This window comes from Methylobacterium sp. 275MFSha3.1 (assembly GCF_900108435.1).
Taxonomy (GTDB): domain Bacteria; phylum Pseudomonadota; class Alphaproteobacteria; order Rhizobiales; family Beijerinckiaceae; genus Methylobacterium.
Genome location: NZ_FNWP01000003.1, coordinates 390,914 through 445,503, shown reverse-complemented (window position 1 = coordinate 445,503; position 54,590 = coordinate 390,914). Strand labels below are relative to the sequence as shown.

At 71.0% G+C, this 54,590-nt stretch carries 55 protein-coding genes and 1 tRNA gene (2 of these 56 running past the window's edge); 27 read left to right on the top strand and 29 right to left on the bottom strand.

All coding sequences use genetic code 11. The features are described 5' to 3' along the window. Positions 1–267: part of an MCP four helix bundle domain-containing protein coding region (locus BLW78_RS05040; protein ID WP_091677187.1), annotated on the bottom strand (this coding region is incomplete at its 3' end). The annotated region extends 927 nt beyond the left edge of the window; the window shows 267 of its 1,194 annotated nt. 478 nt (positions 268–745) lie between these two features. Between BLW78_RS05040 and upp the strand changes: the two genes are divergently transcribed. Next, a complete protein-coding gene (gene upp / locus BLW78_RS05035; protein WP_020096508.1) occupies positions 746–1,381 on the top strand; it encodes a uracil phosphoribosyltransferase in 636 nt (211 codons plus the stop codon). A 9-nt stretch (positions 1,382–1,390) separates the two neighbouring features. Here upp and BLW78_RS05030 read toward each other — a convergent pair whose 3' ends face one another. The 4 genes from BLW78_RS05030 to kaiC are packed head-to-tail and all read right to left on the bottom strand — an operon-like array spanning position 1,391 to position 5,485. Continuing rightward, a complete protein-coding gene (locus BLW78_RS05030; RefSeq protein ID WP_091677184.1) occupies positions 1,391–3,145 on the bottom strand; it encodes an ATP-binding protein in 1,755 nt (584 codons plus the stop codon). Next, positions 3,145–3,417, bottom strand: a complete 273-nt coding sequence (locus BLW78_RS05025) for a circadian clock KaiB family protein (RefSeq protein ID WP_020096506.1) — start codon at positions 3,415–3,417, stop codon at positions 3,145–3,147. The genes BLW78_RS05030 and BLW78_RS05025 overlap by 1 nt, the downstream gene beginning before the upstream one ends. Positions 3,418–3,458: 41 nt before the next feature. Then, positions 3,459–3,800: a circadian clock KaiB family protein gene (locus BLW78_RS05020; RefSeq protein WP_091677182.1), complete on the bottom strand. Its 342-nt coding sequence runs from the start codon at positions 3,798–3,800 to the stop codon at positions 3,459–3,461. Then, positions 3,797–5,485, bottom strand: a complete 1,689-nt coding sequence (gene kaiC, locus BLW78_RS05015; protein ID WP_170855086.1) for a circadian clock protein KaiC — start codon at positions 5,483–5,485, stop codon at positions 3,797–3,799. The genes BLW78_RS05020 and kaiC overlap by 4 nt, the downstream gene beginning before the upstream one ends. Positions 5,486–5,732: 247 nt before the next feature. Here kaiC and BLW78_RS05010 point away from each other — a divergent pair, with 247 nt between their 5' ends. The 4 genes from BLW78_RS05010 to BLW78_RS04995 all read left to right on the top strand — a co-directional run bounded on the left by BLW78_RS05010 (position 5,733) and on the right by BLW78_RS04995 (position 9,271). Beyond that, positions 5,733–6,359: a DUF938 domain-containing protein gene (locus BLW78_RS05010; protein ID WP_091677176.1), complete on the top strand. Its 627-nt coding sequence runs from the start codon at positions 5,733–5,735 to the stop codon at positions 6,357–6,359. Between the two features lie 119 nt (positions 6,360–6,478). Then, positions 6,479–7,720, top strand: a complete 1,242-nt coding sequence (locus BLW78_RS05005) for an ABC transporter substrate-binding protein (RefSeq protein ID WP_091677173.1) — start codon at positions 6,479–6,481, stop codon at positions 7,718–7,720. A gap of 121 nt (positions 7,721–7,841) precedes the next feature. Beyond that, positions 7,842–8,855, top strand: coding sequence for an NAD(P)H-quinone oxidoreductase (locus tag BLW78_RS05000; RefSeq protein ID WP_091677170.1), 1,014 nt, complete (start codon positions 7,842–7,844; stop codon positions 8,853–8,855). A 113-nt stretch (positions 8,856–8,968) separates the two neighbouring features. Next, positions 8,969–9,271 (top strand): flagellar basal body-associated FliL family protein, encoded by a 303-nt coding sequence (locus BLW78_RS04995; protein WP_020091847.1) that lies wholly within the window; start codon positions 8,969–8,971, stop codon positions 9,269–9,271. A 45-nt stretch (positions 9,272–9,316) separates the two neighbouring features. On the opposite strand, the gene BLW78_RS04990 is transcribed toward BLW78_RS04995, so the two are convergent. The 10 genes from BLW78_RS04990 to BLW78_RS04945 form a co-directional block, all read right to left on the bottom strand. Next, positions 9,317–10,198, bottom strand: a complete 882-nt coding sequence (locus BLW78_RS04990; protein WP_026604743.1) for a 3-hydroxybutyryl-CoA dehydrogenase — start codon at positions 10,196–10,198, stop codon at positions 9,317–9,319. 183 nt (positions 10,199–10,381) lie between these two features. Continuing rightward, positions 10,382–11,335 (bottom strand): electron transfer flavoprotein subunit alpha/FixB family protein, encoded by a 954-nt coding sequence (locus BLW78_RS04985; RefSeq protein WP_091677168.1) that lies wholly within the window; start codon positions 11,333–11,335, stop codon positions 10,382–10,384. A gap of 66 nt (positions 11,336–11,401) precedes the next feature. Next, a complete protein-coding gene (locus tag BLW78_RS04980; RefSeq protein WP_056528346.1) occupies positions 11,402–12,151 on the bottom strand; it encodes an electron transfer flavoprotein subunit beta/FixA family protein in 750 nt (249 codons plus the stop codon). Between the two features lie 167 nt (positions 12,152–12,318). Continuing rightward, complete coding sequence (locus tag BLW78_RS04975; protein ID WP_056528350.1) at positions 12,319–12,891, bottom strand: cob(I)yrinic acid a,c-diamide adenosyltransferase; 573 nt, start codon at positions 12,889–12,891, stop codon at positions 12,319–12,321. A 13-nt stretch (positions 12,892–12,904) separates the two neighbouring features. After that, positions 12,905–13,534: an acyloxyacyl hydrolase gene (locus tag BLW78_RS04970; RefSeq protein ID WP_056528353.1), complete on the bottom strand. Its 630-nt coding sequence runs from the start codon at positions 13,532–13,534 to the stop codon at positions 12,905–12,907. Between the two features lie 138 nt (positions 13,535–13,672). Further along, a complete protein-coding gene (locus BLW78_RS04965; RefSeq protein WP_020091853.1) occupies positions 13,673–13,858 on the bottom strand; it encodes a twin transmembrane helix small protein in 186 nt (61 codons plus the stop codon). Positions 13,859–13,925: 67 nt separating this feature from the next. Further along, the gene (locus BLW78_RS04960) at positions 13,926–16,574 is read right to left on the bottom strand and encodes a TIGR02302 family protein (protein ID WP_244526771.1); all 2,649 of its coding nucleotides are present in this window, start codon (positions 16,572–16,574) and stop codon (positions 13,926–13,928) included. Between the two features lie 137 nt (positions 16,575–16,711). Beyond that, positions 16,712–17,920: a polyhydroxyalkanoate depolymerase gene (gene phaZ / locus BLW78_RS04955; RefSeq protein WP_091677165.1), complete on the bottom strand. Its 1,209-nt coding sequence runs from the start codon at positions 17,918–17,920 to the stop codon at positions 16,712–16,714. A gap of 235 nt (positions 17,921–18,155) precedes the next feature. Further along, on the bottom strand, positions 18,156–18,401 hold the full coding sequence (locus BLW78_RS04950; protein WP_020091856.1) for a hypothetical protein: 246 nt from the start codon (positions 18,399–18,401) through the stop codon (positions 18,156–18,158). 170 nt (positions 18,402–18,571) lie between these two features. After that, positions 18,572–18,781 carry a hypothetical protein gene (locus tag BLW78_RS04945; protein WP_091677162.1) on the bottom strand — a complete coding sequence of 70 codons (210 nt, stop codon included), beginning with the start codon at positions 18,779–18,781 and terminating at the stop codon, positions 18,572–18,574. 379 nt (positions 18,782–19,160) lie between these two features. Between BLW78_RS04945 and BLW78_RS04940 the strand changes: the two genes are divergently transcribed. The 3 genes from BLW78_RS04940 (at position 19,161) to BLW78_RS04930 (ending at position 20,175) form a co-directional block, all read left to right on the top strand. After that, positions 19,161–19,814 carry a Maf-like protein gene (locus BLW78_RS04940; RefSeq protein WP_091677159.1) on the top strand — a complete coding sequence of 218 codons (654 nt, stop codon included), beginning with the start codon at positions 19,161–19,163 and terminating at the stop codon, positions 19,812–19,814. Further along, positions 19,811–19,996 (top strand): DNA gyrase inhibitor YacG, encoded by a 186-nt coding sequence (yacG, locus tag BLW78_RS04935; protein ID WP_020091859.1) that lies wholly within the window; start codon positions 19,811–19,813, stop codon positions 19,994–19,996. Before BLW78_RS04940 ends, yacG begins: the two co-directional genes overlap by 4 nt. Positions 19,997–20,099: 103 nt before the next feature. After that, positions 20,100–20,175: transfer RNA gene (locus BLW78_RS04930), tRNA-Phe, on the top strand. A 104-nt stretch (positions 20,176–20,279) separates the two neighbouring features. Here the strand turns inward: BLW78_RS04930 and BLW78_RS04925 are convergent. After that, positions 20,280–21,032 (bottom strand): Crp/Fnr family transcriptional regulator, encoded by a 753-nt coding sequence (locus BLW78_RS04925; RefSeq protein ID WP_091677156.1) that lies wholly within the window; start codon positions 21,030–21,032, stop codon positions 20,280–20,282. 212 nt (positions 21,033–21,244) lie between these two features. Here BLW78_RS04925 and BLW78_RS04920 point away from each other — a divergent pair, with 212 nt between their 5' ends. Further along, entirely contained in the window at positions 21,245–22,222 is a 978-nt protein-coding gene (locus tag BLW78_RS04920) for a phosphoribosylaminoimidazolesuccinocarboxamide synthase (RefSeq protein WP_091677153.1), read from the top strand. Between the two features lie 54 nt (positions 22,223–22,276). On the opposite strand, the gene BLW78_RS04915 is transcribed toward BLW78_RS04920, so the two are convergent. From BLW78_RS04915 to BLW78_RS04905, 3 genes are all read right to left on the bottom strand, one after another. Continuing rightward, positions 22,277–22,558 carry a DUF2312 domain-containing protein gene (locus tag BLW78_RS04915; RefSeq protein WP_020091862.1) on the bottom strand — a complete coding sequence of 94 codons (282 nt, stop codon included), beginning with the start codon at positions 22,556–22,558 and terminating at the stop codon, positions 22,277–22,279. Between the two features lie 54 nt (positions 22,559–22,612). Beyond that, entirely contained in the window at positions 22,613–23,818 is a 1,206-nt protein-coding gene (locus BLW78_RS04910) for an alpha/beta hydrolase (RefSeq protein WP_020091863.1), read from the bottom strand. A gap of 82 nt (positions 23,819–23,900) precedes the next feature. Continuing rightward, positions 23,901–25,265 carry an MFS family transporter gene (locus BLW78_RS04905; RefSeq protein ID WP_091677151.1) on the bottom strand — a complete coding sequence of 455 codons (1,365 nt, stop codon included), beginning with the start codon at positions 25,263–25,265 and terminating at the stop codon, positions 23,901–23,903. A gap of 239 nt (positions 25,266–25,504) precedes the next feature. Between BLW78_RS04905 and BLW78_RS04900 the strand changes: the two genes are divergently transcribed. Further along, complete coding sequence (locus BLW78_RS04900; protein ID WP_091677148.1) at positions 25,505–26,314, top strand: DUF1236 domain-containing protein; 810 nt, start codon at positions 25,505–25,507, stop codon at positions 26,312–26,314. A 54-nt stretch (positions 26,315–26,368) separates the two neighbouring features. Here BLW78_RS04900 and hrcA read toward each other — a convergent pair whose 3' ends face one another. Further along, a complete protein-coding gene (gene hrcA / locus BLW78_RS04895) occupies positions 26,369–27,424 on the bottom strand; it encodes a heat-inducible transcriptional repressor HrcA (RefSeq protein ID WP_020091867.1) in 1,056 nt (351 codons plus the stop codon). A 167-nt stretch (positions 27,425–27,591) separates the two neighbouring features. Here hrcA and rph point away from each other — a divergent pair, with 167 nt between their 5' ends. The 3 genes from rph to hemW are packed head-to-tail and all read left to right on the top strand — an operon-like array spanning position 27,592 to position 30,145. Beyond that, positions 27,592–28,305 (top strand): ribonuclease PH, encoded by a 714-nt coding sequence (gene rph, locus BLW78_RS04890; protein WP_056528382.1) that lies wholly within the window; start codon positions 27,592–27,594, stop codon positions 28,303–28,305. Further along, positions 28,302–28,931: an RdgB/HAM1 family non-canonical purine NTP pyrophosphatase gene (rdgB, locus tag BLW78_RS04885; protein WP_020091869.1), complete on the top strand. Its 630-nt coding sequence runs from the start codon at positions 28,302–28,304 to the stop codon at positions 28,929–28,931. The genes rph and rdgB overlap by 4 nt, the downstream gene beginning before the upstream one ends. 26 nt (positions 28,932–28,957) lie before the next feature. Then, positions 28,958–30,145: a radical SAM family heme chaperone HemW gene (gene hemW / locus BLW78_RS04880; protein WP_170855085.1), complete on the top strand. Its 1,188-nt coding sequence runs from the start codon at positions 28,958–28,960 to the stop codon at positions 30,143–30,145. On the opposite strand, the gene BLW78_RS04875 is transcribed toward hemW, so the two are convergent. Continuing rightward, a complete protein-coding gene (locus tag BLW78_RS04875) occupies positions 30,146–31,411 on the bottom strand; it encodes a penicillin-binding protein activator (protein WP_091677146.1) in 1,266 nt (421 codons plus the stop codon). 135 nt (positions 31,412–31,546) lie between these two features. Between BLW78_RS04875 and rsmI the strand changes: the two genes are divergently transcribed. Both rsmI and BLW78_RS04865 read left to right on the top strand, forming a co-directional pair. Continuing rightward, positions 31,547–32,518: a 16S rRNA (cytidine(1402)-2'-O)-methyltransferase gene (rsmI, locus tag BLW78_RS04870; protein ID WP_056528388.1), complete on the top strand. Its 972-nt coding sequence runs from the start codon at positions 31,547–31,549 to the stop codon at positions 32,516–32,518. Next, positions 32,515–32,904: a YraN family protein gene (locus tag BLW78_RS04865; protein ID WP_020091873.1), complete on the top strand. Its 390-nt coding sequence runs from the start codon at positions 32,515–32,517 to the stop codon at positions 32,902–32,904. The genes rsmI and BLW78_RS04865 overlap by 4 nt, the downstream gene beginning before the upstream one ends. Before the next feature lie 39 nt (positions 32,905–32,943). Here the strand turns inward: BLW78_RS04865 and BLW78_RS04860 are convergent, their stop codons facing one another. From BLW78_RS04860 to BLW78_RS04850, 3 genes are all read right to left on the bottom strand, one after another. Beyond that, positions 32,944–33,333 (bottom strand): response regulator, encoded by a 390-nt coding sequence (locus tag BLW78_RS04860; protein WP_012319888.1) that lies wholly within the window; start codon positions 33,331–33,333, stop codon positions 32,944–32,946. A 271-nt stretch (positions 33,334–33,604) separates the two neighbouring features. Continuing rightward, the gene (locus BLW78_RS04855) at positions 33,605–34,717 is read right to left on the bottom strand and encodes a L,D-transpeptidase family protein (RefSeq protein WP_091677223.1); all 1,113 of its coding nucleotides are present in this window, start codon (positions 34,715–34,717) and stop codon (positions 33,605–33,607) included. Positions 34,718–34,793: 76 nt separating this feature from the next. Next, a complete protein-coding gene (locus BLW78_RS04850) occupies positions 34,794–35,801 on the bottom strand; it encodes an extensin family protein (RefSeq protein ID WP_091677143.1) in 1,008 nt (335 codons plus the stop codon). Positions 35,802–35,984: 183 nt separating this feature from the next. Between BLW78_RS04850 and BLW78_RS04845 the strand changes: the two genes are divergently transcribed. Then, complete coding sequence (locus tag BLW78_RS04845; protein WP_091677220.1) at positions 35,985–38,054, top strand: M3 family metallopeptidase; 2,070 nt, start codon at positions 35,985–35,987, stop codon at positions 38,052–38,054. A gap of 84 nt (positions 38,055–38,138) precedes the next feature. Beyond that, positions 38,139–39,032 carry a hypothetical protein gene (locus BLW78_RS04840; protein ID WP_091677141.1) on the top strand — a complete coding sequence of 298 codons (894 nt, stop codon included), beginning with the start codon at positions 38,139–38,141 and terminating at the stop codon, positions 39,030–39,032. A gap of 3 nt (positions 39,033–39,035) precedes the next feature. Here the strand turns inward: BLW78_RS04840 and BLW78_RS04835 are convergent, their stop codons facing one another. After that, the gene (locus BLW78_RS04835; protein WP_012319883.1) at positions 39,036–39,254 is read right to left on the bottom strand and encodes a hypothetical protein; all 219 of its coding nucleotides are present in this window, start codon (positions 39,252–39,254) and stop codon (positions 39,036–39,038) included. Between the two features lie 174 nt (positions 39,255–39,428). After that, positions 39,429–39,821, bottom strand: coding sequence for a DUF2267 domain-containing protein (locus BLW78_RS04830; protein WP_012319882.1), 393 nt, complete (start codon positions 39,819–39,821; stop codon positions 39,429–39,431). A gap of 216 nt (positions 39,822–40,037) precedes the next feature. Here BLW78_RS04830 and BLW78_RS04825 point away from each other — a divergent pair, with 216 nt between their 5' ends. The 6 genes from BLW78_RS04825 (at position 40,038) to BLW78_RS04800 (ending at position 47,366) form a co-directional block, all read left to right on the top strand. Next, positions 40,038–40,781, top strand: coding sequence for a (Fe-S)-binding protein (locus tag BLW78_RS04825; protein ID WP_042673458.1), 744 nt, complete (start codon positions 40,038–40,040; stop codon positions 40,779–40,781). Beyond that, positions 40,778–42,349 (top strand): lactate utilization protein B, encoded by a 1,572-nt coding sequence (locus BLW78_RS04820; protein ID WP_056528400.1) that lies wholly within the window; start codon positions 40,778–40,780, stop codon positions 42,347–42,349. The genes BLW78_RS04825 and BLW78_RS04820 overlap by 4 nt, the downstream gene beginning before the upstream one ends. After that, positions 42,346–42,951 carry a LutC/YkgG family protein gene (locus BLW78_RS04815; RefSeq protein WP_091677138.1) on the top strand — a complete coding sequence of 202 codons (606 nt, stop codon included), beginning with the start codon at positions 42,346–42,348 and terminating at the stop codon, positions 42,949–42,951. Before BLW78_RS04820 ends, BLW78_RS04815 begins: the two co-directional genes overlap by 4 nt. A 218-nt stretch (positions 42,952–43,169) precedes the next feature. Next, positions 43,170–44,030: a transglutaminase-like domain-containing protein gene (locus BLW78_RS04810; RefSeq protein ID WP_091677135.1), complete on the top strand. Its 861-nt coding sequence runs from the start codon at positions 43,170–43,172 to the stop codon at positions 44,028–44,030. 716 nt (positions 44,031–44,746) lie between these two features. After that, positions 44,747–46,477 (top strand): dihydroxy-acid dehydratase, encoded by a 1,731-nt coding sequence (gene ilvD, locus BLW78_RS04805; RefSeq protein WP_091677132.1) that lies wholly within the window; start codon positions 44,747–44,749, stop codon positions 46,475–46,477. Beyond that, positions 46,464–47,366, top strand: coding sequence for a tetratricopeptide repeat protein (locus BLW78_RS04800; RefSeq protein ID WP_091677130.1), 903 nt, complete (start codon positions 46,464–46,466; stop codon positions 47,364–47,366). Before ilvD ends, BLW78_RS04800 begins: the two co-directional genes overlap by 14 nt. A 35-nt stretch (positions 47,367–47,401) precedes the next feature. Here BLW78_RS04800 and BLW78_RS04795 read toward each other — a convergent pair whose 3' ends face one another. Both BLW78_RS04795 and xth read right to left on the bottom strand, forming a co-directional pair. Continuing rightward, positions 47,402–48,025: a glutathione S-transferase family protein gene (locus BLW78_RS04795; RefSeq protein WP_091677127.1), complete on the bottom strand. Its 624-nt coding sequence runs from the start codon at positions 48,023–48,025 to the stop codon at positions 47,402–47,404. Between the two features lie 23 nt (positions 48,026–48,048). Then, complete coding sequence (gene xth / locus BLW78_RS04790; RefSeq protein WP_091677125.1) at positions 48,049–48,843, bottom strand: exodeoxyribonuclease III; 795 nt, start codon at positions 48,841–48,843, stop codon at positions 48,049–48,051. 95 nt (positions 48,844–48,938) lie between these two features. Between xth and BLW78_RS04785 the strand changes: the two genes are divergently transcribed. The 3 genes from BLW78_RS04785 to glpX all read left to right on the top strand — a co-directional run bounded on the left by BLW78_RS04785 (position 48,939) and on the right by glpX (position 52,180). Next, positions 48,939–49,625 carry a ceramidase domain-containing protein gene (locus BLW78_RS04785; protein ID WP_091677122.1) on the top strand — a complete coding sequence of 229 codons (687 nt, stop codon included), beginning with the start codon at positions 48,939–48,941 and terminating at the stop codon, positions 49,623–49,625. 109 nt (positions 49,626–49,734) lie between these two features. Next, entirely contained in the window at positions 49,735–51,051 is a 1,317-nt protein-coding gene (locus tag BLW78_RS04780; RefSeq protein ID WP_056528413.1) for a homoserine dehydrogenase, read from the top strand. A 145-nt stretch (positions 51,052–51,196) separates the two neighbouring features. Further along, complete coding sequence (gene glpX / locus BLW78_RS04775; RefSeq protein WP_091677119.1) at positions 51,197–52,180, top strand: class II fructose-bisphosphatase; 984 nt, start codon at positions 51,197–51,199, stop codon at positions 52,178–52,180. 52 nt (positions 52,181–52,232) lie between these two features. Here glpX and BLW78_RS04770 read toward each other — a convergent pair whose 3' ends face one another. Continuing rightward, entirely contained in the window at positions 52,233–53,180 is a 948-nt protein-coding gene (locus BLW78_RS04770; RefSeq protein WP_020091890.1) for a L,D-transpeptidase, read from the bottom strand. Positions 53,181–53,692: 512 nt separating this feature from the next. Here BLW78_RS04770 and BLW78_RS04765 point away from each other — a divergent pair. Then, on the top strand, positions 53,693–54,590 hold the 5' portion of the coding sequence (locus BLW78_RS04765; RefSeq protein WP_091677116.1) for a nitrate/nitrite transporter. It continues 365 nt past the right edge of the window; 898 of the gene's 1,263 nt are visible here — the first part of the coding sequence; the start codon lies at positions 53,693–53,695; its stop codon lies off the right edge, out of view.

Below are 54,590 nucleotides of genomic sequence, written 5' to 3'. Positions count from 1 at the left end.
CGCCAGGGCGGCCTCATTGGCGTCCCGGTGCTCCGGCGTATCCGACAGCAGGATGAGCCGGTACTGCTTGATGCGGACCTCGGAGGCCGCCACTTCGATCGCGCCGACCTTCTCGAGGGAGGGCACCCAGTCCCTGGCCAGTGCCGTCGCAGCCTGCCCGATCCCGGCCAGCTGACGGAGGGACAGACCGCCCTGCGCCGCGGAGATCAGGGCAAGTCCCGCGAAGAGAAGGGCCAGGATTGCTTTGAGTGGAATGGATGCGCGCATGACGATCCTCGGCCAGATCCGAGTGCGGCTCGGTCGCATCGGGCGGTCCGACGCAAGCGACTGCATCTAGCCACTTCGGGATCTCGCGCAACCCGCGCCTTAAAAACATCATAGAATGATTTTAACTTGTAAAAATACTTCAGAAATACATAATTAACCGAACAAAGCTACATCATCATATGAGATAAAGGTCAACCGTCGCGCAGGTTCGGGTATCCGGTTTGCCCGAAAATCTCTCTTATCCAGACGAAAGCGTTGACGGCGACGATACAAGTGACGCTTGTGCCGGACCCGCACGCGACGGTCCGCGTCGACCGAGCCCCCATCCTTCCGAGAGGATTCCGCGCCCGGCCGCGATGCCTACCCGAGTCCTCACGCACCTCCGTCGATCCGGCCTTCCGCCGGGATCACCGGGACGAGTTGCACCCCGGCCTTCGCTCCTGCATTGCTCCTCAACCGCAAGGGGAGGGTTCGGGGCATGTCGACGGCTCGGGTCACCGTGGTCGATCACCCGCTGGTGCAGCACAAGCTGACCCATCTGCGGGACAAGAACCGCTCGACCAAGGGCTTCCGGCAGATCCTCAACGAGATCGGGATGCTCCTGGCCTACGAGGTGACCCGTGACCTCCCGCTGGAGCCCGTCACCATCGAGACGCCCCTCCAGCCGATGCAGGGGCAGCAGATCCAGGGCAAGAAACTGGTGCTCGCGCCGATCCTCCGCGCCGGAGTGGGCTTTCTCGACGGCATGCTGTCGCTGGTCCCGTCGGCCCGCGTCGCGCATATCGGGCTCTACCGGGATCCCGAGACGCTGGAAGCCGTGGAGTACTACTTCAAGGCGCCGTCCGATCTGGCCGACCGGACGGTGCTGGTGCTGGATCCGATGCTGGCGACCGCCAACTCGGCGATCGCGGCCCTCGACCGCCTCAAGGCCCGGGGCGCCTCCGACCTCCGCTTCGTCTGCCTACTGGCGGCGCCGGAGGGCCTTGCCAAGTTCCAGGCCGCCCATCCGGACGTGCCGGTCTGGACCGCGGCGATCGACAGCCACCTGAACGACCACGGCTACATCGTCCCGGGCCTCGGCGACGCCGGCGACCGGATGTACGGCACCCGCTAGGAGCCGGCCTCAGCGCCGCCGCCGGGCTCCGGCGCGGCCCTTGCCGACGACCTTGCGGAGGGTCTGCGAGAGCTGATCCACCGAGTAGGGCTTCTGGATCAGGTCGAAGCCGTGGACGCCCTCCTGCGCCAGCACGTGGCTGTAGCCGGAGGTGAGGACCACCGGCAGGTCGGGCAGGCGCCGCTGCAGCTCGCGGGCCAGCGCGATACCGCCCATGCCGGGCATCACGACGTCGGAGAAGACGGCGTCGAAGCGGAAGGGGATCCTCTCGATCTCGACGAGCGCCTCCTCGGCATTGGTTGCCCAGACGGTCTTGTGCCCGAGATCTTCCAGGATCTGTGTGGCGAAGCGGCCGACCTCGATGTTGTCCTCGACCACCAGCACGCAGAGGCTGGCGCCGTCGAGCCCGTTCTCCTCGCTCCGCGGCGTGACGGGCATGTCCGGCGCGTGCTCCGCCTGCGGCAGGTAGAGCGTGAAGGTCGTGCCGTGGCCCGGGCTGCTGGACACGTCGACGTCGCCCCCGGACTGCTTGGCGAAGCCGAAGACCTGGGACAGCCCGAGCCCGGTGCCCTTGCCGATGTCCTTGGTGGTGAAGAACGGTTCGAAGATGCGCGGCAGCACGTCGGCCGGAATGCCGATGCCGGTGTCGGACAGCGACACCGCCGCGAAGGTGCTGCGCGACCCCGCGTGACCGCGGATCGCCGGCATCGGCCGGTCGCCGGATAGCTTCAGGGTGAGGGTGCCCTCACCGCCCATCGCGTCGCGGGCGTTCACCGCCATGTTGATCAGCGCGGTCTCGAACTGGCTGAGGTCGGCGCGGATGTAGCAGGGTGTGGCGGGGATCTCGGCCAGAACGCTGATGCGCGCGCCGGTGACCGAATCCAGCATCTCCGCCACGGCCCGCAGCGAGGCGCCCACCTCGAAAACCTCGGGCCGAAGGGCCTGGCGACGCGCGAAGGCCAGGAGCTGGCCGGTCAGCTTGGCGGCGCGGTCGACCGTGTCGGAGATGGCCTCGACGTAACGGCGACGGCGCTCCTCCGGCAGGTCCGGGCGCTTGAGCAGGTCGGTGGAGGATTTGATCACCGTCAGCAGGTTGTTGAAGTCGTGGGCGACGCCGCCGGTCAGCTGCCCCACCGCTTCGAGCTTCTGCGACTGCCGCAGCGCCTCCTCCACGCGCTCGCGCTCGGCGCTCTCGGACTGGAGTTTGGCATGAGCCTCCGCCAACGCCTGCATATTGCGTCGCTGCTCGGTCAGGTCCGTCAGGATCCCGCAGAGGAGCGGCTGATCGCCCTGGCAGGCGAAGCGGCTGAGCGACAGGAAGGTCGCGCTCTCCGAGCCCGCCGCCGCGCGCAGCGCGATCTCCTCGCGGACTGGCCCGTCCATCGCGTGCCGGATCAGGCGCCCGAGGTCGACATCCGCGTGGACGAAATTCCGGAGCGCGCGGCCGGTCAGGCGCTCCTGCGGCTCGCCGAGCATCTCGGCCAGCCGCCGGTTGCAGTAGAGCAGCGTCCCGTCCAGCGCCAACGTGAACGCGCCTTCCTGCATCTGCTCGATCAGTGCCCGGTAGGGCAGGTCCGCGTTCTCAAGTGTGTAGACGAGACGCTCGTGGTTCGGGCCCTCCACCACGACGGCGTCGAAATCGCCCCGGCGGATGGCCGCGAGGGTCTCCTCACTCTCCTCCAGCCGCGCCTCGAGTTCGCGGATATGGGCGCGATAGGCGTCGAGCCCGGGCTCGTCGCCGGGCAGCAGAGCGTCCACACCCATCAGAGCGGCTCCGCGGCGGACGCGATCTCGAGACTGCGCAGCACGCGGCCCTCATCCAGGAGATCGCCCGAGAGGCGCCGTTCCGGCCCCGGCGCCAGTCTCAGGAGCGTGGGTGCGGCGAGGATCCCGTCGCGCTCGGCAAGGTCGGGCTGCTGATAGATGTCGACGATCTCCAGCTCGTAGCGGCCCGGGAAGTGGGCCTCGCAGATGCGGCGCAGCACTTCGACCGCGCGCAGCGAGCGCGACGCGGTTCCGGCCACGAACAGCCGCAACCGGACGTGCTCCGCGTCCGTCGGAGACGAGGCGGCCGCGTTCAAGGCCGGTCGGCCTTGGGACGGATGTCGAGGCCGACCAGAACCTTCTCGGTGTTCGACAGGTCGCCGATGATCCGCTTGAGCGGCGACGGCAGCCGGCGCACGAGGGTCGGGATCGCGAGGATCTGATCGCCGGCGGCGAGCTGCGGGTTCTTCATGAGGTCGATGACCTCGATGTCGTAGTGGCCGGCCAGGTGCTCCTCGCAGAACCGCTTCAGGTTGCTCAGGGCAGCGAGAGACTTGGCCGTCTGCCCGGCGACGTAGAGGCGCAGGTGATAGTGGCCGGAATCGCGGTCGAGATCCGTCTCGGGTGCTTGGTCGTCCGATGTCGTATCGCTCATTCCGCGGCACTCCGTCGTGCGCTCAACGCCTGCTGCTCCGCCGCGAGCGTGACGCCCCGCGCCGCGTCCTCGGCACGCAGGCTCTCCTCCTCGTCCACGGCCGCCTCGAGACCGGCCCTGAGCTCCTCGATCTGGCGCTCCAGGGCGGAGCGTCGGCGCGCCATATCCCGGAGCCGGCGCTCGGTCGCGTCCCGGTGCTGCTGCGCGGCCGCGCGTTCCTGAGCCTCCTGAACTAGGCGCGCGGTGCCGGTGAGAACACCTGAAGGACCAATATAGGCATCCACCAACTGGATCCCGTCCGACGACATCAGAAATTCGCGGATCTGGTTGGAATGGCTCATACCCCGCGCCTTGATGACGTAGAGGGTCCGCGTCCGCTCGCCGTTCGCCTCCATGTTCTGGAGCTTGATCCAGGCATCCATCAGGGAGGACACGCCGAGATCGTTGTCCTCGATCAGGGAGCCGTCGCCGCGGAGGGTCGTGAAGATCGCCGTGATGCCGCGGGTCTTGATTAGGTCGATCATGCGCAGGAGCGTCGCCTGCAGCTCGCCCGACGACCCGCGCAGGGCCGAGATCGGGTCGAGCACCACCACGTCCGGCCGGAACTGGTCGAGGTCGCGGTGCATCCGCGCGAGATGCGTCTCCAGACCGAACAGGCTCGGCCGCGCGGCCTCGAAGCGGAGGCGGCCGCTCGCCACGTGCGCGGCGAGGTCGAGCCCGATCGAGCGCGCGTTGCGGATGATCTGGGCACCGCTCTCCTCGAACACGAAGGCCATGCAGCGCTCGCCGCGCCGGCAGGCCGCGTCGAGGATCGAGGCGGCGAGCATGCTCTTCCCGGTCCCGGCCTCGCCGGAGATCAGGATCCCGGAGCCGCGATGGAAGCCCCGCGGTCCCAGCATGGCGTCGAGCCCGGCGATCCCCGTCGAGAGGATGCCGTCGGGCACCCCGTAGACGAGATCCGCCGAGGTCACCGGCAGGACGCTGATCCCCGCGTGATCGATAAGGAACGGGTACTCGTTGGTGCCGTGGGCGGAGCCTCGATACTTGACGACGCGCAACCGTCTCGTGGTGATCTGGTCCTCGACGCGGTTGTCGAGCAGCACGACGCAGTCGGAGACGTACTCCTCCAGGCCCTGGCGGGTGAGCGGCCCGTCGCCGCGCTCGCCCGTGATGATCGCGGTGAGGCCGCGATCCTTGATCCAGCCGAACAGGCGGCGCAGCTCGGCGCGGAGCAGGGTCGGATCGGTGAAGCCCGCGAACAGCGTCTCGATCGTGTCGAGGACGACGCGCTTGGCCCCGATCGACTCCACCGCGAAGCCGAGGCGGATGAACAGGCCCTCGAGGTCGTACTCTCCGGTCTCCTCGATCTCGCTCCGCTCCACGCGCACGTGGTCGATGGCGAGATGGCCGGCGGCGACGAGACCGTCAAGGTCGTAGCCGAGCGACGCGACGTTCGCCGCCAGATCCTCGGCCCGCTCCTCGAAGCTCATGAACACGCCGGGCTCGCCGTAAAGCGTCGCGCCGTTGACCAAAAAGGTCGTGGCGAACAGCGTCTTGCCGCAGCCCGCGGCGCCGCAGATGAGCGTCGGCCGCCCGGCCGGGAGACCGCCATGGGTCAGGTCGTCGAAACCGGTGATGCCGGTCGCGACCTTGGGTAGTGTCCGGGCGGCTTGCGGATCGGGCACGATGGGCGAATCCCTGGACGTCTCGGAGGACGGCAAGTCCGGAAGTGGGGCGGCGCTCTCAACCCTGCCGGGCCGATCGGGACGGTTCGCACCGCGAGAGACGCGGAGGCTGGCGCGAACAGCGCGTCGAACGGGCGGAACACCCGTGGAATGCGGTATGGCAACGGGTCCGCCCGCGCAATATGGGTGCGTGACGCGTCCGGCCGCCATCCCATCGACGGACTGCGCAGACCGATGGAGGGCCTCCATGCTCGGCTGGGACGTCGACGTCAACGAGGCCCTGACGGCGCCGGCCGTCGCGCGCAATCGCGACGCGATCCTGGCCGTGCTCCGCGAGATCCTGCCCGACAGCGGCACCGTTCTGGAGATCGCCAGCGGCTCCGGTGAGCACGCGGTCCACGTCGCCGCGGCCCTGCCGGGCCTGGACTGGCTGCCGAGCGATCCCGAACCCGCCGCCCGGCGCAGCATCGCCGCGCACGCGCTCCGGGCCGGGCTCGCCAATATCCGGCCGCCGCTCGCGCTCGACGCCGCCGCCGCGGCGTGGCCCGTCGCGCGGGTCGACGGGATCGTGTGCATCAACATGATCCACATCGCGCCCTGGGCCGCCACCGAGGGCTTGATGGCCGGCGCCGGACGCGTCCTGAGCGCGGGCGGCGTCCTGTTCCTGTACGGGCCGTTCCGCGAGGCGGACCGGCCGTTCGCGGAGAGCAACGCCGCCTTCGACGCCTCCTTACGCGCGCGGGATCCCGCCTGGGGCGTGCGGGACCTCGACGCTGTCGCGGCGGAAGCGGCCCAACACGGGCTCAGCCTGGTCCGGCGCGTGGCCATGCCCGCCAACAATCTGAGCCTGATCTTCGGCCGGGCGGACAGGTGAGCGCCCGTCTGTCACGGCTTTCCGCATCTGCACACTGTATTCAAGCATCCGCGTGCTGCACTATCCTGTCCTGGACCCGATGCGGCGGCAAAAGCCGCACGGGCCGCAGGAGGAAGCCCATGCCGATGGAACGCAGCGTCTCGAGCCGGGCCCTGGCCCTGCTCGCAGTGGCCGGATTACTGGGATCGACGCAGGCGCGGGCCGCGGATCCCATCAGGATCGGCGTGATCGCCGAGGCGCAGTCGGTGGTCGGGGCCTCGATCCCGCAGGCCGTTCAGCTCGCCGCCGACGAGATCAACGCCCAGGGCGGCGTCGACGGCCGCCAGATCCAGGTCGTCACCTACGACGACAAGTCCTCGGCCTCCGACGCGGTCCGCGCCTTCCAGCGGGCGGTCTCCGAGGACAAAGTCAACCTCGTCATCGCCAGCTACATCTCCGAGGTCGTGCTGGCGCTGATGCCCTGGGCGGCCCGGCTCAAGACGCCGATGATCACGCCCGGCGCGGCCTCGAACGAGATCAGCGCCGCGGTCCACAAGGACTACGCGCGCAACAAGTACACCTTCCACGGTTACCTGACCTCGGCGGCGCTCGCCCAGTCCATCTGCGATTCCACCAAGGACATGCTGATCGACCTGATGAAGGTGAAGACCGCCGCGATCATGAGCGAGGACGCGGCCTGGACCCGGCCGCTCGACGTCGGTTACGAGAAGTGCCTGCCCGAGATCGGCGTGAAGGTCGTCGACCACATCCGCTTCTCGCCGGACACGGGCGACTTCACGCCGATCTACAACAAGATCGAGGCGGCCAAGCCCGACCTGATCGTCACCGGCATCTCGCATGTCGGCGTGCAGCCGACCGTGCAGTGGCAGAACCAGAAGGTGCCGCTCGCCATGACCGGCATGAACTCGCAGGCGACCTCCTCGACCTTCTGGTCGAACACCAACGGCGCGACCCAGGGCGTGATCTTCCAGAGCATCGCGGTGCCGGGCGCGGCGATCACCGACAAGTCGCTCGCCTTCAGCGCCGCGTTCAAGAAGCGCTTCGGCAGCGACCCGTCCTACGCCGGGTACATGGCGTACGATCAGGTCTACTACGCCGCCGACGCGGTGAAGCGGGCCGGCACCACGGAGGCCGACAAGCTCGTCGACGCCCTGGAGAAGACCGACTGGGTCGGCACCGTCGGGCGCACGCAGTTCTACGGCAAGGACGACCAATTCACCCACTCGATCAAGTACGGGCCGGGCTTCGTCACCGGCCTGATGGCGCAGTGGCAGGACGGCAAGCAGGTCGCGGTCTGGCCGAAGAGCCTCGCGCAGGGTGCGATCGTGCTCCCGGCGGCCGTGAAGGCGGCGGCCCGCTAGGCGGCTCTCCGGACCGGCAGTGGGCGCGCGGCTTGCCAAGCGCGCCCGTTGCCGCAAGTAGAGCCGGGCCGCGACACCGTGAGCGCGGCCGAGACGACGTGCGCGCTGAGGACAATCGCTGATGGCCACCACCGACCTGCCCGGGACCATGCGCCAGATCCGTTACGCGGGTTCCGGCGGACCGGAGGTGATCAGCCTGGAGAACGCGCCCGTGCCGAGCCCGGGGCCCGGCCAGGTCCTGATCGAGGTGGTGGCGGCCGGGGTGAACCGGCCCGACGTCGCGCAGCGGTCCGGGGTGTACCCGCCGCCGCCCGGCGCCACCGAGATTCCGGGCCTCGAAGTCGCCGGCCGCGTGGTCGCGCTCGGCAGCGGAGTCGAGGGCCTGTCGGCCGGCGACGAGGTCTGTGCCCTGGTGATCAGCGGCGGCTACGCCGAGTACGCCGTGGCCGAGGCGGCCCACTGCCTGCCGCGACCGAAGGCCGTCTCGCTGGTCGATGCCGGCGGTCTGCCGGAAACCTTCTTCACGGTCTACTCCAACGTGGTCCAGCGCGGCCGCCTGACGCGCGGCGAGAGCTTCCTCGTCCACGGCGGGTCGAGCGGCATCGGCGCCACGGCGATCCAGATCGCCAAGCATGTCGGCGCCCGGGTCTTCGCGACGGCGGGCTCCGCTGAGAAGTGCCGTTTCTGCGAGGATCTCGGGGCGGATGCCGCGATCGACTACAAGCAGGCCGACTTCGCCGAGGAACTGAAGCGCCTCACCGACGGGCGCGGCGTCGACGTCATCCTCGACATGATCGGCGCCAGCTACCTCGCCCGGAACCTCAAGTCGCTGGCACCGGACGGGCGGCTGGTGATGATCGCGCTGATGGGCGGCTACAAGGTCGACGGGCTGAACATCACGCCGATCATGCGCAACCGCCTAACCTTCACCGGCTCGACGCTCCGGCCGCGCGGGAAGGCCGACAAGGCCGCGATCGCCGACGGTCTCCGCCGGGACATCTGGCCCGAACTCGAGGCCGGACGCATCCGGTCCGTCACCCACGCGACGTTCCCGCTCGAAGAGGCGCGGGCGGCGCACGAGCTGATGGAATCGAGCGCCCATCTCGGCAAGATCCTGCTGACGACCGGGCGCTGAGCCGGCCCCGTCAGGAACCTGCCTCGGCGGCCCCGCGTTGGCGGCCGGTAACGAGATCGTGTCGCGCAGCGCCCGTTCCGGCGTGTGGCGTCCCGCCGAGGAAGGTTTTGCACATGGCCGAGAGACTGAACCCCAACGAGAGCCGCCAGGGCGAGCGCGGCAAGCCGGTGCTCTGGGTCCTGGTGGCGAGCCTCGTCCTGCTGGCGATCGCGACCGTGGGCCTGCTCACGTGGAACGGCGCCAACTCGCCGAAGGACTACGCCAGCCAGAGCCAGGACGCGTCGCGCAAGGAGGTGACGGGCTCGGTCAACGGCCAGTCCGGCGGCTCGTCGCCGTCGAACAGCACCGCCGTTCCGGGCGGCAACCCGTCCTATCCGCAGCCGGCCCAGCCGGGCGCGAACGGCGCGCCGAAGTAAGGCGTCGCGCGCGGGACGGCTCGGGCCGTCCCGCACACGGCCCTCTCAGCGGGTCGGGATCGGCGTCGGGCCGCGGTAATCGTAGAAGCCGCGCTTGGCCTTCCGGCCGAGCCAGCCGGCCTCGACGTACTTCACGAGGAGCGGGCAGGGCCGGTACTTCGAATCGGCGAGGCCCTCGTAGAGGACCTGCATGACCGACAGGCAGGTATCGAGGCCGATGAAGTCGGCCAGCTGCAGCGGGCCCATCGGGTGGTTCGCGCCGAGCTTCATGGCGGTGTCGATCGACTCGACCGATCCGACGCCCTCGTAGAGCGTGTAGATCGCCTCGTTGATCATCGGCAGCAGGATCCGGTTGACGATGAAGGCCGGGAAATCCTCCGACATCGTCGACGTCTTGCCGAGCTTCGCGATGAACGCCTTGGCCGACTCGTAGGTCGTGTCCTCGGTGGCGATGCCGCGGATCAGCTCGACGAGCTGCATCACCGGCACCGGGTTCATGAAGTGGATGCCGATGAACTTCTCCGGCCGGTCGGTCGCCGCCGCCAACCGGGTGATCGAGATCGACGACGTGTTGGTCGCCACCAGGGTCTCCGGCCGCAGCGACCCGCACAGCGTGGTGAAGATCTCGCGCTTGGTCGCCTCGTTCTCGGTCGCCGCCTCGATGACGAGATCGCACGGGCCGAGGGCAGCGAAGTCGCGGGCGGGGACGATGCGCGAGCGGGCCTCGCCGCTGTCGCCCTCGGTGAGCGTGCCCTTCGAGACGAGGCGCGCGAGGCTGCCCTCGATCACCGAAAGCCCGTTCTCGAGGCGGGCGGGATCGCGGTCGTTCAGCAGAACCTCGAAGCCGGCGGTGGCGCAGACCTGCGCGATGCCGCTGCCCATCTGGCCCGCGCCGACGATGCCGACCCGCTTGATCTCCATATGCATGTGCCGACCTGTGCCCCCAAGGCGGATGCCGCAGCGCTGCCGCCCAGCTCTCTGGACGGCACGGACGCGACGGCACCGCGCGAAGTCTCGCCGCTGCTGCCTTCTAGACCAATCCTCGATCCGGAAGGAACCCGTGAAGCCGCGTTCTGCGACAATGCTCGCGGGTTGCCAGATCCGGTGCCGTTACTGGCCCTTGGCTTTGCCGATCTCGGATTGCAGCTCGGGAACGACCTGGAACAGGTCGCCGACGAGGCCGTAATCGGCCACCTGGAAGATCGGCGCGTCCTCATCCTTGTTGATGGCGACGATGACCTTCGAGTCCTTCATGCCGGCGAGGTGCTGGATCGCGCCCGAGATGCCCACCGCGACGTAGAGGTCCGGCGCCACGACCTTGCCGGTCTGCCCCACCTGCCAGTCGTTCGGCGCGTAGCCCGCGTCCACGGCGGCGCGCGAGGCGCCGACGGCGGCACCGAGCGAGTCGGCCAGCGGCTCGATCAGCTCGTGGAACTTGTCCGAGGAGCCGAGCGAGCGGCCGCCGGAGACGATGATCCGCGCCGAGGCCAATTCCGGCCGGTCGGACTTCGCGATCTCCTCACCCTTGAAGCTCGAGCCGCCCGCCGCGGGCGCGGCCGCCGAGACGGCCTCCACCGGCGCCGGGGCGCCGCCCTCTTCGGCCGCCTTGAAGGCCGCCGTGCGCACGGTGATCACCTTCTTGCCGGCGGGCGCCTGCACGGTCTGGATGGCGTTGCCGGCGTAGATCGGCCGCTCGAATGTGTCGGGCGAGACCACCTTGATGATGTCGGAGACCTGCGCGACGTCGAGCAGGGCGGCCACGCGCGGCAGCACGTTCTTGCCCGTGGTCGAGGCCGAGGCGATGATCGTGTCGTAGGGCTCGGCGATGGCGGCGATGAGCGCCGAGACCGGCTCGGCGAGGTCGTGGTCGTAGACGCCGTCCTCGGCGTTCAGGACCTTCTCAACGCCGTCGAGCTTGCCCGCGGCCTCGGCCACGGCCTTGGAGCCGGTGCCCAGCACGAGGGCGTGGACCGGCGCGCCGATCTCCTTGGCGGCGGCGAGCGCCTTCAGCGTGCTGTCCTTGATCTGGCCGTTGCCGTGCTCGACGAAGAGGAGTGTCGTCATGGTCTGCTGGTGCCCTCGAAGGTGGTGGCGCGGGGCTCGACCGTCGACCGGGAGCCCCGCCTCGGATCAGATGACGCCGGCTTCGACCTTGAGCTTCTGGACGAGCTCGGCCGCGGAGGCGACCTTCACGCCGGCCGAGCGGCCCGGCGGTTCGGCGGTCTTCAGCACCGTGAGCCGCGGGGTCACATCGACGCCCAGCGCGTCGGGCGCCAGCTCCTCCAGGGGCTTCTTCTTGGCCTTCATGATGTTGGGCAGCGACGCGTAGCGCGGCTCGTTGAGGCGCAGGTCCGTCGTCACGATGGCCGGCAGCTTGAGGCTGACGGTCTGCAGGCCGCCGTCGACCTCGCGGGTGACGTCGAGGCTGCCCTCGCCGGGCTCGATCTTGTACGCGAAGGTGCCCTGAGGCCAGCCGAGCAGGGCGGCGAGCATCTGGCCGGTCTGGTTCGAGTCGTCGTCGATCGCCTGCTTGCCGAGGATGACGAGCTCCGGGCTCTCCTTCTCGACGACGGCCTTCAGGAGCTTCGCGACGGCGAGCGGCTCGCAGTTCACGTCGGTCTTCACCAGGATCGCACGGTCGGCGCCCATGGCGAGCGCCGTGCGCAGCGTCTCCTGCGCCTGCTGCGGTCCGATCGACACGGCCACGATCTCGGTGACCTTGCCCTTCTCCTTCAGGCGGATCGCCTCCTCGACGGCGATCTCGTCGAAGGGGTTCATGGACATCTTGACGTTGGCGAGCTCGACGCCGGAGCCGTCGGCCTTCACGCGAATCTTGACGTTGTAGTCCACCACCCGCTTGACGGGCACCAGCACCTTCATGGCGGTCACGATCCTTCCCCGGAGGATTCTTGTCGTCGTGCAGGCCACTCCCACGGGCGCGCGAGGCGCAGCGTGGCCGGGGCACGCAAGGCGCCGGACCGTAACGGCCACATTTCCGCCTTGTCAACGCGGCGCCGTGGCGGCCCCGCGAAAACCGCGATGCCGGCTCAGCGATTGGCGCCGGGCACCCAGAGCACGTCGTCGGCCCCGTCGCCGTTCGCCGCCCGGCTCGCCACGAACAGGAAGTCCGACAGGCGGTTGAGGTAGCGCAGCGCCTCCGGCGAGACCGTCTCGTCCTCCCGCGCAGCGAGGCTGACCGCGAGCCGCTCGGCGCGCCGGCAGACGGTCCGGGCGAGGTGCAGGGCCGCGGCAGCCGGCGAGCCGCCGGGCAGCACGAAGGATTTCAGCGGCGGGATCGCGGCGTTGAGCGCGTCGATGTCGCGCTCCAGCCGGTCGACCTGGCTCGCCACGATCCGCAGCGGCTCGTAGGGGAGGGGCTCGGGGGTCGGCGGCGTCGCGAGGTCGGCGCCGAGGTCGAAAAGGTCGTTCTGGATCGCCCCCAGCATCCCGTCGAGGGGGCCCTGCGTGTGCAGGCGCGCCATGCCGATGCAGGCATTGGTCTCGTCGACGGTGCCGTAGGTCTCGACCCGCAGGTCCGCCTTCGAGCGCCGCTGCCCGTCCGCCAGCGCGGTCGTCCCCTTGTCGCCGGTCCTCGTGTAGATGCGATTGAGCTTGACCACGGGGTGGCGTGCCTCAGAACGTGTAGCCGATCTTGCCGCCGAAATTGGTCAGGCCGCGGTTGTTGGCGCAGAGCCCGGCATTCGACATGTGCTCGACCGTCGCCATGATGCTCCAGTGCTCCGTCAGGCGGAAGCCCAGGGCGGCCGCCTCGCGGAACATCGGCGAGCAGCCGAGGGTGTTGAAACCGTAGGGCGTCTCGGCCTTCGGGCCGGTCCAGCCGTTATGGGCCACGCCGCCGAAGAACCCGTCGAGGAACACGCGGCGGTTGAAGGTCTCGGGGAAGATCTCGAGCGTCCAGGTCGCGCCGAGATAGGCGTAGCTGGTCCGGCCGCCGGTGTTATAGCTGCCGCCGACGGTCGGTCGCGGCACGAAGGCCTGCCAGAACGGATCGTCGCTGATGCGCGGCTTGGCGAACAGGATCTCGCCGTTGACGTTCGCCTTGCTGAAGCCGGGGAGCTTGCCCTCGGCGCTCCCGGGATCCTGCACCGCGCCGCCGATCCGGATCTCCGACACGATGCTGAGCGGTTGGACGGGGGCCGCGTAGGCGGCGGGCGGCGGCGGCGCGAGGTCGGCGGCCGAAGCCGGCAGAATCGCCGCCCCGGTCAGAAGGCCGAACAGACGGAGGCGGGAAGGGGCAGTCATGCGGGCTCGGCCGGTTAGGCGCAGCGATTTGCTTCTACCGAGCGTAGCAGAGGCCCGCGCGGCGGGGCGGCCTATTCATCCTTCACCGGATCGAAAGGTGTTCGGTGCGGCGGCGCGGTCACACCCGGCCCGACGCCCTCACGCCGAGCGCCACCAGACGACGCCCATGATGATCACGATCGCGACGAACTGCAGGAGCACCCGGAGGCGCATCAGCTTCTGCGAGAGGTTCACGCTGCCGCCGCGCATCATGTTGGCGAGGCCCGCGACCAGGACCGCGGCGACGGCGAGGCAGGCGATCAGGACGAGGGTGTTGGACGACATGCGGTCGGGGATCCGGGTGGGGCGCGAGCCGCGATGCGGCTCGGCGCGTCGTTGAGGTCTCGGGCGCTCAGTTGCGGCGGAGCAGGCGCTCGAAATAGTCGAGTTCCTCGCGGGGGCGACTCGGGTCGCCGAGCTTGCGCCGCAGCTCCTCCATGATGCGCCGGGCGCGCTGGACCGCGGATTCGTCGGCCGTGGGGACGCGGACCCGCCCGTCGCTCATGTCGCGGCCGCGGGTCGGGCGCCCGAGGGGATCGTCGTCGCGCGCGCCGGCCTGACCCTGCTGGCCCGGCTGCTGGCCGCCCTCCTGCTGGCCCTCGCCCTGGCCCTCGGCCATCTCCTGCATCTGCTGGGCCATGCCGTCGGCGCCGCGCTTGAGGCCGTCGAGGGCGCGGCCCTGCGCGTCGACCGCGCCGTCCGAATCGCCGTCCTTCAGCGCGTTCTCGGCCTCGCGCATGGCGTCCTCGGCGTCGGAGAGGCCCTGCTCGCCGCGCATGCCGTTCTCCTTCATGCGCTTCTGAAGGTCCTCCAGCCGCTGCCGGAGCGCCTGCTGGCGCTCGCCGACGCCGCCCTGCTGGCCCTCGCCCTGCTGCCCCTGACCGTTCTGGCCCTGTTGGCCCTGACCCTGCTGACCTTGCCCCTGCTGACCCTTCTGACCCTGCTGGCGCTGGCCCTGCTGCCCCTGGCCCTGCTGGCCGCGCTGTCCCTGCTGCGGCTGGCCGCGGTTCTGCGGGCGCTGGCCGTCGCGCTGCTCCTCGCCGTCCTTGAAGGTCTCGTCGCGCAGGCCCTGCTGCTCGCGCGACATCGCGTCGAGATCGCGCATCTGCTTCTGCATCTCGCGGGACGCCTGATCGGAGCGACCGCCGCGCTCGGCGGTCTGGAGATTCTCCAGGATGTTGCGCAGCTGCTCCATCAGGCGCTGCGCCTCGGCGGTGTCGCCGCGCTTCATCGCCTCCGCCATGTCCTGGATCATCTTGTCGAGATCCTCCGGCGTGACGGTCTTGGTCTGTCCGTTGTTCTGGCCGCGCTCGCTCTGCTCGCGGGGCTCGCGGCCCTGCTTCTGCGCCATCTCGGACAGGAACTTGTCGAGCGCCTGCTTCAGGTCCTGCGTCAGGCGCTTGATCTCGTCGTCGGGCGCGTTGCGCTCGATCGCCTCCTTCAGCCGGTCCTGGGCTTGGCGGAGCTGCTTCTCGGCGTCCGACAGGTCGCCGTCCTCGATCTTGAGAGCCATCTCCCAGAGGAGGTCGGCCACCGCGACGAGGTCGGCATCCGTGCGGGCGCGGCGCAGGCGCTCGGTCGCGGTCCGCAGGCCGAGGAAGATCGCGGGCTGCGGCGTGTACGTGTCGGGCGCGACCAGCAGGGCGTCCAGCGCCCCCTGGACCCAGCGGCGATCCGTGTCGGGCGCGATGACGAGCCGGCGGCGCTGCTCGGCGAGCGCGCGCGCCAGCGGCTCGCGGAACGGCCGCGCCGGCAGGACGATCTCGGTGTCGGGCGTGCGCCCCTCCTGGCCGGCCTCGTCCTTGACGACGATGTGGTAGCGGACCTTCGCGCCGGACCACGGGCTCTCGGTGAGGTCCACGAGGGTCTTGGTGTCGGTGTCGCCGCTCGCGTCGCCCGGCAGCGCCAGGTTGATCTGCGGCACCGGGACCAGGGCCCGCGCGGATTTCAGCGGCTCGATCACCGCCTCGGCCGAGCTGATCCCGTAATCGTCCTTCGCCCGGTAGGTCAGGTTGAAGGTGCCGCGCCCGTTCACCTCGGGGCCGCCCACGGCGGTCACTTCCGGCGGCCGGTCGGGGATCGCGTCGACCGTGAGACGCTGCTTGCCCGCCGGGGTGACGATCGTCAGCGCGGCGCCGCCGACGATGCGGTAGCGCTCCTCGCGCAGGTCGGCGCGCGCCTCCTGGCCCGGCACCGGGACGAGGCCGGCATTCGGCGTGAGGGTCGTCTCGGACGCGGCCTTGCCCTGGCCGGCGATCCGCACGATCAGCTGCGCGTTGACCGGCGCGCGCAGGTGCTGGTCGCTCCCGTCCATCGCGATCAGCAGCGGCGGAAGCCGCGTGTAGAGCGGCGGGTCGATCCAGCCGTCCACGCGGAAGTTCGGGCCGGGCGCCGCCGGCTCCTGCCAGTCGAAGGCGGCGCCGATCCGCTGGCGCCACTCGGGGCCGGCCACGAACAGGCTGGCGACCGCCGCGACCACCAGGCCGGCGCGCAGCGCGAAGGGGTCGTGCCGGGTCATGCCCGGCCGCGGCAGGCCGACCCGCAGGGCCGAGATCGCCTGCGCGGCGCGGCGCTGGTGGAGGTCCCACAGCAGCCGGCTCCCCGGATCGGCGGCGCCGACGGCGAGGTTGTCCTGGGCGGCCGAGGCCGGCCCGTGCCGCAGCTTCGGATCGCGGGAAGCGGCCTCGCGGTCGAGCCGCGCCAGGGCGAGGCGCCGGTCCGGCCGGGCGATGTGGATCAGCGGCAGGAGCGCGGCGACGAGCAGGATGGCGAGGGCGCCGAGGCCGATCTGGCGCCAGAGCGGCGTGAGGTCGAGCCACACGCCCGCCCAGGAGACGACCAGGAAGAGCAGGAAGACGCCGATGCCGCGCCAGAGCACGGGCCAGGCCTGCTCCCACAGGGCGGCCGCCCGCGCCTGCGCCACGAGCCGGTCGAGCCGCGTGGACGCCGCGTCCGCTCCGCCCACCCGGGTCTTGCTCTCGGTGCCGTTGCTGCCGATCACGCCGACCGTTCCGCCTCACGCCGAAGGAGTGGCCCACGGAGCCGCCCCCGGCGGGCCCCGTCACACGTGCCTAGCATGGTGGGCCGCGCGGGTCGGCGGGTCAAATCGGCGCGACGGCGGCCCGACCGGCGCGCCGGTCAGTTGTGCGCCTGGATGAAGTTGCGCACCTGCGGGTAGATCTGCGATTCCCAGCGCCGCCCGGCGAAGACGCCGTAATGGCCCACGCCGGCCTGGAGGTGGTGGGTCCGCATGTACGGGGCGAGGTCCGAGCACAGGTCGTGGGCCGCCATGGTCTGCCCGACCGCGCAGATGTCGTCCCGCTCGCCCTCGACCGTCATCAGCGCCGTGCGACGGATCGCGCGCAGGTCAATCGGCTCGCCCCGATACGACACCGCGTTCCGGGCCAGGGCGTGGTCCTGGAACACGGTCTTGACCGTCTCGAGGTAGAAATCGGCGGCGAGATCGAGCACCGCGAAATACTCGTCGTAGAAGGTCTCGATCGCCTCGGCCTTGTCGTGCTCGCCGTTGGCCATGTGCCAGAACAGGTCGGCGTGGCCCTGGACGTGGCGCTTGGCGTTCATCGCCATGAAGGCCGAGACCTGCACGAAACCCGGATAGACCTTGCGGCCGGCCCCCTTGTGGCGCGACGGCACCGTGGCGATCAGGTTCTTCTCGAACCACTCGATCGGCTTGGAGGTCGCGAGTTCGTTCACGCCCGTCGGGTTGATCCGGCAATCCACCGGGCCGGCCATCAGGGTCATGCTGCGCGGGGCGGCCGGGTCCTTCGACTGCGCCATCGCGGCGGCGGCCACCAGGGCCTGCACGGCGGGCTGGCAGACCGCCACCATGTGGGCGCCTTCGCCCATGGTCCGCAGGAACTGGATGAGGTGGCTCACGTAGTCGTCGAAGCCGAAGGTCCCGTCGGAGAGCGGCACGTCCCGGGCATTGTGCCAGTCGGTGATGTAGACGTCGTGATCGGGCAGCATCGTGCGCACGGTGGCGCGGAGCAGCGTGGCGAAGTGGCCCGACATCGGCGCCACCATCAGCACCTTGGGCTGCTCGGTGTGGATGTCCTTCTTGAAGTGGAGCAGGGTGGCGAAGGGCGTGACCTCGACCGCCTCCTCGGAGACCGGGACGCTCCGGTTCCCGACATTCACCGACTCGATGCCGTAGGGCGGCCGCGCGAAGGTCAGGCCCGCGCGCATCATCATCCGGGCCCCGGCGGACATCCAGGTCGCCGGCTCGCCCCACCCGACCCAGGGCGACCAGATGTCGTTCAGCAGCCGCCCCCACGCCCGGGTCTGGGCGGCCATGTCGGTCTGCAGATCGAACGCGTCGTACAGCATCGGGCAGGCACTCGCTTGAGCCCTGCCCGGCACGCGGGCCATCGGGGCGGCAACGTTGGCGGATGCCGGAGTGAGGGTTGCATCAGCGTGGCCGTGCAGGATGGGTCCCGTTCCCGGAGGCGGCAACTGTCCGATAGGCGGATGCGAACAAGAATTGTCGTGACGTGACTTTGATGCACCACGCGCCGCGCCGATCACATTCGGGTGTGCCGAATCGCCCGGCACACCCCCGCCGTCACGAGGCGCGGCGAATGACGGGGCGCGGGTCGGACTCGCTCCGACGATGCTCGCAGGCGACCTTGAGGTACCGGTCGCTGCCCCCGGGCAACCCCGCCTGGGCGGCCATCGTCTGGGCGTGCATCAGGCATTCCATCGGCGTGTGCGCCGGCGCGACGATGACGTCGAGGGCGGTGTCGCGCGAGCAGTCCTGGGCCAGCAGCGTGCCGGCACAGACGAGGGCAACGGAGAGCAATTCCGACATGACGGACCTCGGCTTCGAGTGATCGAAAGGTCCGCGGGGTGCTCCGGCGTGCGAGCCACCGCGTTGTCGTTGCCTGGTCGCTTCCTCCGGTTGCTGAAGACTTGAAGCACGTCATGTGCCAGCGCAGCACGACGCGTCCCTTGAGAGGTGCAGTGCCGTCCGGGCCGGCCTCAGTCGCGGGCGGGAAGCCAGCGCGTCTCCGGCTCGTCGGCGGGCAGGAGCGCCGCGACCGCGTCGAGGTCGACCACGTACTGATCGGTGAGGCGCTGCCACATCTCGACCGGCGAGGCGACCTGCGGCCGGAGCCCGTCGAGGGCGCGGGCGAGCAGGCCCGCATTGACGAGCTTCGGGCGCGGCACGAGCGGGTCAGCGTTCAGCATCGATGACGATCCCATTGGAGTGACGCCATCCTGCGTCGATCGTGGTTAACGATGGGTTACGTGCCGCCTCGACATTTTGCGCTATTCTTGCGGACGCTTTCGCGCCGGGCTCTGAGCTGGATTCGCCGGCGCCCCCGGTCACGCCGAGGCGCCGCCAGACCTGAGCAACGCTGCCCGCGGACGCACCGGGCCGCGCGGGATCGCCCAGGCGAATCCACGCGCGTTCGCCAGGGCGTCGGCACCCGCTCGAGTTCACAAGCCGGACCCCTTCCCTTATCAGGCAGGCGCATCGAGCCTGTCCCGGCCGACGAAGTGCCGCCGCGCAGGGCGCGCACGGCTCCGGTCGCGCGGCTCCGGTCGATTGTGCGAACGGGACATCATGGACGCCAAACCTGAAGCGATCGGCGCGACGCAGGAGCCGACGGCGCGACTCGTGCTCGCGTCCGCTTCGCCCCGCCGTCTCGCGCTGCTCCAGCAGATCGGTATCGAGCCAGCGGCGCTCCTGCCCGCCGAGATCGACGAGACACCGCGCAAGGCCGAGCCGCCGCGCGAGCTGGCGCGGCGCCTCGCGCGGACGAAGCTCGCCACCGCCGAGGCGGCGCTCCACTTGGAGGACACGACGACGCCGACCTGGCTTCTCTCGGCCGACACGGTCGTCGCGGTCGGGCGGCGCGTCCTGCCGAAGGCCGAGATCCCCGACGAGGCCGCGGATTGCCTGCGCCTGCTCTCGGGCCGGCAGCACCGGGTCTACACGGCGGTCTGCGTGCTCTCGCCCCGCGGGCGCCGCGAGCGGATCGTCGAGAGCCGCGTCCGGTTCAAGCGGCTCTCGGGCCGGGACATCCAGGGCTACGTGGCCTCGGGCGAGTGGCGCGGCAAAGCCGGCGGCTACGCGATCCAGGGCCTGGCCGGGGCCTTCGTGGTCAAGCTGGTCGGCTCGTACAGCGGCGTGGTCGGCCTGCCGCTCTACGAGACCCTGAGCCTGCTCGACGGCGAGGGGTATCCTGTGCGGGCCGGGTGGGGCGCCCTCGCATGAACCGTGAACGCCGGCCGCCGCCCTGTCCGATCTGCCGGAAACCGTCCGCGCCGGAGTTCCAGCCGTTCTGCTCCCAGCGCTGCGCCGACGTCGATCTGGGGCGCTGGCTCAACGAGCGCTACGCGATCCCCGAGGAGCTCGATCCCGACGCGCCGCCGCCCCCGCCGGATCCGGAGCGCTGAATTTTTCGGCCTTCCGGTCCCGTCGATGTCACGCGAGGCTGGACAGGCCGCCAAGCACTCACTATACCCCGCGACGTCCGAGGCCGGCACCGGCGCGGACGACGCCCAGGTAGCTCAGTTGGTAGAGCATGCGACTGAAAATCGCAGTGTCGGCGGTTCGACTCCGTCCCTGGGCACCATCATCCCGCTGAGCCCCCGACCATCGGATCGGTAGAGCCGGCGACAGGATCCTCGATTTTCTGACAATACTCGGCTGCAGGTCGCGCGCGTCCGCGCGTCCCAATCAGCGCGTCTCCGCGTCGCGCAGGTGCAGGTAGGTCGGATCGAATTCGGCCGCTTCCTGCAGCCCGGCCCAGTCGTGGACGGTGAGGCGGCGACCCCGGAGCGTGATCAGGCCGGCGGCTTTGAGATCGCGGATCGTCCGATTGACGTGGACCGACGTGATCCCGAGGGCATCCGCGAGTTCGGGCTGCGTCATCGGCAGGTCGCAGGTCCGGTCGGGTGCCAGCCCGACGGCGTCGAGGCGGGTCATCAGCTCGCAGAACAGGTGGGCCATCCGCGCATACGCTTCCCGGCGCCCGGTGTTGAGCATCCATTCCCGGACCAGGGCGGCGTCCATCAGCGTCGCGCGCCAGAACACCTCGTTGAGGCGCGGGTGCGCCCGCAGCATCGCCCGGACCGCGTCGTGCTGGACGAAGCCGAGGCGGCAGGCGCTCACCGTGGCGATGTTGATGTCGAGTACCTCCAGGAACAGGCTCTGGAAATCCGGCACATCCCCGGGCACGTGGTAGCTCATCACCTGCCGCTTGCCCGCGCGTGTCGACTTGTAGGTGCAGGCGATACCGCTGAGCAGCGTGAAGCTCCGGGACGGCCGGTCGCCCTCCCGAATGATGTCCTGGTTGGGCTCGAACTGGGCGACCTGCAGCGGGAGCGCGACGAGGGCGGCGCGCTCCGCGTCGGACAGCCGGAACAGGGCCACGGTCTCGATCCGGCGCAGGAACGGATCTCTGACCGACGGTTGGGGTGTCTCGTTCATCGCGCCTCGGCCGTCCGGCAGAAGCGCTCGGCGTCGCGCGGCCGGTCGTCCACCGTCGTTGGTCCCCGCGTAAGTGTAGGGTCCCGGTCGGGCGCGACCAGGGCGAGGGCCGGCGCCGGGCGCCCTCGGTGAGGCCGGGACTGGAATTTCCCGCCCCGTCCGCGCACAGAAGTCCGGCGGCGCGATCGCCGTTCAGCCTGACGGAAAGCCCGATGAACACGGCAGATCTCGCCCCGCACGCGCATCAGGTCCTGCGCGACGCGACCCTGCCCGAGCTGCCCCGGCACTACCGCGGCAAGGTCCGGGACAATTACGACCTCCCCGACGGCCGTCGCATCCTCATCACGTCGGACCGGATCAGCGCCTTCGACCGGGCGCTCGCGGCGATCCCGTTCAAGGGCCAGGTCCTGACCCAGACCGCCCGCTACTGGTTCGAGCAGACCGCCGACCTGTGCCCGAACCACGTCCTCGCCTATCCCGATCCCAACGTGGTGGTCGGCCGGCGCCTGGAGATCCTGCCCGTGGAGGTGGTGGTGCGCGGCTACCTCGCGGGCACCACGTCGACCTCGATCCTGACGCGCTACCGCGCGGGCGAGCGGGACATGTACGGCCACATCTTCCCCGACGGGATGCGGCCGAACCAGCGCCTGCCGGAGGCGATCATCACGCCGACCACCAAGGCGTTCGACGGCGGCCACGACGAGCCGCTCACCGAGGCGGAGATCCTCGAGCGCGGGTTGCTGACGCGCGCGCAGTGGGAGACCGTGTCGGGGGCGGCCCTGGCGCTGTTCGCGCGCGGGACGGCGCTCGCGGCGGAGCGCGGCCTGATCCTGGCCGACACGAAGTACGAGTTCGGCACGGATCCCGAGGGCCGGATCGTCCTCGCCGACGAGATCCACACGCCGGACAGCAGCCGGTACTGGTTCGCGCAGAGCTATCCCGAGCGCTTCGCCGCGGGTTCGGCCCCGGAGAGCTTCGACAAGGACTTCGTGCGCAACTGGGTCGTCGCCCGCTGCGACCCGTACAAGGACGCGATCCCGGAGATCCCCGCCGAGGTCGTCCTGGAGACCGCGGCGGTCTACATCCGCGCCTACGAGACGATCACGGGCAAGCGCTTCGTCCTGCCGGACCCGGCCGAGGAGCCCCTGGAGCGGATCCGGCGCAACATCGCCGCCTATCTCGCGGCGTAGCCTCGGGGTCGGGACAGGAGGTGCGGCGCCCGGCGCCGCACCCGGTCGAGCCTGTCAGGCCGCCGCGGCGATCGGGGCCGGCGACGGCGCGTCCATGGCGCGCAGGTAGACGTCGAGGAGCGTCTCCTGCTCGTCGCGCTCGTCCTTGTCCTGCTTGCGGATCTTCAGGATCTCCTTGAGCACCTTCACGTCGAGACCCTCGCCCTTGGCCTCGGCGAAGACCTCCTTCTTGGCCTCCATCAGGTCCTTGATCTCCTCCTCCAGCCGTTCCACGCGCTCGATGATCGAGCGGATGCGGTCGCCCGCGACGCCCACGGTGTCGGTCATGTCGGTCATGCAGTCCCTCGTCGGATGACGGGGGCACCCTCGCCCGACAGGGTAAGCGGTGGGTTAAGGCCGGGCCGGCGCTTCGACTTGGCCCTGGACCGGGCCCTGGACCCGGTTCCGGATCCACCCGGCGATCGCGTCCGCCACGGCGTCGCTGTTCGATTCCAGCATCATCATGTGGCCGTTGCCGCGGATGCCGTGGTCGGCGAGCGCCAGCCGGTCCGGCTTCGCGCCCGCCTGAGTCAGGAAGGCTGCCGTGCAATCGTCCATGGTGGCCCGGAACGACGCCTCGGCGGTCACGATCACCGCCGGCACCCGGGCGAGGTTCGGCAATCGGCGCGCGGGCTCGGCCTGGAGCCAGCAGCGGATCCGGTCGGGCGCGGCGGCGCTCTCCGCCTGGACGACCGTCAGGTCGGCCGGGCCGCTCACCGGCGGCTCGAAGTGCAGCGGCACCCGGGTGATGCCGTAGGGCCGGGCCCGGGCCTCGCCGACGCGCTCGTACCAGTCCGCGCCGCCCTTGAAGCGGATGTCGTAGAACGTCGGCCCGTTCGGCTCGACGGCGACGTGCGCCTTCACGAGGTCGGGCCGCTGATCCGACACCGCCCAGCCGAAGACGCCCGCCTGCGAGTGCGTCAGCAGGATCGCCGGGCCGATCTTCTCTAGCAGGGCGATCAGCGCCGGGTCGACCAGCTCCTCGCTCCGCAGCGCGCTGGCGATGTAGGGCACCTGGGAGAGGTAGAACTGATCGAAGGCGGCGTTGCCGCGGATCCCGGCGCCACCCGGCCACTGCGTGTGGAGCTTCGCCTGCGGGTAGAGCGCGGAGCGCTCCTGCCCGGTGAACACCGTCTCCAGATCCTCGGCGGGCAGGCGGGCGTAGGGGCCGTAGGTGTCCGGGTCGCCGCCCGAGCGGCCGCGACCGACCTGGTCGACGACGTAGACCGCGAAGCCCTGCGCGGCGAAGCGGTCGGCCCAGCCCGGCCGGCCGTCGGGCGTCCCGAGGAAGTTGGTCCCGGTCTGGGCGGTGCCGTGCACCAGGACGATCGGGTAGGGCTGCGTCACCCGCTCCGGAACGCGGTACTCCACGAACATCTGGCCGGACGCCGTCGTCTTGCCGCCCGCGGTGGCGTAGCGGCCGCCGACGAAGAAGTAGCCCGCGGGCTGCGTCGGCCTGAACGGCCCGTCGGCGGCACCCGGCTCGGCGGCTCGGGACGGCGATGCGGTGGCGAGACAGAGCAGGGCCAGCGCCCCGGCGGCGGCGTTCCTCGACATGGCGTCCTCCCGCGGGCGTCTGGCGCGCCCGGCGGGAGGCATATCAGCGTGAAAGTCCGGCCCGGTCCAGCCGGGCGGCCGATCAGGCGTGGGCGAGGCGCGGCTTCTTCCCCAGCGCCTCCTCGACGGTGCCCGCGCCGTCGAGATAGCCGTGGACCTTAGGGTTCGGCATGATCAGCGAGGCCACGAAGGCGATCGCCATCAGGACGGTCACGTACCAGAAGAACGTGCTCTCCATGCCGGCGTCCTTGAACCACAGGGCGACGAACTCGGCGGTGCCGCCGAAGGTGGCGTTGGCGATCGCGTAGGAGAGGCCGACCCCGAGCGCCCGGACGTTGGTGGGGAACAGCTCGGCTTTCACGATACCGCTGATGCCCGTGTAGAACGACACCACGGCGAGCCCGAGGGTGATCAGCGCGAAGGCGAGGTAGGGGTCCTTGTTGGTGCCGAGGGCCGTCATCAGCGGCACCACCATGAGCGTGCCGAGGCCGCTGTAGAGCAGCATGTTCGCCTTGCGGCCGATCTTGTCGGAGAGCGCGCCGAAGATCGGCTGAATGATCATGTAGACGAACAGTACCACCGTCATCGTCTGCGAGGCCGACGTCTTCGGCATGCCGGCGGTGTTGACGAGGTACTTCTGCATGTACGTCGTGAACGTGTAGAAGCTCAGGGAGCCGCCGGCCGTGTAGGCGACCACGACCAGGAACGCCCGCCAGTGCTTGGCCAGCGCGGCGAAGGTGCCGGCGGTCTCCTTGTCGCTGCTGTCCTTCGTCTCGGCCAGGGAGCGCCGGAGATAGAGCGCGACGACCGCCAGCGCGGCGCCGATGAAGAACGGGATGCGCCAGCCCCAGGCGGTGAGTTCCGGGCCGGTCATCACCGTCTGCAGCAGCACCAGGACCAGCGAGGCGAGGAGCTGGCCGCCGATCAGCGTCACGTACTGGAACGAGGCGAAGAACCCGCGCCGCCCCTTGATCGCCACCTCGCTCATGTAGGTCGCCGAGGTGCCATACTCGCCGCCGACCGACAGGCCCTGAAGCATGCGCGCGAGCAGCAGCAGCACGGGCGCCAGCGTGCCGACATGCTCGTAGGTCGGCAGGATGCCGATCAGCAGCGAGCCGAAGCACATCATCAGCACCGAGATGACCATCGACGTGCGGCGGCCGACGCGGTCGGCGATGCGCCCGAACAGCCAGCCGCCGATCGGCCGCATGAAGAAGCCCACCGCGAAGATGCCGGCGGTCTGCAGGAGCTGACTGGTCGAATCGCCCTTCGGGAAGAAGGCCGGCGCGAAATAGAGCGCGAAGAACGCGTAGCAGTAGAAATCGTACCACTCGACGAGATTGCCCGACGACGAGCCGACGATCGCCCAGATCCGGCGCTTGCGGTCCGCGGCATCATCGAGGTCGCTCGGTGCGATACCGATCGTATCGTCGCGCGAGGCGGACATGGCGTCTCCGTCGATCAATCTTGGTGCCGGCCGAGGCCGGTCTCTTCTTGGTGCGGCGCGACGTTACAGGTGACGCGCCCGATCGCAAGACCGTGATCCGACTTAGCCGAGGACAGCGCAGGGCGGTGTCACCGGCCGCGGGTCCACAGTGCCGCGGGAGGGAACGGTTCGCCTCAGGACCCCGTTGCGGGCCGGCGTGGGCGTCGATGGCGTTCCGACCACCGCAGGAGGAAGAGGCCATGAAGCGAGTTCTGAGAGACGCGGTCGCGGCCGCCATCGTCGTCGCCGGCGCGGCGACGGCGTTCGCGCAGGGCGGCCCGGGCGGCGGAGGGGCCGGACCCGGTGGTGCGGGCGGCGGCGCCGGCGGCCCGGGTGGTGGGGCCGGAGCGGGCGCGGGTCCGTCCGGCGGCGGCCCGGCCGGCGGCCCTGCTGGCGGTGCCGGCGGCGGGATGAGGGGCGGCGCGCCCGAAGGCGGGGCGATGCGCGGTCCCGGCGGTGCCGAGGGTGGGCCGCGCGGCGCCGAGGGACCGGGTCGCCCGGGCGGCGCGGCCGAGCGCAACGGACCGGCGGACCGGGGCGGCGCGGCCGCGAATCCAGGTGCGGGCGAACGCGGTGCGGGTGAACGCGGTGCGGGTGAACGCGGTGCCGGCGATCGTGGTGGCCGCGAGCCGGGTGCCGGACCCGAGCGGGGCAACCGCGACGCGGCCGGTCCCGAGCGCGGCGGTCGCGGTCCGGCCGGCGAACGGGACGGCCGTGCCGGTGCCCGCGACCGGGGCGCCGTCCGCGGCGCTGTCGGCCGCCTCGACACCCGTCAGCGAACCGAGTTCCGCAGCTCGATCACGCGTCTGGGCGTCTCGCCGCTCCGGGACGTGGCTTTCGGCTTGGCGATCGGCACCGCGATCCCCCGCTCGGTCAGGCTCCACAGGCTGCCGCCGGCGATCATCGAGCTGGTGCCGGAATACGAGGGCTACGACTTCGTCCTGGTCCGCGACGACATCGTGATCATCGATCCCGACACCTACGAGATCGTGGACGTGATCCCGGCCTGAGCGGGCAATCACAGGAAGGTCGGTGGGCCGGGCGGATCCTCTGCCCGGTGCCCTCTACCGTCCGCCGTCCAGGAGTTTCGACACCACGCGCGCCGTGTAGTCGACCATCGGCACGATCCGCGCGTAGTTCAGCCGGGTCGGACCGATCACGCCGACGACGCCCACGATCTTCTGCGAGCCGTCGCGGAACGGCGCCGCGATCAGCGAGGATCCGGAGAGCGAGAACAGCTTGTTCTCCGAGCCGATGAAGATCCGCACGCCCTCGCCGCCCTCGGCGCGGGACAGGAGATCGATCACGTCCTTCTGGGTCTCCAGATCGTTGAACAGCAGGCGGATCCGCTCGAGATCCTCGACCGCGCGCAAGTCGTCGAGCAGGTTCGCCTGCCCGCGCACGATCAGCTGGCGGGCCTCCGTCGGGCCGACCGGCGTGGCCAGTCCGGCATCGACGAGGCGCTCGGTGATCGCGTCGAGCTCCCGCTTCATCGCCTTGCGGCCGGCCTCGATCTCGGCGCGCAGCGTGCCGAGGGTGCGCCCCTGCAGGCGCGCGTTGAGGAAGTTCGTCGCCTCCTGGAGGGCCCCGGCCGGCAGGCCCGCCGGCAGGTCCACGAGGCGGTTCTCCACCGAGCCGTCGTCCGAGACGAGGATGACGAGGGCGCGGGCCGGATCGAGCCGCACGAACTCGATGTGCTTCAGGTTGACGTTCGCCTTGGTGGTCAGGACGACCCCGGCGCCCCGGGAGACGCCGGACAGCATGGTCGAGGCTTCGGCCAGGGCCGAGTCGAAGGTGTGACCCGAGGCGGCGGCGCGCATCTGCGCCTCGATGCGCGCCTGCTCGTCCTGGCTGACGTCGCCGAGCTCGAGCATCGCGTCCACGAAGAAGCGCAGGCCGAGCTCCGTCGGCAGGCGGCCGGCGGAGGTGTGCGGCGCGAAGATGAGGCCGGAATGCTCCAGATCCGCCATGACGTTGCGGATCGAAGCCGGCGACAGCGCCATCGGGAGGATGCGCGCGAGATTCCGGGAACCGACCGGCTCGCCGGTCGTGAGGTAGCTCTCCACGATCTGCCGGAAGATCTCCCGGGCACGCTCGTTGAGGGCGGCGAGCGCCTGCATCGCTTGGCCGTTCGAGAAGTTGGGACTGGGGTGTGTCACGGGGTCATCCTGTGGTCCGATCATGTCCAACCGTCCCGCGCGGATCAATCCGTACGGCGATGCTTGCCCGCGGTGGCGCGGCGGCCTAAGAGCCCGGCCCTCGACACTCTCGACAGAAGGGGCCCGCGATGCGGCCTTCCAAGCGTGCCGCCGACGAGTTGCGGCCCGTGAGCCTGGAGCGCGCGGTCTCGCGCTACGCCGAGGGCTCCTGCCTCGTCAGCTTCGGCAACACCCGGGTGCTCTGCACCGCGTCGCTGGAAGAGCGCGCGCCGCCGTGGCTGCGCGGTTCCGGCAAGGGCTGGGTCACGGCCGAGTACGCCATGCTGCCGCGTGCGACGCACGAACGCACCCGCCGCGAGGTCGGTTCCGGGAAGCCGTCGGGGCGTACCCAGGAGATCCAGCGACTGATCGGCCGTTCGCTGCGCGCTGTCACCAACCTCCCGGCCATGGGCGAGCGCCAGATCACGATCGATTGCGACGTGATCCAGGCCGACGGCGGCACCCGGACGGCCGCGATCACGGGCGCCTGGGTGGCGCTGCACGATTGCTTCGCCTGGATGCGGACCCGCTCGATCATCTCCGTCGACCCGCTGCGCGACCACGTCGCCGCCGTTTCCTGCGGCCTGTACAAGGGCACGCCGGTCCTCGACCTCGACTACGCCGAGGATTCGGCGGCCGAGACCGACGCCAACTTCGTGCTCACCGGCCGGGGCGGCATCGTCGAGGTGCAGGGTACCGCCGAGATGGAGCCCTTCACGCAGGAGCAGCTTCTCGAGCTCCTCGGCCTCGCCCGCGCCGGCACCGAGCGGCTGGTCGCCCTGCAGAAGGAGGCCCTCGCGTGAGCCGCCGTCTGACCGGGAAGGTGGTCATCGCCACGCACAATGCCGGCAAGCTCGCCGAGATGCGCGACCTGCTCGCGCCGTTCGGGATCGAGGCGGTGTCGGCGGGCGAGCTCGGCCTGCCCGAGCCCGACGAGACCGGCACGATGTTCGCCGAGAACGCGGCGATCAAGGCGCGGGCGGCGGCCGACGCCACCGGGCTGCCGGCCTTCGCGGACGATTCCGGCCTGTGCGTCGACGCCCTGGACGGCGCGCCGGGCATCTTCTCGGCCCGCTGGGCCGGCGCGACCAAGGACTTCACCGGCGCGATGGCGCGGATCTTCGCCGAACTCGACCGGCGCGGGGCCGCCGAGCGCCGGGCGCACTTCGTGTCCGCCCTCGTGCTGGCTTGGCCGGACGGGCACACCGAGCTGTTCGAGGGACGGGTCTTCGGCGACCTCGTCGCCGCGAAGGGCTCCGCGGGCTTCGGCTACGACCCGATCTTCCGGCCGGACGGCCACGACCGCACCTTCGGCGAGATGAGCGCCGAGGAGAAGCACGGGGTCGACTGGCAGCAGGGGCGGGGCCTGTCGCACCGGGCGCGGGCCTTCGTCGAGCTGAGCCGCGCCTGCCTCGCGCCCGGCGCTTGATTGCCAAACGGCGCGCGGGCGCTCACATGCCCGCCATCATGTCATCGACCGGCCCGGACCATCCGACCCGCGACGCGGGCTTCGGGATCTACCTGCACTGGCCCTTCTGCGCCGCGAAGTGCCCGTACTGCGACTTCAACAGCCACGTCCGCCACGCGGGCGTGGACGAGCCGCGCTTCCTGGCAGCCTTCCGCGCCGAGATCGCCCACACCGCCGCCCGCACGCCGGGCCGGACCGTGACCAGCATCTTCCTCGGCGGCGGCACGCCCTCGCTGATGCAACCCGCGACCGTGGCCGGGCTGCTCGACGCGGTGGCGGAGCATTGGGCGGTCGCGCCGGACGCGGAGGTGACCCTCGAGGCCAACCCGTCGAGCGTCGAGGCGGGCCGCTTCCAGGGCTACCGCGCCGCCGGGGTCAACCGCGTGTCGCTCGGGATCCAGGCCCTCGACGACGCCTCGCTGCGGACCCTCGGGCGCCTGCACGACACCGCGCAGGCGCTCGGCGCGATCGCCCTGGCGCAGTCGGCCTTCGCGCGGACCTCCTTCGACCTGATCTACGCGCGGCCCGGACAGACGCCGGACCTGTGGCGGGCGGAGCTGAGTGACGCGCTCGCGCGGGCCGCCGAGCACCTCTCGCTCTACCAACTCACCATCGAGCCCGGGACGCCGTTCCACGGGCTCGCCGCCGCCGGCAAGCTGGTGACGCCGGACGACGAGGTCGGTCGCGCCCTCTACGACGTCACCCAGGAGCTCTGCGCGAAGGCCGGCCTCCCGGCCTACGAGATCTCGAACCACGCGCGGCCCGGGGCGGAATCGCGGCACAACCTGCTCTACTGGCGCTACGGCGAGTATGCCGGCATCGGTCCGGGCGCCCACGGACGGCTCGTGACGGGCCAGGGCCGGGTCGGAACCGTGACGGAGCGGTCGCCCGAGGCGTGGCTCGCCCGCGTCGAGGCCGAGGGCCACGGGATCGTCGAGACCGAGAGCCTCTCGGCCGCCGACCAGGCCGACGAGTTCCTGCTGATGGGCCTGCGCCTGCGCGAGGGGATCGATCCCGAGCGCTACGCGGCGCTCAAGGGCCGGCCCCTGAACGGCAACCGCATCGGCATGCTGATCGGGGACGGCCTGCTCGAGCGGCTGCCGGGCGGCCGCATCGCCGCCACGGCGCGGGGGGCGCCGGTGCTCAATGCCCTGGTCGCCGAGCTCGCCGCCTGATCAGATCGCCGGCTTCGCGAGAACCCGGGGCGCCGGGCTGACGGGCGTCGCGGCGTTGTTGCGGATCTCGTAGACCGCGAGGGACCGCTCGCTCTGACCGTCCGGCCGGAACCGGAACGTCCCGTCGACGCCGGCGAAGCCCAGGCCGTTGGTCAGGGTGGTCTCGGCGAAGCGCTGCGAGCCGTAGCGCCGCGACAGGGCCGCGGCGAGCAGCACCGCGTCGTAGGCGAGCGAGGCCACCCGCGGCGGGACGGCGCCGAACCGGGCCTGGTAGCGCGCGCTGAAATTCGAGAAGCCGACGCGGTCCGGCGCGGCGAAGCGGCCACCCTGGAGGGCAGGCAGCGCGAACAGTGACGGCTCGTTCCAGAGGGCGGTGCCGAGGGGGCGCACTCGGGCCGGCGAGAAGCCCGGCTTCGTCAGCGCGGCCGCCACGGCGGGCATCGCGTCCGCAGTCTCGGGGATGAACAGCGCGTCGGCGGTGGCACCGGGCCCGGCGATAACCCGCGCGAGCCGCTCGACCGCCGGCCCGGGCGCGCCGGCCGGGTAGCGCTCCACGGCGGCGACGCGCGCGCCCTTGCGGGCGACGACCTCCCGGAACGCCGCCTCGACGGCGTTGCCGTAGGCGGTCTCGGGGATCAGCGCCGCGAAGGACCTCTTTCCGCCCGCGACCGCGTCCTCGACCACGCGGTCCACCTCCGGCTGCGGCAGGAAGCTCAGCAAGTAGACGCCCTGGTTCGCCACGGTCGCGTCCGTGGAGAAGCCGATCACCGGCTTGCCGGCGGTCCTGGCGACGGCCGCGGCGGCCTGCACGCTGCCGGCGAAGAGCGGGCCGAGGACGATCTCGGCGCCCTGCCGCAGCGCCTCCTGGGTCGCCTCCCGGGCGCCGTCCGGACTGCCCCGGTCGTCCTCGACGATGAGCGTCAGGTCGGGCTGTTGGGCCTCGTCGTAGGCGAGCTGCGCCGCGTTGCGCATCGCGGCCCCCACGGTCGATCCCTGGCCGGTCAGCGGCAGCACCAGGGCGACCTTCACCGAGCCCGCCCCGATGCGCCCGCCGCCGCCCGCGGCCGGCATCGGCGGCGCCGCGGGCGCGGTGCCCGGCGCATCCGGCACGGCGGCCGGCGGTGACAGCTCGGCCTGCGGCCCGGTCGCGCGTCGCGCGAGGTCGCTGCCGACGCAACCGCCGAGCGAGAGCAGGATCGCGCAGAGCGCGGCGGTCTGGGCGGTGACACGCACGAGACGGTCCCGCGCGCTTGTCGGGCGCGCCATGGCGCGTACTCCTTCGGGCAGGCTCCGCAGCCTGACCGGCGGATTCTCAAATGTAAACGCGGCGGCGGGGACTTGCCCCCCGGCCACGCGGCCTCGCCGCGACGAGAGGCGACCAGTGTGGCAAGATCGCCGGTGATGACCCGCAGATTCGACGACCCGGGGGCCGCCGCCCCGACCCGAGCTCCGTCCCCGAAGCTCGCCCCCGACCGCCCGCGCAGCACGACCTTCACGGCCTTCGGCCTCGCGAGCGAGACCGAACCCCTGTCGCCGGGCCTGCACATCGTGGCGACGCCGATCGGGAACCTGCGCGACATCACCATCCGGGCGCTGGCGACGCTGGCGGCCGCCGACGCGGTCCTGGCCGAGGACACCCGCGTCACCCGGAACCTGCTGGCGCATTACGGGATCACGACGCCGCTGCTCGCCTATCACGAGCATTCCAACGACGCGGTGCGCGAGCGGATGGTGGCGCGGCTCACCGCCGGCGAGGCCCTGGCGCTGGTCTCGGATGCCGGGACGCCGCTCGTATCGGATCCCGGCTACAAGCTGGTCCAGGCCGCCATCGAGGCCGGGATCGCCATCACGCCCGTCCCGGGGCCGTCCGCGGTGATGACCGCGCTGGTCGCGGCGGGCCTGCCGACCGACCGGTTCTTCTTCGAGGGCTTCCTGCCGCAGAAGGCCGGAGCGCGGCGCAACCGCCTCGAGGCGCTGATCCAGGTTCCCGGCACCCTGGTCCTGTTCGAGTCGCCGCATCGCCTGCCCGACATGCTGGCCGACGCCGCCGCGGTGCTCGGTTCGGAGCGGCCGGCGGCCGTGACCCGCGAGCTGACCAAGCTCTACGAAACCATCCGGCGCGATACGTTGGGCAGCCTGAGCGCGCGCTTCGCCCAGGAGGGACCGCCGAAGGGGGAGATCGTGGTGATCATCGGTGCGGCGACGGCGCCGGAGCGCAGCGCGGATTCGGATGCCGCCCTCGACGCCCTGATCCTGGCAGCGCTGGAGCGGCACTCGATCAAGGATGCCGCCAGCCTCGTGTCCGACGAGACCGGTCAGCCGAGGCGCCTCGTCTACACCCGCGCGCTGGCGCTGGCGCGGGACCAGGGATGACCGGGGCCCTGCCGGACCGGGCCGGCCGGCGCCGCGCCGCCTACCGGCTCGGCCACCGCGCCGAGTGGCTGGCGCTCGCCGCGCTGATGCTCAAGGGGTACTGGCCGATCGGCCGGCGCGTGAGCGTCGCGGGCGGCGAGATCGATCTCGTCGTCCGGCGCTGGAAGACCGTCGTGTTCGTGGAGGTGAAGGCGCGGGCGCGCCGCGACGATGCCCGGGAGGCGATCGACGCCGCCAAGCGGCGGCGGTTCTCCCGCGCGGTCCGCGCCTGGATCGGACGCAATGCGTGGTGTGCCGGGTCGACGTTCCGGGCCGACGCCGTGTTCGTCGGATCCCGGACCTGGCCCGCCCATGTCGAGCGGGTCTTCACCATCGAGGGTCTCTGACAGGCGGCCCGAGGCCGCCGGAGCCGACGCGCCGGGTCTTCAGTCCCGGGCGGCGCGGATCGCCCCGATCAAGGTCCGCTTCAAGTCGGCCTGGCTGAACGGCTTCTGGACGACGGGCCTGTCGCGGAACGGCTCGCGGATGCCGGCACCGCCGTAACCGGTCGAGAAGACCAGCGGCAGGTCGCGCTTGGCGATGGCCTCGGCCACCGGGTAGATCGGCTCACCCGCCACGTTCACGTCGAGAATGGCGACCTCGAACGCTTCCTGCGACGCCATCTCGAGCGCCGAGGACAGCCGCGCGGCCGGCCCGACCACGGCGCAGCCGAAATCGAGGAGCATGTCCTCCAGCAGCATCGAGATCGCGGCCTCGTCCTCGACGACGAGAACACGGACGCCGTTGAGGACGTCGTCGTTGGGGTCAGCAATCACGCCGGGCCGTCTTCCCTTCGAATGCCCCCGTCGCCGGGGATCTTGCCATGCGGCTGGTCACGCCTTGCGCACCGCGTGAGCAGCGTCCGGACGGGGTGAACGCGGCCCGAGGGTCAGCCCGCGAGACAACCTGAGGCGTCGCCCGTAATGCGCAATGTGTCAAGCGTTCCCGGCCCGTTCCGACACCCAGACCGGGCGCTATGTTAACCGATGATACATTTTTGTGCGGGCGGCTTCGCGCGGTCGTATGTGCGTGTCGCCGCGCGGCCACTCAATCGTCCTTGAACGTGACCTTGGCGCCCCGTGTCACATGCGCGGCGAGGTCGCGGGCGTTCCAGTTGGTCAGGCGGATGCAGCCGTGGGATTCCGTCTTCCCGACCTTCTCGGGCTCCGGCGTCCCGTGGATCCCGTAGCTCGGGATCGCCAGGTCGATCCAGACCAGGCCGACCGGGTTGTTGGGCCCCGACTGGATGGTGAATTTGTGCTGCGCCTTCACGCCCTTGAACGCGTATTTCGGGTTGTAGGTGTAGTCCGGGTCGAACGCGACGCCCTTCACCTTGGTCTCGCCGCTCGGGGCCGGCTTCTCGGCACTGCCGATCGACGCGGGGTAATAGGCCAAGAGCTTCCCATCGGCGCCGTAGGCGCGGACGTCGCGGCTCGACTTGTCGACCTCGATGCGTTCGACCTTCGGCTCTTGGGGCAGATCCTTGCCCTTCGGCTTGTCCGTGCCCATCGGGTCCACCGCCGCGACCGCGATGGTCGTGCCGGCCTTGTCGAGGGGCTTGCCGGGATTGAGCGCGCTGACGAGGTCGCGGCTCATGTGGAAGCGCTCGGCCAGCATCTCGCGGGGATTGGTGTAGCCCATCGACTTGAGCTCGGCCTGCTCCTCCATCTTGGGCGGGATCCGCTCGACGTAGGGGCCCGCGGCGTCGGCCTCGGAGAGCGTGTAGTCGGTGACGGCGGGCTTGTCGCTGGTCGCCTGGAGCTTGTCCCAGATCTCGGGCGTCAGGGTCTCGCCGGCGGGAAGCCCCTGGGCCACCGCGAACGCCGAGAGGGCGTGACGGTAATTGTCACCCTTCCGGCCGTCGATCGCTCCGGGATAGAAGCGCGCGCGATCGAGCAGCACCTGGGCCTTGACGATCAGCGGATCGGGCTTGTCGTCCGACGACTTGGCCCGACGGGCCTTCGCCTCGGACTTCGTGCCCTCGCTCTTCCCGGCGCCCGGCTGCGCCAGGGTCGCGGCGTTCACCGCCTCGGCGGTCAGCGCCGGCGGCTGGGCCGTCTCGGCCTTCCGGCCCTTCCCGGTCCGGGCGGCCGCGCCGTGCGCGGCCAGACAACTCGCCAGGAGGGCCACGCAGACCGGCCGCCAGGGTTTCGGGATCATCGCCGTCGTCATTCCGGGGAGCGGACGCGCTCCCGAGCCGAGAAATGCCGGACCTGCGGGAACGTTCCACCCGGTTCTACTGGCACAGGCGGTGACCGCCGTTGCGCTCGCGCTCGTCGAGGTGGAAATGGTTGGCGTGGGCGGCGTTCGAGCCCGGGCCGAGGACGGTGCGGAAGAAGCCGCAGGCCTTGGCGCGCACCGCGCCGAGGAACTGCGCCTCCTCGGAGCCGTCCGGCATCGCCTTGACGGGGATGCTCGCGCGCCCCGCGAAGGCGAAGCCCATGATGTCGGCGGCGTTGGCGAAGGCGTGCTCGCTGAGCTTGGCGTCGACGTCGTGGTTCTGTCCCCGGCAGACATAGGAACCGCCGAGTTCGAGCGCGATCAGCGGATGCTTCAGCATTCGATCGGCTTCGATCTGCACCTCCGTGACCCAGCGCGCCAGCGCCTCGGCGGTCCGGCAGGTCAGCGTGGCGCCCTGCGGCAGCACCACCCCGTCGGCGAACTTCGTCACCTTGAGCGGCAGCGGCGCGGTGCACTGGCCTTCGGAGATCGCCGGCAGCGGCTCGAACTCGACCCCGAGACGCTTGAGGCGCGTCCGGCAGGCGGAATCGTCCGGCGGTGTCACCTTAAGCGCCAGGGCGGCCGCGCCCGACAGCTCGGGCGGCCGCGCGGGCGGCGCTGGCGGCGGTGAGGGGATCTCGGGCTTCGCTGTCTCCTTCGCTGTCTCCTTCGCGGGTTCCTTCGGGGCTTCCTTCCCGGCTTCCTGCCCGGACTCCGGCGGCTTGTCCCGGCCATTCTCCCTCGACGGCTCCCGGGCCAGGTCCTTGCTCGGCTCCTTGCTCGGCTCAGCCGCGGCAGGTTTCAGTTCGGGCGGCCGTGCCGGCGGCGTCGGTGGCGCCGGCTCGGCGACGGGCGGCTTCAGCGCCTCGGGGCGCTCCGGCGGTAGGGGCGGGGGCGTCGGCACCGTGGCCGCCGGCGTCTCGACGGCGCCGACCGGCGTGGCGGAGAGGGCGAGCCCCGCGGCGAGGGCGCCGCCCGCCAGGAGCGTCGCGGATCGGAGGATCGACAGGCTGCGTCCCGGCATGGGGCCTCGAAGCGTGGGCGTTGGCCTCTACAACGGGCGAGACGCCATTCGGATCGCCCGGACCCGGTTGACGGCCGCGCCGATCGGACCACTGTCTTCCGGATCGCGCCGGCACACCCCATGTCGGCGCACCTGCGGCGCGGACGATCGCGCCGTCGCGTGGACGTCGAGATCGAGGACTGCATGTCGGACGCAGCTGATGCCGGGCTCTCGAGCCTGCCGCCGGACAATCCCTTCCGCGAGGCGCAGTGGAGCACCCCGCACGGCCTCCCGCCCTTCGAGCGGATTCGGCCGGAGCACTACCGGCCCGCGTTCGACGCCGCCCTCGCGGCGCACGATGCCGAGATCCGCGCCATCGCGAGTGAGTCCGCTCCCGCCACCTTCGGCAACACCGTCGAGGCGATGGAGCGGGCCGGCCTCGCCCTCGAGCGCGTCGCCGGCGTGTTCTACAACCTGACAGGCAGCCACACGAACCCCGAGTTGCAGGCCATCGAGCGGGAGATCGGGCCGAAGCTCGCCCGGCACGGCAGCGCCATCTACCTCAACCCCGAGCTCTGGGCCCGGATCTCGGCGATCGACGCCGAGGGCCTCAGCGCAGAGCAGCGCCGGGTCCTCGACCGGTACCGGATCCGCTTCCGCCGCTCGGGGGCGGATCTCGGGCCCGAGGACAAGGCCCGCATCGCCGAGATCGCGGCGCGCATGTCGGAACTCGGGACCACGTTCAGCCAGAACCTCCTGGCCGACGAGAGCAGCTTCACCCTGCCGCTGCAGGGCGAGAAGGATCTGGCCGGCCTGCCGCCGTTCCTGCGGGCCGCGGCCGAGAGCGCAGCGAAGGAGCGCGGCCTCGACGGGCACGTCATCACCCTGTCCCGCTCGCTGATCGAGCCGTTCCTGGTCTGCTCGACGCGGCGCGACCTGCGCGAGCGCGCCTACGCGGCCTGGACGCGGCGCGGCGAGAACGGCGGCGCGACCGACAACCGGGCGATCATCGCGGAGATCATCCGGCTGCGCGCCGAGCGGGCGCGGCTCCTCGGTTTCGAGAGCTTCGCCCATTTCGCCCTCGACGACACGATGGCGGCGAGCCCGGACGCGGCGACCGGGCTGCTGCGGGACGTGTGGACGCCGGCCCGGGCGCGGGCAGCGGAGGAGCGCGACCGTCTCCAGGCCACTATCCAGGCGGAGGGGCACAACTTTCCCCTCCAGGCGCACGATTGGCGGCACTACGCCGAGAAGGTGCGGCGCGCCGAGCACGACCTCGACGAGAGCGAGATCAAGGCGTACCTGCCGCTGGAGCGGATGATCCAGGCGGCGTTCGACACGGCCTCGCGGCTGTTCGGTCTGACCTTCACGGAACTCGCCGACGTGCCGCGCTACCATCCCGATGTCCGGGTCTGGCGGGTCGGCAATCCCGACGGGTCCGAGGTCGGCCTGTTCCTGGGCGACTACTTCGCCCGCGCCTCGAAGCGGTCCGGCGCCTGGATGAGCGCCTTCCGCTCGCAGGAGCGCCTGAACGGGACGGTCACGCCGATCATCGTCAACGTCATGAATTTCGCCAAGGCGCCGGACGGCGAGGCGACGCTGCTGTCCTTCGACGACGCGCGCACCCTGTTCCACGAGTTCGGCCACGCCCTGCACGGGCTGCTCTCGGACGTGACCTACCCGCTCCTGTCCGGGACGGCGGTGTCGCGCGACTTCGTGGAGCTGCCCTCGCAGCTCTACGAGCACTGGCTGGAGCAGCCGGAAGTCCTGCGGACCCACGCGCGCCACCATCGCACGGGCGAGCCCATGCCCGACGCCCTGCTGCGGAAGCTGCTCGCCGCGCGGACCTTCAACCAGGGTTTCGCCACCGTGGAGTACACGTCCTCGGCGATCGTCGACATGACCCTGCACCTCTCGGCGGAAGGCGAGGGCGGTCTCGACGTGCCCGCCTTCGAGGCCGAGGCGCTGCGGCGGATCAGCATGCCGGCCGAGATCAGCATGCGGCACCGGACGCCGCACTTCGCCCACATCTTCTCGGGGGATGGCTACGCCGCCGGATACTACAGCTACCTCTGGTCTGAGGTGCTGGACGCGGACGCCTTCGACGCGTTCCGCGAGGCCGGCGACATCTTCGATCCGGAGACGGCGAAGCGGCTGCGGACCTTCGTGTACGGGGCCGGCAATTTGCGCGACCCTCGCGAGGCCTACACGGCCTTCCGCGGGCGGATGCCGAGCATCGAGCCGCTCCTGAAGAAGCGCGGGCTCGCGGCCTGAGCGACGGGCGTGCGGTAAGGGTTTCGTAAACAAACGTCCTTAACGAACGCTTGCAGCGCGAGGCCGCGTGCGGAGTTCGGGGCGATGACGAAGATCGAAGCCAAGCAGGGCGTTTCCCAGGGCATCTCGCCGGCCGACCTGCTCAAGGCCGCGGTGACCGGCAAGACCGACTCCGCGGCCGCCGCGACCGAGACCGCGGCCTCGCCGGCCGGCGGGACGTTCGCGCTGGCGTCGCTGGCGCGCCTGGATCCGAAGCGGTTCGCGATCCCGGGCGCGACCCTGGCGGTCGGTGTCCTCCTGGGCGGGGGCGTCGTGGCGCTCTCCCGCCCGGCCTCCGTCCGGCCCGACGCGCTCGCGGCCCTCGAGACGACGCTCGATGCCGGCCGCACCGAGACCGTGCGCCTCGCCGCCGACATCGCGCAGCTCCACACCGTGCTCGCCGACCTGCGCGCCTCGACCGACGTGGCGCGGAAGGAGGCGGGCAGCCGCAGCACCGCCCTCGGCGAGCGCCTGGCGCAGGTCGACAAGAGCCTGAACGGCAAGATCACGGCCCTCGGCGAGCGGCTCGAGCAGGTCGAGCGCGACCACAACACCCGCCTCAGCGGCCTCGCCGCGCAGCTCGACCGCCGCGCGGCCGCGACTCCGGCCGCCGCGAAGGCGGAGCCGACCCAGACCGGCAGCATCGGCGAGCCCGCCCGCGCCGCCGAGGCGAAGCCCGAGGTCAAGGTCGCGGACGCCAAGGTGAGCGAGCCCAAGCCGAAGCCGGCGGCGGCCGACAAGCCGCCGGTCATCGAAGGCTGGGCCCTGCGGGACGTCTACGAGGGCACCGCGATCCTGGAGAACCGCCGGCGCCGCCTCGTCGAGGTCGCGCCCGGCGACGTCATCCCGGGCGTCGGCCGCGTCGAGGGCGTCGAGCGCCACGGTCGGGAATGGGTGGTGGTGACTCGCCAGGGCCTCGTCACCGCGCAGGCTTGGTAGACCTCAGCGGCCCGTGAACCCGGTCGGCGCCAGCTCGCCGGGCGCGATCGGGAAGCGCGGCTCGATCGTCATCGGATCGGCCAAGGCCGCCGCGCGCTCTGCGCGCCGGCGACCGTGCCTCAGGGCCCGGGTCTGCGCCGCGCGGGTCGGGTGCAGGATGGCAGCGAGCAGCGACTGCCCTTCGAACTCGCTGTCCAGGTTCTTGGCTTCGAAGACGGGCATGGCCGGCCTGCTTGAGTGCGGTACCGGACACTGCCGAAGGCGTCCATCCGGGCCACATCCCCAATAACGGGGATCGCGTGGACAGGTTCCGTCAAGCTTTCGCTCCGCAACCTCTTTTTTACTTTCGTCCAGGCGTCACCCGAATGCAGTGCGGCCGCGCACACCGGCCCGCGGTCAGACGAACTGGTTCAGACCCGGGATCGAGCCGATGATCGGGCCCATCGCGTCCTCGCCGACCTTCTCGCGGCCGAAGGCGAACAGCTCCTGTCCGAGGGGCTGCATCTGACCCATCGGCACGCCGGCGGCCATCAGCTTCTGGCCGAGCGCCATGACGCCGCCGCCGCCCATCATGCCGCCGAGCATGCCCATCAGGCCGCCGCCGCCGCTCTCGCCGGCATTCGACTCGGCGATCAGCGCCTCGGAGCCCGGCAGGGCCGCCAGCAGCTGGCCGACCTCGGCCGCGGGCCCTTCCTTCTGCAGGAAGGCCAGGATGTGCCCGATGGCGGTCTGAGCGGTCGCGGCGTCGAGCCCGGTGCGGGTGGTGACGCGGGCGAGCAGTTCTTCCATGGTGATGATCTCTTCGGAACGCTTCCAGACGTCCTTCGACTCTGAGGCGTCGGAAATCAAGCGCGCGGCATCGCTTCCCAGGAAAACTCCCCGGTTACAGCGGGCACGGTGCCGCAGCGCGCGACCTCGCCAAGGGCCGCCCCTTCCGGTAGACCCTCGGTCAGTCTTGAACCGTTCCAGGCCTCGGGGCCGGATGATCCAGGGAGTTGCCGGACCATGCGGGTCGGCCTGTTCGTGCCGTGCTACGTCGACGCCTTCGAGCCCGAGGTCGGGATCGCCACCCTCGAGCTCCTGGAGCGCCTGGGCTGCACGGTCGAGTACCCGTTCGACCAGACCTGCTGCGGCCAGCCGATGACCAACACCGGCTGCCACGCCGAGGCCGCCGCGACCGAGGCGCTGTTCGTCAAGAACTTCTCCGGTTTCGACTATATCGTCGCCCCGTCGGGATCCTGCGTCCATCAGGTGCGCGAGCACCTGACGGCGATCCCGCAGACCGACGAGGTCCGGCACGTCCGCGCCAGCACCTACGAGCTCGTGGAGTTCCTGCACGACGTGCTGAAGGTCGAGGACCTGCCCTGGGCGAACTTCCCCCACAAGGTCGCCTACCACACCAACTGCAACGCCCTGCGCGGCATCCACCACGCGCGGCCGACCGAGCTGGTGAAGCCCTACTACTCGAAGCCTCTCGACCTGCTGCGCCTCGTGAAGGGGGTCGAGCTCGTCGACCTCGCACGGCCGGACGAGTGCTGCGGCTTCGGCGGCACCTTCTCGGTGTTCGAGCCCGCCGTCTCGGCGAAGATGGGCTACGACAAGGTCGCCGATCAGAACCGGGCCGGGGCCGCCTACGTCGTCTCGGCGGATTCCTCCTGCCTCATGCACCAGAAGGGCTGCGCCGAACGGCTCGGCTTGCCGCTCAAGTACATCCACATCGCGCAGGTGCTGAACGGAGCCGCCGCATGAGCGCCGAGGACCTCAACCCCCGCGAGCGCGAAGGCGTCATCCACCCCGAGGTGCGGGCCGGCCACGACGAGAGCGAGCGGGCGCCGGACGGCCGGCGTCTCCAGCACGCGGAAGCCGCCTCGAAGCCGATCCGCGCCCCGCAGACCCGGGAGCCGCAGCCGCGCGGCGCGAAGATCCGGGGCGACCGGCCGATCAATCAGTCGGAGGCCGCCGAGCGCTTCCTCGCGGCGCCGCTGCACCAGGCCGCCCACGACGAGCGCCTGTGGGACCTGCGCAAGAAGCGCGACGCCTCCGCGCACGGCATCCCGGAGTGGGAGGAGCTGCGCGAGCTCGCCTCGCAGATCAAGACCCACACGCTGAGCCACCTTGACCGGTACCTCGAGCAGTTCGAGGCGGCCGCGAAGGCCAACGGCGTCCACGTGCACTGGGCGAAGGACGGCGCCGATCACAACCGGATCGTGCTGGACATCCTGCGGAGTCACGGTGCGAAGACGCTGGTGAAGTCGAAGTCGATGCTCACCGAGGAGTGCGGCTTCCGCCACCACATGGCGGCCAACGGCATCGAGGTCATCGAGACGGATCTCGGCGAGCGGATCCAGCAGCTCGACAACGAGGAGCCGAGCCACGTCGTGGCGCCGGCGGTTCACAAGACTCGGATGGACGTGGCCGAGGTCTTCGCCAAGACGCTCGGCACCGATCCGGACAACGACGACGCGCACTACCTCGCCGAGAGCCAGCGCGAGACCACCCGGCCCTACATCCTGAAGGCCGATGCCGGCATGACCGGATGCAACTTCGCGATCGCCGAGACCGGCACGGTCGTGACCTGCACCAATGAGGGCAACGCCGACCTGTCCGGCAACGTGCCGCCGCTGCAGATCCACTCCATCGGCATCGAGAAGATCATCCCGAAGGTCGAGCACCTCGGGGTGTTCATCCGCCTGCTGTCGCGCTCGGCGCTGGGCTCGCCGATCACCCAGTACACCTCGCATTTCCGCGGCCCCCGCGCGGGCACCGAGATGCACATGGTGCTGGTCGACAACGGCCGCTCCGAGCGCCTCGGCATGGAGGAGTTCTGGACCTCGCTGAAATGCATCCGCTGCGGCGCGTGCATGAACACCTGCCCGGTCTACCGGCGCTCGGGCGGCCTCTCCTACGGCGCGACCTATTCGGGGCCGATCGGTCTGATCATCGATCCGACCTTCAACAAGCGGAAATACTCGACGCTGCCGTTCTCCTCGACGATGAACGGCTCCTGCACCAACGTCTGCCCGGTAAAGATCAATATCCACGAGCAGATCTTCGCGTGGCGGAAGGTGCTGGTCGAGGAGCACCAGATCCCGGCGCTCAAGCAGGGCATGATGAAGGCCGCGGGCGCCGTGCTCTCGCGCCCGGCCGCCTACCGGGCGGCGATCGGCGCGGCGGATTCCGCCCTGAAGGTCCTGCCGCGCTTCGCGGTCTACAACCCGCTCAACACCTGGGGGAAGAAGCGCGAGATGCCCGACGCGCCGCGCCAGACCTTCCACGCCTGGTACAAGCAGAACCGCATGAAGGACACGGGTCGATGAGCGCCCGCGACGCGATCCTCGACGGCATCCGCAGGAACCGGCCGGCCGGCGACTTCCCGCTGCCGGAGGTGCCACTGTTCGCGCCGCTGGTCGGCGAGGACCTGGTCGCCGAGTTCGGCGAGCGGCTGAAGCGCATGGGCGGCCGCGTGGCCGAGCCCGGTGCCGGCGACGTGTTCGCGGGCGTGCGCGAGCGCCTCGACGCCGCCAAGGTTATCGCCTCCGCGGTGCCGGAGCTGACCGGCAACCGCGACCTGCGGAGCGTGCGCGCGCCCCAAGAGGTCGAGGACGTGGACGTGGCGGTGGTCCGCGCGGTGTTCGGCATCGCCGAGACCGGCTCGGTGCTGTTCACGCAGGACCAGCTGATCGTCAACGCGGTCGCCTATCTCGCGCAGCACCTCGTCGTGCTGCTCGACCCGGCCGACATCGTGCCGAACGTGCAGGCGGCCTACCGCCGGCCGGAATTCGGCCGATCGGCCTACGCGGTGCTGCATACCGGCCCGTCGGCCACCGCCGACATCGAGGGCGTCCTCATCCACGGCGCGCAGGGCGTGCGCTCTCTGACGGTGGTGCTGCTCCCGAGGGATGGCGCCGAGCGCGGCTGAGACCGGCTCCATCGCTTCAGCCGTCCTTGCGAGCGGAGCGAAGCAATCCAGGGACGCGCTGCTCTGGCTCGCTTCGCTGCGCTCGCGATGACGGTGGCGCCGTCCGACGCACGCGGCGCCGCCGTCTCGCCCGCGACCCCCCGATCGAGCCGGAACCGACGGTCGGGCGCGCCCCTTGCTTGGACGGCGGATGGGCCGTCATCCGGCAAGGAGATCCGATGCGCTACACCCTCGGTTGCAGCCTGTCCTACAACATCCTCTCGGACACCACCTTCATCTTCAATCTGGAGGTGGCGAAGCTGAAGAGCGTCGAGATCCTCAGCGAGAGCCTGGTCCTGACGCCGAACCTCAAGCGCGATCTCTACACGACCCCCGATCTCCAGAACCGCTATCTCGCGGTCAACGTCCCGACCGGTCAGTTCGCGCTGGAGTACAATGCCGAGGTCGACCTGACCGTGCACCGGGCCGACCCGGCGACCGTCAACGAGACGTCCATCGGGCAGCTGCCCCTCGACATCCTGCCGTTCCTGCTGCCGAGCCGGTTCGTCTCCTCGGACCGGCTGACGCCCTTCGCGCTCGCCGAGTTCGGGGCGCTCCCCAAGGGCCACGCGCGCGTGAACCAGATCTGCAACTGGATCCACGACCACATCGCCTACCAGCCCGGCTCCAGCGACGGCGAGACGACCGCCCACGAGTCGCTCCTGAAGCGCGCCGGCGTCTGCCGCGACTTCGCGCATATCGGCGCCGCCTTCTGCCGGGCGCTCGGGATCCCGGCCCGGTTCGTGAGCTGCTACGCCCACGGCCTCGTCCCGAGCGACTTCCACGCGGTATTCGAGGCCTATCTCGACGGGCGCTGGTGGCTGTTCGACGCCACCCGGCAGGCCGACCTCGACGGGCTGGTGCGAATCGGCGTCGGGCGCGACGCCGCGGAGATCGCCTTCTCGACGCCCTTCGGCAACATGCAGCCGGTCAATCAGCAGGTCCGGATCCAACGCGCGGACGGGCAGGGCAGCCCGGTGCCGCGCACGGTGGACGCCATCTCGACCGAGATCCCGGCGCCGCACGCCGGAGCGGCCTGAGCGCGGATCCGGCCGGGATCACGTCGTCCTGTGATCCCGTGATCCCGGCCGCGCCGCGGCGAAGCGGGTGCCGGTGCAGGACGCCCGATCCCGGCCTGCGTCGGCGAAGAGCGGCACGCGGGCTCCATCCGATCAGGCCCGCGACGCCGCCACGGACGCGCGCCGGACCCGCCGTTCCGCGCGAGCGAGGACCACGCGGCGCGCAAGCAGATTGGCGCGCCGGACCCGCCGAGGTGGCGGCGCGACATGTCGTTCCGCCCGTCGGTCGGCGTATTGCCGGCGCCGGTCCCGCGCAGGGATAGTGATACAGCGACTTTCCGGGTGCCGGATTGCCGCGTCCCGCCCGGATCGCGGCCGGGAGATCCTCGGCTTGCCCGAAGACAAATTGCGTCTCGACGAAGCGTCTCGTCAGCGCCGCGCCATTGTCCTTCATCTTGTCGTCGCCGCCGAAATGGCCGCAAGCGTGGCTGTGGCGGGGTCGCAACACCGTAAAACGATCCCCGCTCCGCCCCGAGACCTGCCCGTAAACGCCGCGATCCCGCCATAGTCCGGGCCCACCTCAACATCCGCGGTAAACGGCAAATTCGACAACGGTTTACCGTTCGGAAACGAGGACTTCCCGAGCACGCGGACGGATCTCCCGGCGCCTCGCGAACGGCGACGCGCCGCGGTTCAACGCACCCTCGGGATCGGCTGCGAAGGCTTAGTCTGAAGTCATGGTGACGCGTTTGAACGACAAGTCGAAGCTGCCGAGTCGCCACGTCACGGAGGGGCCCGACCGCGCCCCGCACCGCTCCTACCTCTACGCCATGGGCCTGACCCGTGAGCAGATCCACCAGCCGCTGGTGGGTGTCGCCTCCTGCTGGAACGAGGCCGCGCCCTGCAACATCTCGCTGATGCGCCAGGCGCAGGCGGTGAAGAAGGGCGTCGCCGCCGCCAACGGGACGCCGCGCGAGTTCTGCACGATCACCGTCACCGACGGCATCGCCATGGGCCATGGCGGCATGCGCGCGTCGCTGCCGTCGCGCGAGGTCATCGCCGACTCGGTCGAGCTGACCATGCGCGGCCACGCCTACGACGCCCTCGTGGGCCTCGCGGGCTGCGACAAGTCGCTGCCCGGCATGATGATGGCGATGGTCCGGCTGAACGTGCCCTCGATCTTCATCTACGGCGGCTCGATCCTGCCCGGCTCGTTCCGCGGCAAGCCCGTGACCGTCCAGGACCTGTTCGAGGCGGTCGGCAAGGTCGCCGTCGGCGACATGAGCCTCGAGGACCTCGACGAGCTGGAGCAGGTCGCCTGCCCGTCGGCCGGCGCCTGCGGCGCGCAGTTCACCGCCAACACCATGGCGACCGTCTCCGAGGCGATCGGCCTGGCGCTGCCCTACTCGGCCGGCGCCCCGGCCCCCTACGAGATCCGCGACAAGTTCTGCGCCACGGCCGGCGAGAAGGTGATGGAGCTCCTGGAGAAGCGCATCCGCCCGCGCGACATCGTCACCCGCAAGGCGCTGGAGAACGCCGCCACGGTGGTGGCGGCCTCGGGCGGCTCCACCAACGCGGCGCTGCACCTGCCGGCGATCGCCCACGAGTGCGGCATCGAGTTCACCCTGTTCGACGTGGCCGAGATCTTCCGGCGCACGCCCTACATCGCCGACCTGAAGCCCGGCGGGCGCTACGTCGCCAAGGACATGTTCGAGGTCGGCGGCATCCCGCTGCTGATGAAGACGCTCCTCGACCACGGCTTCATGCACGGCGACTGCCTGACGGTCACCGGCCGCACCATCGCGGAGAACATGGACCGGGTGACCTGGAACCCGGACCAGGACGTGGTCTATCCGGCGAACCGGCCGATCACCCCGACCGGCGGCGTCGTCGGCCTAAAGGGCAACCTCGCCCCCGAGGGCGCGATCGTGAAGGTCGCCGGCATCCCGGCCGAGAAGCAGGTCTTCACCGGCCCGGCCCGCGTGTTCGACGGCGAGGAGGCCTGCTTCGCGGCCGTGCAGGCCCGCAGCTACCAGGAAGGCGACGTCCTCGTGATCCGCTACGAGGGCCCGCGGGGCGGCCCCGGCATGCGCGAGATGCTGTCGACCACCGCGGCCCTCTACGGCCAGGGCATGGGCGACAAGGTCGCGCTGATCACCGACGGGCGCTTCTCGGGCGCGACCCGGGGCTTCTGCGTCGGGCATGTCGGCCCCGAGGCCGCCGTGGGCGGCCCGATCGGGCTGCTGCGCGACGGCGACGTCATCACCCTCGACGCGATCCAGGGCACGCTCAGCGTCGCCCTGTCGGACGCGGAGCTGGCCGAGCGGCGCAAGGCCTGGACCGCGCGGCCCAACACCGCGACCTCCGGCTACCTCTGGAAATACGCGCAGGGCGTCGGCCCGGCCTTGTACGGCGCCGTCACCCATCCGGGAGGTGCCAAGGAGACGCAGAGCTATGCGGACGTCTAGGACTGACCTCAGCCGGCGCAGGGCGCCGGCCGGGGCCGATCCCGGTCGGTTCCGGTCCGTCGGCCGGCTCGCGGTCGCGACCTGGGCGCTCGCCCTGGTCGCGCTGCCGGTCGCGCCGTCGCGCGCCCTCGACGCCAATGTCCGCACGCCCGTGCAGGTCCCGGTCGCCGACAAGAGCTACCGCTCGGCCAAGGACGCGCTGCGCGCCGGCATGCGCGAGTACAATGCCGGCGACAAGCAGGGCGCCGCCCGCGCGCTGGAGTACGCGGCCGGCCAGGGCCACGCCCTTGCGCTGTGGAAGCTCGGCCGGATGTACGCCGACGGCGACGGCGTCCCGCACGACGACCTGAAGGCGTTCGAGTTCTTCTCGCGGATCGCCGACGCCAGCACCGATGACGGGCCCGATCCGCAGAACTCGGCGGTCCTGGGCAGCGCCTTCACGGCTCTGGGCACCTACTTCTTGGAGGGGATCAAGGGCACCTACGTGCGCCCCAATCCCGAGCGCGCCTACGACATGTTCAACTACGCGGCGTCCTACTACGGGGACCCCAACGCGCAGTACAATCTCGCCCGGCTCTACCTCGACGGCACCGGCGTCGAGGCCGACCCGCGGCAGGCCGCGCGCTGGTTCAACCTCGCCGCCGAGAAGGGCCACCACCCGGCGCAGGCGCTGCTCGGCGACATGCTGGTCAACGGCCTGGGCGGCATCCCGGTCCAGCGGGTGCGCGGCCTGATGTGGCTCTCGCTCGCCCGGGAAGGCGCCGAGAACCGCAAGGACGACTGGATCGTCGCGCTCTACGAGAAGAACTGGGCGGCCGCGAGCGAGGACGACCGCGCCGAGGCCCAGACGCAGCTCCAGACCGTGGGCTCGATCCGCAAGCGGCGCTGAGCCGCCCTCGACTGTGCAAGCGGCGCTGAGCGGCCTCAGCTCTTCGCCGCGGCGATCGCCGCGGTGAAGGACGGCCGCTCCAGCGTCGCCGCGACCCAGTCGGCGAGCTTCGGCCACCGGGCGCCGTCGACCGCGACCTTGGCCAGCCGCAGGTTGTGGAACGGCGCCGCCACGGCGATGTCGGCGATGCCGAACCGGCCGCCGACGAGGTAGGGCCCGTCGATCTGCGACTCGAGGTAGTCGAACAGCGGCGGCAGCGCCGTGTCGACGGTCCGCTGCGCCAGGGCTTCGTCGCCCTCGACCTTGAACAGGCGTGGCTTGAGGAAGCGCTCGACGAACGGCACCAGCACCTGCCGGGTCAGCTCGCACTCGCCGAACTTGTCGAACCAGCGGGCGCGGGCGGCGTCCCGCGCGTCCTCGGGGATCAGCGCGGGCGCCGGATGCAGCCGCTCGAGATAGTCCACGATGGCGCTCGAATCGGCGAGGCGATACCCGGCATCCTCCATCGCGGGGATCTTCCCCATCGGGCTCGCCGCCCGGAAGCCGGGATCCGCCGCGTGGAAGCCGACCGGGCGGTGCTCGAAGGCGATGCCCTTCTCGTAGAGCGCCGCGAGCACCTTGCGCACGTAGGGCGACACGCTGCTGCCGTAGATGATCATCGTCGTTCCCCCCGATCGCGGCTCTAACCGGCCGCCAGTTCCGCCGTGACCGGCACGTGGTCCGACGGCTTGTCGAGACCGCGCAAGTGCTTCTGGACCGAGGCCGAGACCAAGCGGTCGCCGGCCTGGGGCGAGAGCAGCAGGTGGTCGATGCGGATGCCGGCATTCCGCTGCCAGCACCCGGCCTGATAGTCCCAGAAGGTGTAGAGCCCGTCGCGCGGGTCGCAGGCGCGCAGGGCGTCGGTGTAGCCCTCGGCGAGGATCGCCCGGAACGCGGCCCGCGTCGTCCCGAGGAACAGGGCGTCCGAGCGCCACGCCTCCGGATCGGCCGCGTCGGCCGCCTCCGGGATGACGTTGTAGTCGCCCGCCAGCACCACCGCGATCTCGTCGTCCAGCAGCGCCCGGGCGTGGAGCCGCAGCCGCTCCATGAAGGCGAGCTTGTACGGGTATTTCGGGCTGTCCACCGGGTTGCCGTTCGGCAGGTAGATCGACGCCACGCGCACCGGGCGGGTGTCCGCGCCCGAGATCAGCGCCTCGATGTAGCGGGCCTGCTCGTCGGCGGCGTCGCCCGGCAGTCCGCGCCGAATCTCCGACATGGCCAGCGGCGCCCGGACCAGCAGCGCCACGCCGTTATAGGCCTTCTGGCCCAGCGTCTCGACCGCGTAGCCCGCCGCCTCGATGTCGGCGCGCGGGAAGGCCTCGTCCTGGCATTTCAGCTCCTGCAGGCAGACCACGTCGGGCCGCGCCTCCTCCAGGAAGCCGAGGAGGTGCGGGAGCCGCTGCTTGATCGAGTTGACGTTCCAGGTGGTGATCCGCATCGCCTCGCTTCCGGTCGCCGCCCGGCCGTCATCCGCGCTTCGCGTCGCGCTGACAAGGCCATCCCGGCGCAAGGACGGGCAAGTAGGGTCGGCGGATGAACTGGTTCGAGCCGGTGTCGGCTTACTGCGAGCGGGGCGGGCCGGACTTCTGGGCCGAGCCCGCGAACGCGCTGTCGAACGCGGCCTTCCTGCTGGCCGCCGCCGCCGCGGCGCGGCGCGCCGCCGTCACCGATCCGCCGGACCGGACCTGCCTCGGGCTGGCGGCCCTGATCGCCGTGGTGGGCGTCGGCTCGTTCCTGTTCCACACCCTGGCGGTCTACTGGGCGATGCTCGCGGACGTCGTCCCGATCGCGCTGTTCATCTACGCCTATCTCGCGCTGGCCCTCTCGCGGTTCCTGCGCTTGGCGCCGGTCCGGGTCGCGGCGGCGACGGGCGGCTTCGCGCTCCTCGGATTCGCGCTCACGCCCCTGCTCGACGGGCTGACCGGCCTCGACGTCGCGCGGCTGACCAACGGCTCGGTCGACTACCTGCCCGCCCTGCTGGCGCTGTTCGGCGTCGCCTGGGCCGCCGCGCGGCGGCCGGAGGAGCGCTTCGTCGGGACCGGGCGGCGGCTCGCCGGCATCGGCCTGCTCTTCCTGATCTCGCTCGCGGCGCGAACCGGCGACCGGGCGGCCTGCGCGCTGCTGCCGACCGGCACGCACCCGCTCTGGCATGTGCTGAACGCCGTCGTTCTGTACGCCCTCGTGGCGACGGCGATCCGCCACCGGGAGACCGCCGGGTGACACGCCCCGCGGTCCCGGGCCAATTCCTTGCGGGCGGGGCGGAATTCTTGCAGAAGTGCGCCGCATCGGGCGCCCGGCCCATCGCGGTCGCCCGGGCACGGAAGGGGTCATGACAGTGAGCTTTCGCCTCGGGATCGCCGGACTCGGGACCGTCGGTGCATCCGTGGTCCGGATGGTCGAGCGCCGCCGCGCTGCCTTCGCTGCGGCGGGCCTCGACATCCGCGTCACCGCGGTCTCCTCGCGCGACCGTGGCCGGGACCGCGGCCTCGACCTGTCCGGCATCGCGTGGTTCGACGATCCGGTGGCGCTCGCCCGGTCGGAATCCGTGGACTGCGTGGTCGAGCTGATCGGCGGCGCCGAGGGACCGGCCAAGGCCGTGGTCGAGGCGGCGCTCGCGGCGGGCAAGCCGGTGGTGACCGCCAACAAGGCGCTGCTGGCCCGTCACGGCGCCGCGCTGGCCGCGCAGGCCGAGGCGAAGGGCGTGGCCCTCGCCTTCGAGGCGGCGGTGGCCGGCGGCATCCCGGTGATCAAGACCCTGCGCGAGGGCCTGCCGGGCAATGCGGTCTCCCGCGTCTACGGGATCCTCAACGGCACCTGCAACTACATCCTCAGCCGCATGGAGCGCGAGGGGCTGACCTTCGAGGCCTGCCTGAAGGACGCGCAGGCCCTGGGCTACGCCGAGGCGGACCCGACCTTCGACGTCGAGGGGTTCGACACCGCGCACAAGCTCGCGATCCTGACGAGCCTCGCCTTCGGGACCGCCGTCGACGCCGACGGCGTGTCGGTCGAGGGCATCTCCCGGGTGCAGCCCCTCGATCTGCGCATGGCGGACGAGCTCGGATACCGGATCAAGCTGCTCGGCGTCGCGCAGGCGACCGAGGCCGGCATCGAGCAGCGGGTCCACCCGACCATGGTGCCGAAATCCTCGGCGATCGCGCAGGTCATGGGCGTGACCAACGCCGTGACGATCGACGCGGACGCGGTGGGCGAGCTCACGCTCATCGGTCCCGGCGCCGGCGGCGAGGCCACGGCTTCCGCGGTGGTCGCCGACATCGCCGACGTGGCGCGCGGCGTGATCCGCCCGACCTTCGGCGTTCCGGCCGCGGCGATGCGCGCCAGCGAGCGCGTGGAGATGCAGCGTCACGAGGGCGGCTACTACATCCGCCTCACCGTCCATGACCGCCCGGGCGTCGCGGCCGGCGTCGCGCAGCGGATGGCCGAGCGATCCATCTCCCTGGAGAGCATCCTGCAGCGCCGCGTCGAGGGGCCGGAGGCCGATCCGCGCGGCCGCTCCGGCCGGCCGGTGCCGCTGGTGCTGATCACCTACGCGGCGACCGAGGGCAACATCCGCGACGCCCTCGACGCCATCGGCGCTGACGGGCTGCTGGCGGAGCCGCCGCAGCTGATCCGGATCGAGCGTGAATAACAGTGCATACGGTAGCGTGACCCCCCACCGCTTGATGCAGGATAGTGGGCATTAGCGAACCGGCGTATACGCTGCGCGGCCGTCATCCGACGGTATCCATCCGGGATCCGACCCCAAGATCGGACCCGGCCAGAGGCAGGAAACCATGGAAGAGGCCCCCAAGCCGGCATCGCGCGGCGTCCCGCGCACGCTCGCCCTCGAACTGGCCCGCGTGACGGAGCGTGCCGCCATCGCCGCCGCCCGATTGCGCGGCCAGGGCGACGAGAAGGCGGCCGACCAGGCCGCGGTCGACGCGATGCGCGACGAACTCAACGGCCTGCCGATCCGCGGCACCGTGGTGATCGGGGAGGGGGAGCGCGATCAGGCGCCGATGCTGTTCATCGGCGAGCAGCTCGGTCTCGGGGAAGGGCCCGAGGTCGACATCGCGGTCGATCCGCTTGAGGGCACGACCCTCTGCGCCAAGGACATGCCGGGTGCCATCGCCGTCATGGCGATGGCCGAGCGCGGCTCGCTCCTCGCCGCGCCCGACGTCTACATGCAGAAGATCGCCATCGGGCCCGGCTACCCGCCCGGCCTCGTCGATCTTGACGCCAGCCCGACCGACAACATCGTGGCGCTGGCCCGGGCCAAGGGCGTCGACCCGAAGCAGATCACCGCGCTGATCCTCGACCGGCCGCGCCACGCGGCCCTCGTGGCCGAGGTGCGGGCGGCCGGCGCGGCGGTGCGCCTGATCTCGGACGGCGACATCGCGGGGATCATCTTCACGGCGAGCCCCGAGGAGACGGGCATCGACCTCTATCTCGGGACCGGCGCGGCGCCCGAAGGCGTGCTGGCGGCCGCCGCGATGCGCTGCATCGGCGGCCAGATGCAGGGACGCCTGATCCTCGACACCCCGGACCGTCGGCGCCGGGCCGCCGAGATGGGCATCGAGAATCTGGACCGGAAATACGACCTGACCGATCTCGCGAGCGGCGACGTCATCGTGGCCGCCACGGGCATCACGGACGGGGCTCTCCTGCGCGGCGTGCGCTTCCGGCCGGACAAGATCCAGACCGAGACCCTGGTGTACCGGTCCGAGGCCGGGACGGTCCGCCGGATCCTCGGCGAGCACCGGCGCGGGCTGACCTGAACCGGCGGACCGCCGGTCCCGGACCGGCGGCGCTCGGGCGGTGGGCCCGGCCTCAGTTCAGCACCACCACCTTGCTGCCGACGCCGACCCGGCTGAACAGGTCGATCGCGTCCTGATTGATCATCCGGATGCAGCCCGACGACACGCTCTTGCCGATGGAGAAGGGCTCGAGGGTTCCGTGGATGCGGAACAGCGTGTCCTTGTTGCCCTGCCAGAGGTACATGGCGCGTGCGCCGAGCGGATTGCGCAGACCGCCGGCGACGCCGAGACCGCTCTGCAGCTTGTCGACCTCGCTGGCGAGCTTCGGGCTGCGGGCGATCATCTCCTTCGGCGGATACCAGTCCGGCCACGCCTGCTTGGAATTCACCGTCGCGGTGCCCGACCACGAGAAGCCCTGCTTGCCGACGCCGACGCCGTAGCGGCGGGCCCGGCCGTTGGCCTCGACCAGGGTGAGCTGGTGGGCCCGCGGGTCGACGATGATCGTCCCCGGCTCGTAGGGACCGTGATAGGCGATCTCCTGACGGAGGAAGGCGGGGTTCATCTTCTTGTAATTGAACGCCTGGACCGGGAACACGTCGTCCGTGATCGGGCCGTAGATCTTGGCGTAGTCGATCGGCTCGTTGTCGGGTGCGCGGAGCACGGCCTTGGCCTTGGCGGCCTCCAGCGGCGAGAGCCCCTCGGCCGCAGGCGCGCTGCCCGGGCGTGCCGGAACCGTCGGGTCCGTCTCCAGGTTGGCGGCCGGCGGCGGCGCGACCGGGACCTGCGCGGCGGGCGGCGGGGGGGCCGGGCGCACGAAGTCGGTGCGGCCGGTATAGGGCAGGTAGCGGCCGCCGCGACGCACGTAGAGCGCGCCGTTCTGATCCTGGTAGAGCTGATTGTCGTCGCCGAACCCGTCGATCCCGGCATCGCCCACGGGGCCGCGGCCCTGGGCGTGCGCGGCGGAGGCGAGGGCGAGGACCGTGAAGCCGGCCAGGAGAAGGCGACGGATCGGGGCGGACATGGTTCGAATTCCTCGGGAGGCGTCGCCGGGGCTTGCCGCGACGCGCAGGCGAGCAGGCCGGCACGAAGTCGCGGCACAGCTCATCCCGGGGCTTAGCAAAGGTCGCGCTTTACCGCCAAGTTGCCGACGGTCATCGAAGGCAACTTACAGGGTCTTCCGGGTCGTTTCTCGCCGCGTGTGTTGCCCTCGTGCAGCAACGATTTCGGCCGCGCCGCTCACCGATCCGTGAGGGCGCCGGGCGAGCGCCCGTTTACTCGGCACGCCTGCCTCGCCGAGCGGCAGCGACTCGGCGCCAGCGACTTGGCGGAACGCGGTTCGGCCGCGGCGCCGCGACGGCCGAGCGATCCGGTCGGCGGGCGTCCGTCCGGGATGGCACGCTTGCTGCATTGCCCAGTCAGCCGCGCCTGCTGCGGCGGCGGAGCAACGACGCTCCAAACAGCGGACGGTGTGAGTCCGGATCCCCGGCATGAGCGACCGCACGGCGGTTCGCCCACTTACGACGAGCACCAGCTATGGCCAGCTTCAAAACGGTGATGAAGTCGGGTCACCCCCCGACGCTGTTCGCGGCATTCCTCTACTTCGATTTCTGCTTCGCCATCTGGGTCCTGAACGGCGCCATGGGCCCGTTCATCACCGAGACTTACAAGTTGACGCCGGCCCAGACCGGCTTCATGATCTCGCTACCGATCCTCGCCGGTGCGCTGATGCGCTTCCCGCTCGGCGTCCTGGCCCAGTATATCGGCCGCAAGAACGCCGCGATCACCGAGATGGTCGTGATCATGATGGCGATGGCCTACGGCTATCTCTTCGTCTCCTCCTACAACGACGTGCTCGCCATGGGCGTGCTGCTCGGCATCGCCGGCGCGTCCTTCGGCGTCGCGCTCTCCCTCGGCTCCGGCTGGTTCCCGCCGGAACACAAGGGGCTGGCGATGGGCATCGCGGGCGCCGGCAATTCCGGCACCGTGCTGGCCGTGCTGTTCGCCCCGCCGCTTGCCCAGGCCTACGGCTGGCAGACCACCTACGCCTTCGCGGGCCTCGTGATGCTGCTGCCGCTGGCGGTCATGATCGTGCTCGCCAAGGAGCCGCCGGATTGCGAGCACCAGTCCTTCAAGGAGCACGTCTCCTGCCTGTTCACGAAGGACGGCTGGGCGTTCTCGCTGATCTACGTGATCACCTTCGGCGGCTTCATCGGCCTGTCGAACTTCCTGCCGACCTTCTTCTACGAGCAGTTCGCGGTGACGAAGGTCGAGGCCGGGCGGCTGACGATGCTGGCGGCCTTCATGGGCTCCGGCATCCGGATCGTCGGCGGTTACTTCGCCGACCGGATGGGCGGCATCGCGGTGCTGTCGGTGGTGCTGCTGGCGGCGATCGCGACCCTGCTCTCGCTGACCGCGACCCCGTCGCTGGCGC

What these genes read in the sequence shown, in the direction of transcription:
- hrcA (WP_020091867.1), bottom strand. Translation starts at nt 27,424, where the DNA reads ATGCAGGCGCTCGCCGCCCTCAACGAGCGTGCCCGGGAGATCTTCCGG.
- rph (WP_056528382.1), top strand. Translation starts at nt 27,592, where the DNA reads ATGCGGCCTTCCAAGCGTGCCGCCGACGAGTTGCGGCCCGTGAGCCTG.
- BLW78_RS04990 (WP_026604743.1), bottom strand. Translation starts at nt 10,198, where the DNA reads ATGCATATGGAGATCAAGCGGGTCGGCATCGTCGGCGCGGGCCAGATG.
- BLW78_RS04850 (WP_091677143.1), bottom strand. Translation starts at nt 35,801, where the DNA reads ATGCCGGGACGCAGCCTGTCGATCCTCCGATCCGCGACGCTCCTGGCG.
- BLW78_RS04865 (WP_020091873.1), top strand. Translation starts at nt 32,515, where the DNA reads ATGACCGGGGCCCTGCCGGACCGGGCCGGCCGGCGCCGCGCCGCCTAC.
- BLW78_RS04785 (WP_091677122.1), top strand. Translation starts at nt 48,939, where the DNA reads ATGAACTGGTTCGAGCCGGTGTCGGCTTACTGCGAGCGGGGCGGGCCG.
- BLW78_RS04950 (WP_020091856.1), bottom strand. Translation starts at nt 18,401, where the DNA reads ATGTCGGAATTGCTCTCCGTTGCCCTCGTCTGTGCCGGCACGCTGCTG.
- BLW78_RS04965 (WP_020091853.1), bottom strand. Translation starts at nt 13,858, where the DNA reads ATGTCGTCCAACACCCTCGTCCTGATCGCCTGCCTCGCCGTCGCCGCG.
- BLW78_RS05000 (WP_091677170.1), top strand. Translation starts at nt 7,842, where the DNA reads ATGGCCACCACCGACCTGCCCGGGACCATGCGCCAGATCCGTTACGCG.
- BLW78_RS04855 (WP_091677223.1), bottom strand. Translation starts at nt 34,717, where the DNA reads ATGATCCCGAAACCCTGGCGGCCGGTCTGCGTGGCCCTCCTGGCGAGT.
- BLW78_RS04900 (WP_091677148.1), top strand. Translation starts at nt 25,505, where the DNA reads ATGAAGCGAGTTCTGAGAGACGCGGTCGCGGCCGCCATCGTCGTCGCC.
- rsmI (WP_056528388.1), top strand. Translation starts at nt 31,547, where the DNA reads ATGACCCGCAGATTCGACGACCCGGGGGCCGCCGCCCCGACCCGAGCT.
- BLW78_RS04770 (WP_020091890.1), bottom strand. Translation starts at nt 53,180, where the DNA reads ATGTCCGCCCCGATCCGTCGCCTTCTCCTGGCCGGCTTCACGGTCCTC.
- BLW78_RS04800 (WP_091677130.1), top strand. Translation starts at nt 46,464, where the DNA reads ATGCGGACGTCTAGGACTGACCTCAGCCGGCGCAGGGCGCCGGCCGGG.
- BLW78_RS04810 (WP_091677135.1), top strand. Translation starts at nt 43,170, where the DNA reads ATGCGCTACACCCTCGGTTGCAGCCTGTCCTACAACATCCTCTCGGAC.
- BLW78_RS04820 (WP_056528400.1), top strand. Translation starts at nt 40,778, where the DNA reads ATGAGCGCCGAGGACCTCAACCCCCGCGAGCGCGAAGGCGTCATCCAC.
- BLW78_RS04985 (WP_091677168.1), bottom strand. Translation starts at nt 11,335, where the DNA reads ATGACGACACTCCTCTTCGTCGAGCACGGCAACGGCCAGATCAAGGAC.
- BLW78_RS04915 (WP_020091862.1), bottom strand. Translation starts at nt 22,558, where the DNA reads ATGACCGACATGACCGACACCGTGGGCGTCGCGGGCGACCGCATCCGC.
- BLW78_RS04980 (WP_056528346.1), bottom strand. Translation starts at nt 12,151, where the DNA reads ATGAAGGTGCTGGTGCCCGTCAAGCGGGTGGTGGACTACAACGTCAAG.
- BLW78_RS04920 (WP_091677153.1), top strand. Translation starts at nt 21,245, where the DNA reads ATGAACACGGCAGATCTCGCCCCGCACGCGCATCAGGTCCTGCGCGAC.
- BLW78_RS04970 (WP_056528353.1), bottom strand. Translation starts at nt 13,534, where the DNA reads ATGACTGCCCCTTCCCGCCTCCGTCTGTTCGGCCTTCTGACCGGGGCG.
- BLW78_RS04780 (WP_056528413.1), top strand. Translation starts at nt 49,735, where the DNA reads ATGACAGTGAGCTTTCGCCTCGGGATCGCCGGACTCGGGACCGTCGGT.
- BLW78_RS05030 (WP_091677184.1), bottom strand. Translation starts at nt 3,145, where the DNA reads ATGGGTGTGGACGCTCTGCTGCCCGGCGACGAGCCCGGGCTCGACGCC.
- phaZ (WP_091677165.1), bottom strand. Translation starts at nt 17,920, where the DNA reads ATGCTGTACGACGCGTTCGATCTGCAGACCGACATGGCCGCCCAGACC.
- BLW78_RS04910 (WP_020091863.1), bottom strand. Translation starts at nt 23,818, where the DNA reads ATGTCGAGGAACGCCGCCGCCGGGGCGCTGGCCCTGCTCTGTCTCGCC.
- yacG (WP_020091859.1), top strand. Translation starts at nt 19,811, where the DNA reads ATGAACCGTGAACGCCGGCCGCCGCCCTGTCCGATCTGCCGGAAACCG.
- BLW78_RS04845 (WP_091677220.1), top strand. Translation starts at nt 35,985, where the DNA reads ATGTCGGACGCAGCTGATGCCGGGCTCTCGAGCCTGCCGCCGGACAAT.
- ilvD (WP_091677132.1), top strand. Translation starts at nt 44,747, where the DNA reads ATGGTGACGCGTTTGAACGACAAGTCGAAGCTGCCGAGTCGCCACGTC.
- BLW78_RS05010 (WP_091677176.1), top strand. Translation starts at nt 5,733, where the DNA reads ATGCTCGGCTGGGACGTCGACGTCAACGAGGCCCTGACGGCGCCGGCC.
- BLW78_RS04815 (WP_091677138.1), top strand. Translation starts at nt 42,346, where the DNA reads ATGAGCGCCCGCGACGCGATCCTCGACGGCATCCGCAGGAACCGGCCG.
- upp (WP_020096508.1), top strand. Translation starts at nt 746, where the DNA reads ATGTCGACGGCTCGGGTCACCGTGGTCGATCACCCGCTGGTGCAGCAC.
- BLW78_RS05005 (WP_091677173.1), top strand. Translation starts at nt 6,479, where the DNA reads ATGCCGATGGAACGCAGCGTCTCGAGCCGGGCCCTGGCCCTGCTCGCA.
- hemW (WP_170855085.1), top strand. Translation starts at nt 28,958, where the DNA reads ATGCCCGCCATCATGTCATCGACCGGCCCGGACCATCCGACCCGCGAC.
- BLW78_RS04995 (WP_020091847.1), top strand. Translation starts at nt 8,969, where the DNA reads ATGGCCGAGAGACTGAACCCCAACGAGAGCCGCCAGGGCGAGCGCGGC.
- BLW78_RS04905 (WP_091677151.1), bottom strand. Translation starts at nt 25,265, where the DNA reads ATGTCCGCCTCGCGCGACGATACGATCGGTATCGCACCGAGCGACCTC.
- BLW78_RS04835 (WP_012319883.1), bottom strand. Translation starts at nt 39,254, where the DNA reads ATGCCCGTCTTCGAAGCCAAGAACCTGGACAGCGAGTTCGAAGGGCAG.
- BLW78_RS04925 (WP_091677156.1), bottom strand. Translation starts at nt 21,032, where the DNA reads ATGAACGAGACACCCCAACCGTCGGTCAGAGATCCGTTCCTGCGCCGG.
- BLW78_RS04875 (WP_091677146.1), bottom strand. Translation starts at nt 31,411, where the DNA reads ATGGCGCGCCCGACAAGCGCGCGGGACCGTCTCGTGCGTGTCACCGCC.
- BLW78_RS04945 (WP_091677162.1), bottom strand. Translation starts at nt 18,781, where the DNA reads ATGCTGAACGCTGACCCGCTCGTGCCGCGCCCGAAGCTCGTCAATGCG.
- BLW78_RS04825 (WP_042673458.1), top strand. Translation starts at nt 40,038, where the DNA reads ATGCGGGTCGGCCTGTTCGTGCCGTGCTACGTCGACGCCTTCGAGCCC.
- BLW78_RS04940 (WP_091677159.1), top strand. Translation starts at nt 19,161, where the DNA reads ATGGACGCCAAACCTGAAGCGATCGGCGCGACGCAGGAGCCGACGGCG.
- xth (WP_091677125.1), bottom strand. Translation starts at nt 48,843, where the DNA reads ATGCGGATCACCACCTGGAACGTCAACTCGATCAAGCAGCGGCTCCCG.
- glpX (WP_091677119.1), top strand. Translation starts at nt 51,197, where the DNA reads ATGGAAGAGGCCCCCAAGCCGGCATCGCGCGGCGTCCCGCGCACGCTC.
- BLW78_RS04795 (WP_091677127.1), bottom strand. Translation starts at nt 48,025, where the DNA reads ATGATCATCTACGGCAGCAGCGTGTCGCCCTACGTGCGCAAGGTGCTC.
- BLW78_RS04830 (WP_012319882.1), bottom strand. Translation starts at nt 39,821, where the DNA reads ATGGAAGAACTGCTCGCCCGCGTCACCACCCGCACCGGGCTCGACGCC.
- BLW78_RS04840 (WP_091677141.1), top strand. Translation starts at nt 38,139, where the DNA reads ATGACGAAGATCGAAGCCAAGCAGGGCGTTTCCCAGGGCATCTCGCCG.
- BLW78_RS05020 (WP_091677182.1), bottom strand. Translation starts at nt 3,800, where the DNA reads ATGAGCGATACGACATCGGACGACCAAGCACCCGAGACGGATCTCGAC.